Source organism: Methylobacterium sp. A49B (assembly GCF_053346215.1).
The window spans coordinates 1-57,096 of sequence record NZ_JBKFBO010000095.1 but is presented as its reverse complement, the minus strand read 5'-3'; the positions used below and the strand labels follow the sequence as shown (position 1 = coordinate 57,096).

Here is a 57,096-nt window from a genome sequence, read left to right as displayed (position 1 = left end):
CGCCACCCCGGCGGTCGCCCGGGACTGCAGGGTCGAGGTGCCGATCTTGTCATACGAGATCCGGTGGAAGACCGCCGAAAACCCGTCCATGCGCTTCTCGAACAGCGGCTCCAGTGCCTCCGGCGTGACGTCGCGGCCGGTGAAGCCGGTGCCGCCGGTGGTGATCACCACGTCGATGCCCGGGTCGCGCAGCCACGCCTCCACCTGGCCGCGGATCGCCGGGATCTCGTCCGGCACGATGGCGCGGCCCGCCAGCCGGTGTCCGGCCTCCGTGAGCCGCTGGCTCAGGGTATCGCCCGACCGGTCGTCCTCCGCCAAGCGGGTATCCGACACGGTGAGCACCGCGATGTTGAGGGGGATGAAGGCGCGGGCGGCGGACGGTTCGGCCATGGCGTGAAGTCTCCGGAACACATCGACGATATGGGCCGGCCGCATCCGGATGTCGCCCCTTGCAGCGGGCCGTAATCTCGGCTGTGGTCCCGCATCCTCGTCGGAGACCCTCGCCCATGCACATGTACGGCAACTGGCGCTCAGCCGCGGCCTTCCGGGTGCGGATCGCCCTCAAGCTGAAGGGCATCCCGTACGAGGAGACCTTCATCGACCTCGACGCGGGCGACCAGCACAAGCCGGAGTTCCGCAGGATCAACCCGCAGGGCGCGGTCCCGGCCCTGTTCGACGGCGACGGGCCGCCGCTCACGCAGTCGCTGGCGATCCTCGATTACCTGGAGGAGACGAAGGGCGGCGTGCGCCTCCTGCCCGAGGAGCCGCGGGCGCGGGCCAGGGCGCGCTCCCTGGCTCAGGTGGTCGCCTGCGACACGCACCCCCTCTACGTGCCGCGGGTGCGCACCTTCCTGATGGAGCATTACGGCCTGCCCCGGGAGCGGATGCTCGACTTCCTGCGCAACGCCTTCGAGACCGGCCTCAGGACCCTGGAGGCGCGCCTCGGTGCCGAGCCGGGGACCGGCCGGTTCTGCCAGGGCGACGCGGTGAGCCACGCGGATCTATGCCTCGTCAGCCTCTGGGTCGGCACCGGCATCTTCGGGATCGACACGGCGGCCTATCCTACGGTCGCGCGGATCGCCGAGGCCTGTCTCGCCCTGCCGGAGGTCGCCGAGGCACACCCGTTGCGTCAGCCCGGAGCCCCGTCCGCGTGACGTCGGGGCGCGTGCGCTCTGGTCACGTGTGTTCCTGACAGGCAGATGTGGCAATCGGACACCCGGCGCGTGTAAGCAGTCCGGCGTTTGAACCCGGTTCGGGAAAGAAAGAGTGTCGATGGTACCCGTCGAGAACGAGTCCGGCCTGCATCGCGTCGTCGTGGTCGGCGGCGGCGCCGCCGGGCTGCAGCTGGTGACGAAGCTCGGCGAGAAGCTCGGACGCGGCAAGCGTGCGCATGTCACGCTGGTCGACCGCGCCCGCACGCACATCTGGAAGCCGCTGCTCCACGAGGTCGCGGCGGGCAGCCTCGATGTCGGCCATCACGCGGTCGATTACCTGCACCACGCCCACATCCACGGCTTCCGCTACCGGATCGGGCGCATGACCGGGCTCGACCGGGAGGCGCGCACGATCCAGCTCGCCGCGAGCCACGACTCGGAGGGGCGCGAGGTCACGCCGGAGCGCTCGGTGCCCTACGACACCCTGGTGATGGCGGTGGGCTCCACCACCAACGATTTCGGCACGCCGGGCGTGGCCGAGCACGCCATCGCCCTCGACACGCAGGACCAGGCGGTGCGCTTCCACCAGCGCCTCGTGAACGCGTCCCTGCGGGCGCACACCCAGGAGGGGCCGGTCCGGCCCGGCCAGCTCCACGTGACGGTGATCGGCGCGGGCGCCACCGGGACCGAGCTCGCCGCCGAGCTGCACCGGACCCTGCGCCACGTGGTCTCGACCGGCCTCGACAAGATCGACCCGGGCAAGGACATCCGCATCACCCTGGTGGAGGCGGCCGACCGGATTCTGCCGGCGGTGCCGCAGCGCCTCTCGGCAGAGGTGATGCAGCTCCTCAACAAGATCGGCGTCGACGTCCGCGTGCGGGCGCGGGTGACCGAGGTGCGGGCCGACGGCGTGCAGCTCGCCGACGGGACCTTCATCCCGTCGGAGCTGGTGGTCTGGGCGGCCGGCGTGAAGGCGCCGCCGTTCCTCCAGGGCATCGGCGGCTTGGAGACCACGCGGACCAACCAGCTGGTCGTCACCCCGACGCTGCAGACCACCCGCGACCCCGACATCTTCGCGGTGGGCGACTGCGCCTACCTGGTCGAGGCCGGCTCCGACACGCCGGTGCCGCCCCGGGCCCAGGCGGCGCACCAGCAGGCGAGCCACCTGATCGGCCAGATCCAGGCCAAGATCGACGGCAAGCCGCTGAAACCCTTCAAGTACAAGGATTTCGGCTCGCTGGTCTCGCTCGGCGAGTACTCGACGGTGGGCAGCCTGATGGGCTTCGTCCGCGGCAAGAACATGCTGATCGCCGGCCTGTTCGCCCGGATGATGTACCGCTCGCTCTACAAGATGCATGAGCGGGCCCTCCACGGCACCGCCAAGACGGCGCTCGACACCCTGGCGCGCGCACTCACCCGCAGGACCGAGCCGCGGGTGAAGCTGCACTAGATCCGTCCTGTCACGCGTCCGTCGCGCCGGATCGGCGTCCACTTCGGCGGTGAGCGCCCTAGCTGTTGCCGGGCGCCCGGACCGTCGGGCGCGTCCGCAAGGGAGGAAAGAGCACGATGATCCTGGTGAGCGTGATGTATCCCGCCGGCCCGAGCTTCGACATGGGCTACTACCTCGGACACCACATGCCGCTGGTGCGCGAGCGCTGGTCGTCCCTCGGCCTGCACGAGGCCAAGGTGGTCAAGGGCGCCGAGACGCCCGACGGCGGCGCCGCCCCGTTCCAGGTGATGGCCCTGCTGACGTTCGAATCGGTCGACGCCTTCAAGAAGGCCGTGGCCGCCCATGGCGAGGAGATCTTCGCCGACATCCCGAACTTCACCCAGGCCCAGGCCCAGGTGCAGATCAACGACTTCGCGGAGAACCCGTGATCGACATCGTCAAGGCGGTGCAGGAGGCCGATCCCGGCCTCGGTACCTACGTCATCGTGCTGCGGGGCGATTCGCGCGCCCTCGACGGGCCGGAGCGGCTCACGCCGGACGCGCAGGCGTGGCTCGCCGCCAACGCCCCCGGCGGCCGCCTCGCCCGCGTCACGATCCAGCTCGCGCCCTATCCGGGGGCGGCGCCGGCCGAACGCGAGGTGACCGTGGTGGCCTTCGCGGACGCCCGGGAACTCGCCGCCTTCGCCACGGCCTGGACGGGCGATCCGCTGACGGAGGAGGGCGAGGAGCCGGCCTGACTCGGCTTCTTCAATCCACACCCTCATCCTGAGGTGCGGCGGAGCCGCCTCGCTTCGGCAAGCCAGGATGAGGGTGCGCGCGGTCGCCGCAAAAATCCGTGCGGTCCGTGCGGCGCCCCCCGGCGGGCGCCTCAAGCCGCCCGCAAGTGCCGGATCGCCCGCAGGGCCGTCGCCCGCTGCACCTCCAGGCGCCGGATGAGCGGCATCAGGTCGGCGCCCGCATGGGCGGCGGCCTCGACCTCGCGGCACAGGCTCGACAGGCCGACGAAGCCCAGGAGCCCGGCCGCCGCCACGAGGGCGTGGGCGTCGTGGGCGATCTGGAGCCGATCGGTCTCGGTCGGCCGGAACCGCTCCGACAACTCGTTGGCCAGCAGGTCCAGGAGGGCGGCCACGCGGTCGGTGCCGAAGCTCGCCTTCATCTCGGTGAGCACGGACGCATCGAGGACGGCGGAGTCGACTTCGGGGACATGGCACGGCTCGTCGGCCCGGACAGGCTTTCGTGCCCCGGGTGCCGTCCAGCGGCTGATCGTGGCGAACAGATCGGCGCGGCGGAACGGCTTGCCGACGTAGTCGTCCATCCCGGCCTCGCGCAGCTCCTCGATCTGGGCCGGCAGGACGTTGGCCGTCATGGCGACGATCGGGATGTCGCAGGCCGGGGATGCCAGGGCGCGGATCCGGCGGGTGGCCGTGAGCCCGTCGACGCGCGGCATCTGCACGTCCATCAGCACCAGATCGTAGGCGCGTCCGGAGGCGACGGAGGTTCCGACCGCCGTGATCGCCTCGGCCCCGTCGCCGGCCACGTCGACCGCGTAGCCCTGCGATTCCAGCACAGCGCAGGCGAGTTCCTGATTGAGCGGCACGTCTTCCACGAGCAGCAACCGGAGTTGCGGCGCGGCCGCCGTCTCCGGCGCGGCGGCCGCGGTCACCGGCGCCCGCGGCTTCGCGTCCGCCTGCTCCACCTGCGCGCCGTGCGTGGTGGCGGTTTCGGCGCTCCGCGGGAGGACGAGGCGGAACCAGAAGGTCGATCCCGCCCCCTCGCGGCTCTCCACGCCGATCTCGCCGCCCATGAGGGTCACGAGGTGCCGGGAGATGGCCAGCCCGAGGCCGGTCCCGCCGAAGCGCCGGCTGATGGAGCCGTCCACCTGGCTGAAGCGCTTGAACAGGCGGTCCTGCTGCGCCGGCGCGATGCCGATGCCGGTATCGGTCACGGCGAAGCGCACGATGTCGCCCGGGCTGCCGTCGGGAGCGACGCCCGCGCCCTCCCGCTCCACGGCGACCGTGACGGAGCCCTCGGAGGTGAACTTCACGGCGTTGTTCAGCAGGTTGAGCAGCACCTGCCGGAGGCGGCTGGCATCGCCGACCACGAAGGCCGGGAGCGCGGGATCGATCCGTGCCCCGATGGCCAGCCCGCTCCGCAGCGCGCTGCCGCGCACGATCGACACCGTGGCGTCCACCGTCGAGACCAGCGGGAAGGAGACGGGATCGAGGACGAGTTCCCCGGCCTCGATCTTCGAGAAGTCGAGGATGTCGTTGACCACGGTGAGCAGGGCCGCGCCGGAACTCTGGATCAGCTCCAGGCGCCGACGATCCTCGTTCTGGATGGCGCTCTCCTCCAGGAGGAGGTCGGCATAGCCCAGGATGCCGTTGAGCGGCGTGCGGATCTCGTGGCTCATCGCGGCCAGGAACTCGCTCTTGGCCTCGCTCGCCCGCTCCGCCTCGGCGCGGGCCGCCTCCGCGTCGAAGGTCGCCGCGCGCAACGCGGCCTCGGCGGCCTTGCGCTCGGTGATGTCGAGGTTCAAGCCCACCATGCGCTGCGGCTGTCCTTCGGGCCCGAACACCGTGCGTCCGCGGGCGTAGATCCAGCGCCCTCCCGCCCGGAACTCGGCCGCGTAGGTCGTGGAGGTCTCGACCGCGCGCCGGATCTCGTTCCAGACGTCGGCGACGTCCTCGGGGTTCAGGAGCGCCGTCCACTCGGCGGCGGTGAGCGTGTGCGGCCCGTCCGATTCCGGCAGGCCGTGCATCCGCGTGCTCTCGGGGCTCAGGGACGCGAGACCGGTGCGCATGTCCCAGGACCAAGTGCCGGCCTCGGCGGCATCCAGGGCGAGGTCCAGCAGCCCGCGCGCCTCCTCGACGGCAAGCCGCGCGGTCACGATGTCGTCCACGTCGAGGGCGGTGCCGAGCCACTCCGCCACGGCGCCGTCCGCGGGATCGAGGCGGATCGGGATCAGCGAGAGCTTGTGCCACCGGTAGGCGCCGTCCTGGCGCCGGATCCGCCACTGGCCGCTGTAGCCGGTGCCGGTCTCGCAGGCGCGGATCCAGGCCGCCTCCATGGCGGCGGCATCCTCCGGATGGTTGCGGGCGAGGCGCTCGGCCCGCTCCGGCCCGATCGGCCCGTAATAGGCGTGGAACTGCGCGTTGGCGTAGGTTGCCTGCCCGTCGCCGACCCGCATGGTCCAGACCAGCAGCGGCAGCGTCTCGGCCAAACCCCGGTAGCGCAGCGCGCTCCGGCGCACCTCGTCCTCGGCGCGCCGCCGCTCGGTGACGTCGATGAGCACGCCGACGAGACCGGCCGCCGCGCCCTCCCCCCGGCACAGGCCCCGGACGACCACGTCGCGGACCGTGCCGTCGGGCCGCAGGAGCCGCGCCTCGAAGTCGAAGCTGGCGCGGCGGGCGACGGCATCGGCGACGATGCCCTCGAGCCGGGCCCGGTCGTCGGGATGGTAGATCTCGGCGAATTCGGCGAGCCGGGGCGGCGGCGTCCTCGGATCCCGCCCGGCGATGGCGTAGAGGCTCGCGGACCAGACCGGCCATCCGTCCGAGAGATCGACGCGCCAGTTGCCGATATGGGCGAGCTGCTCGGCCATGGTCAGCTGGTGGTTGGCGGCCTCCTGGGCCTTCGCACGGGCATTGATCTCGCGGTGCTGCTCGCGGATCAGCGCCTCGCGGATCGTCGCCTGCTCGATCTCGCGATCCCGGCGCACATTGGCCTCGGTCAGCCGCAGATGGGCGACGACGATCTCCGCCAGATCGCGCAGGGCCGCCTGGTCGGCCTCCGTGAAGGTTTCGCGCGGTTCGGGGTCGGCGAGGCAGAAGGTGCCGATCCGCAAGCCCTTCTTGAGGCTCAGCGGAACGCCCGCGTAAAAGCGGATCCCATCCGCGCGCGTGACCAGGGCCGCGTCGCGGAACCGCGGATCCAGCCGGGCATCGGGAACGACGAGCAGGGCGTCGCCGCGGATCGTGTGCTGACAGAAGCTCTCCGCGCGCGGCATCTCGCTGGGGACGTCGACGCAGGGGGTCTTCAGCCACTGATGCGTGTCGTCGATCAGGGCCACGAAGGCGCTGCGCACGCCGAACAGGCGGCAGGCGGTGCGGCAGACGGCGTCGAAATGCGGCTCCGGCGCCGTGCCCAGGATCTCGAGGGCGTGCAGGGCCGCGAGCCGATCCTGCTCGTTGTCCGGCTGTGTCGTCACGTCCAGTCTCCGGATGCGGTTACGCCGTTCGGTGACCGCCCCCGCGGCGGGGGAGCGATGGCGCGGCTGGGCCCGGGTTTCAAGCGTCACCGGCCTGCCGCGGCGCGGCACGCAGCCGCGCCGCCTCCAGCGCCCAGACCATGCCGAGCATCATGTAGACGTGACGCCACTTCTCGATGTCGATCTGGAAGGCCTGCAGGAAGAACATCAGCAGAGCCGGCCACACGATCTGCGCGTGCGCCCGGACCGGCGAGGGCCGCGCCAGCAGCCGGAAGCCGACGACGCCGGTGGTCAGCACGAGGCCGATGAACACCGCGCCTCCGAGCCAGCCGCCGTTGGCGAAGGAGCCGATGTAGGAGTTGTGCGGCTCCAGCCCGAAGACGAGCCGCCAGTGCATCGGGCCCATCCCGAACGGGCGCTCCAGCAGCATCGCGATGCCGCGCAGCTGGTTGCCGAAGCGGCCGGTCTCGCCCTGGTCGTAGTCCTGCGCCAGGGACGCGCGGATCTCGAACATCTTGTGCACGTGGTCGACCGAGAGCAGGGCGATCACCGCGACCGTGCCGAGCACGAGGGTCCCGACGGTCAGGAGCACGATGCGGCGGCGCAGGCGCAGCGAGGTACTGCCGGCGTAGACCGAGCCCACCATCAGCAGCACGGCGACCCCGCTGCCGGCCCAGGAGCCCCGCGAGAACGACAGGAAGATGCCGGCCACGATGACCAGCAGGCCGGCGAGCGCCGCCAGCGGCCGCCGGGCCGTGCCGGTGAGCAGGCCGTGCATCAGGTAGAGGGCGCCCAGCGTCAGGAACGAGCCGAACACGTTCGGGTCCTGGAAGGTGCCGGAGGCGCGGTCGTACTTGTAGAACAGGTCCTCGATCCCGAGCCACTGCAGGTAGCCGACGATGCCGAGCGCGGCCGAGAACACGCAGCTCGCCGTGTAGGCCTTGAGCGCCAGCTCCATCCGGGCATGCGTGTCGTCCGCGAAGAACATCGCGAAGAAGATGCAGGTGACCGAGAGGTAGATGAGCTGGATGGTCCAGGTGACCGGGAAATCCTCGTTCAGATACGGGAGCAGCGCCAGGACGATCGCCGTCAGGTAGAGGAGCAGGAGCGCGAGCAGCGGCACCATCCCCCGGTGCAGGCGCACGCCGAGGCAGAGCCACAGCAGGATCGTGGGCAGCGCCACCGCATCGTAGGGCGATGTCTCCGAGAAGGCGAAGCAGGCGAAGAAGATGAAGGCCGCGAACAGCGCCTTGGCCAAGCCCTGGACGGCGGCCAGAAGGGGAATGCCCGCCTGCGCCCCGGACGGGACCGGCGCGCCGGGGGCTGCGGTGTAAGCCATGATACGCGGGCTCCGCGGGCCGGATACGCGTGCCCACGGACGCTAGACTGACAGTCAATGGTTGAGATTCGACTTCGGGGTAGGAGCCGAAGTGTTTGGGGCTACGAGGCGTGAGCGCGGCGGATCCGCGTCCCCCTCCCCCGCAGAGGGGGGAGGGATCCCGCGCCCGCCTCTCCTTCAACCCATCACGCCCGGCAGCTCTCGAACCCGTCCCGGATCGCCGCCTCGTCGAGGTTGCGCCCGATGAACACCACCCGGGAGACCCGCTTCTCGTCCGGCTTCCAGTCGCCCTGGACGTCGCCGTCGAGGATCATGTGCACGCCCTGGAAGACGAAGCGCTTCGGCTCGTTCGGGAAGGCCACGATCCCCTTGCAGCGCAGGATGTCGGGCCCCTGGACCTGCGTCAGGTTCGAGATCCACGGCATGAACTTCTCGGGATCGACCTCCCCTTCGATCTTCGCCGAGATCGAGCGGATGTCCGAATCGTGATGGTGGTGGTGCCCCTCCTCCAGGAAGTCGGGCTCCACGTCGAGGATGCGGTCGAGGTCGAAGGCGTTGCGCTCCAGCACGGCGTCGAGGGGCACGGCGCAGTTCTGCGTGCGATGGAGCTTGGCCAGGGGATTGATGGTGCGGATCTCGGCCTCGACCCGGTCGAGGTCGGCCGGCGCCACGAGGTCGCTCTTGTTGAGCAGGATCACGTCCGCGAAGGCGATCTGGTTCCTCGCCTCGGGGGCGTCCTTCAGGCGGTCGGAGAGCCACTTGGCGTCGGCCACCGTCACCACGGCGTCGAGCCGGGCGGCCTCGCCAACGTCCTGGTCGACGAAGAAGGTCTGAGCCACCGGGGCGGGGTCGGCGAGACCGGTGGTCTCGACGATGATCGCGTCGAACTTGCCCCGGCGCTTCACCAACCCGTCCATGATCCGGATCAGGTCACCCCGCACGGTGCAGCAGACGCAGCCGTTATTCATCTCGAACACTTCCTCGTCAGCGCCCACGACGAGGTCGTTGTCGATGCCGATCTCGCCGAACTCGTTGACGATCACGGCGTAGCGCTTGCCGTGGTTCTCGGTGAGGATGCGGTTGAGGAGGGTGGTCTTGCCGGCGCCGAGATAGCCGGTCAGCACGGTCACGGGGATCTTGCTGGCGGGGGATCCGGACAGGGCGGAGGCAGCGCTCGTATCGGTCATGCTCGGTTCTTCGATGGCGGCGGACAGGGTCGGGCGGGCCCGGGCCCGCCACCGTTGTCATATTGTAACAGTTTCCGTCAAAGGAAGGCGCAGCCACACGGTTTCGCGACCGGAGGCGCCCGTCGATTGCGAGTCGGAGAAGCTTTGCTCTAGGCAGACGGCGCCGCACGAATGTTGCGCGCGGCTTGCCATAGAAAAGCACCTGCGGTCGGATTGATGTGGGCGGCGTTCCGGCGCGAAACCATTCCTCCTCGACTGGCCCGGTTCCTGAAGAACATCCCATGGACGCCCGCAATCCGCTGGAACAGGACGAGGCCGTCACCGCACCGTCGCGCAGGCGGCGGTGGCCGGGGCTCGTGGTCGTCCTCGTGCTCGTCGGGGCCGTGGCCGGCCTCGCCTTCGCCTTTCCGGAGCGCGCCCGCGAGACTGCGTCGAGTCTGGTCGGTGCACTGACCGGCCTGTTCGCGCCGGGCAATCCCGATCCCGGCCTCGACGTGCAGAAGGCCGGCCCGGTGGAGCGGATCTTCCGCCCCACCAAGGAACAGCGCGCCGCCTTCGAGATCCTTCCGGTCGCCACGCAGGTGTTCCGCCCGGAAGGCTCCGCCGAGGGGCGCATCGCCCTCAACGACGACGACAACGTGCCGGTGGTCTCGCCCTATGCGGGCCGGGTGACAAAGGTCCTGGTGCGGGCGGGCGACGACGTGAAGGCCGGCGACGTGCTGCTGACGCTCGAGGCCACCGACATGGTCCAGGCGCAGAACGACTATCAGGCGGCCCTGAACAACCTCCAGAAGCAGCAGGCGCTCCTGAAGCTCGACCAGACCATCGCCCAGCGCCAGCAGGAGCTGTTCCAGGCCCACGCGACGGCGCTGAAGGATTACCAGTCGGCGCAGAACGACGTCATCGCGGCCCAGAGCGACCTGAAGACCGCCGAGGCCGCCCTCGACGCGGTGAAGAACCGGCTGCGGCTGCTGGGCAAGACCGACGCCGAGATCGCCGCCTACGAGAAGAAGGGCACGATGAGCCCGGAGACCCAGATCCGGGCGCCGATTCCCGGCACGATCGTGCAGCGGAAGGTGGGCATCGGCCAGTACCTCTCCGCGTCGAGCGACCCGGTCTTCGTGATCGGCGACCTGTCCACGGTGTGGCTCGTCGCCAACGTCCGCGAGAGCGAGATCCCGAAGATCCGCATCGGCCAGGAGGTCGAGGCCAAGGTGGCGGGCTTCGGCGCGCGGGTGTTCAAGGCCCGGGTGAACTACATGGCCTCCAGCCTCGACCCGGCGACCCGGCGGCTCGCCGTGCGCAGCGAGGTCGACAACCCAGACCGGGTCCTGCGCCCGGAGATGTTCGCCACCTACACGATCGTCACCGGCAAGGGCGAGCCGTCGCCCAGCGTGCCGGTCGCCGCCATCGTGTACGAGGGCGATCGCACCCACGTCTGGGTCGCCCGGCCGGACGGAGCCATCGAGGCGCGCGACGTCAAGCTCGGACTGATCAATGGCGACAACGCCCAGGTCGTCCAGGGCTTGCGCGCCGGCGACCAGGTCGTGACTCGCGGCGCCCTGTTCATCGACCGGGCAGCCACCGGCGACAAGGCGTCCTGAGCGAGGATCCGGTCCGATGAACGCCCTGATCGCCTTCTCGCTCCGCCAGCGGGTGCTGGTGGTGCTGATGTTCGTGCTGATGCTGGGCATCGGGTACGGCGCCTACACGCAGCTCAACATCGAGGCCTATCCCGATCCGGTCCCGCCGCTCGTCGACGTGATCACCCAGAACCCGGGCCAGTCGGCCGACGAGATCGAGCGCTACATCACGATCCCCCTCGAGGTGGCGCTCGCCGGCATCCCCAACGCCCAGGTGGTGCGGACGATCTCGCTGTTCGGCCTCTCCGACGTGAAGATCCAGTTCAACTACGAGTACACTTACGAGGAGGCGCTGCAGCGGGTGCTCAACCGGCTGTCGCAGGCCCCCTCGCTGCCGAACGGAGCCACGCCGCAGATCTCGCCGACGAGCCCGGTGGGCGAGATCATGCGCTACAAGCTGGTCGGCCCGGCGGGCTACTCGCCCACCGACATGAAGACCCTTCAGGACTGGGTGCTGCAGCGCCGGTTCAAGGCGATTCCCGGCGTGGTCGACGTCACCGCCTTCGGCGGCAAGGCCAAGGAATACGAGGTCGCGGTCGACCTGAACCGCCTCCAGGCGCAGGGCCTGACCCTCGTCCAGCTGACCACGGCGCTCAACAACGCCTCGATCAACGTCGGCGGGCAGACGCTCAACGTCGGGCAGCAATCGGCGGTGGTGCGCGGCATCGGCCTGATCCGCGACATGGACGACATCCGGGACACGATGATCAGCCTCGTCAACGGCACGCCCGTGCTGGTGCGCGACGTGGCCGAGGTGCGCGTCTCGAACGCACCGCGGCTCGGGATCGTCGGCCACGACGACCAACCCGACATCGTCGAGGGCATCGTGCTCATGAGCCGCGGCGGCAAGAGCCTGCCGACGCTGGAGCGGGTCGAGGCCGAGATCGACAAGATCAACAGCTCCTCGATCCTGCCGCCCGACGTGAAGATCGAGCGGATCTACGACCGGTCCGGACTGATCCACACGACGACCCACACGGTGATGCACAACCTCATCTTCGGCGTGGTGCTGGTCTTCGTGGTGCAGTGGCTGTTCCTCGGCTCGCTGACGAGCGCGATCATCGTGGCGGCGACGATCCCCTTCGCGCTGGGCTTCGCGATCCTGATCCTCGTGGTGCGCGGCGACTCGGCCAACCTCCTGTCGCTCGGCGCCATCGATTTCGGCCTGATCGTCGACGCCACCGTGATCATGGTCGAGAACGTGTTCCGGCACCTCGCCGAGCCCGACCACGTGAAGGGCGACGCGCCGCCCGCCGGGCTGACCGGGCGGCTCGGCACCATCGCGGTCGCGGGCCGGGAGGTGAACCGGGCGATCTTCTTCTCGGCGACGATCATCATCGTGGGCTTCCTGCCGCTGTTCACGATGACCGGCGTCGAGGGCCACATCTTCGGGCCGATGGCCAAGACCTACGCGTACGCGCTGCTGGGCGGTCTGCTCGCGACCTTCACGGTCTCGCCCGCGCTCTCGGCGCTGATCCTGCCCAGGAAGCTGGAGGAGCGCGACACGCTGATCGTGCGGCTCCTGCGCTTCGGGCACGAGCGCATCCTGGCCTTCGGCCTGCGCAACCGCGTGCTGTCGCTCGCCGTGACGCTGGCGATCCTGCTCGTCTCGGGCCTCGTGGCGCGCAATCTCGGCCTGGAATTCCTGCCGCGCCTCGAGGAGGGCAACCTCTACGTGCGCGGGACGATGCCGTCCTCGATCTCGCTGGAGGCCGGCAACGCCTACGTCCAGCGCATGCGCAAGATCTTCCAGGAGGTTCCGGAGGTCACCACGGTCCTGTCCCACCAGGGCCGGCCGAACGACGGCACCGACGCCACCGGCTTCTTCAACGTCGAGATCCTGGCCCCGCTCAAGCCGATCGACCAATGGCGGAAAGGACTCGACAAGGAGACCCTGATCGCCAATCTGAGCAAGCAGCTGGCGGCGGAGTTCCCCGGAATCGAGTTTAACTTCTCGCAGTATATCGAGGACAACGTCCAAGAGGCGGCCTCAGGCGTGAAGGGCGAGAACTCGGTCAAGATCTACGGCAACGACCTCGCGCAGCTCACCAAGACCGCGAACGCCGTGAAGGCGGCGCTCGCCACCGTCCAGGGGGTCACCGACCTGTCGGTGTTCGAGTCCCTCGGCCAGCCGACGGTCCGCATCGACGTGGACCGGCACAAGGCCGCCCGCTACGGCCTGTCGATCGGCGACGTGAACACCACCATCCAGGCGGCGATCGGCGGCCAGACCGCCGGCGACCTCTACGAGTACGGCTCCGACCGCCACTTCCCCATGCGGGTGCGCCTCGCCAAGGAGTATCGCTCGTCGCTCGCCGGCATCCGCAACATCGCGGTGGGCGCCCAGAATCCCAACGGCGGCGTGGTCCAGGTACCGCTCTCCGAAATCGCCGACGTGGACCTCGTGTCGGGGGCCTCGTTCATCTACCGCGAGGACCAGGAACGCTACATCCCGGTGAAGTTCTCGGTGCGCGGTCGCGACCTCGGCAGCGCGGTGCTCGAGGCGCAGCGCAAGGTCGCCGAGGCCGTCGACCTGCCCCCGGGCTACCGGCTGGAATGGGTCGGGCAGTTCACCAACCTGAAGGAAGCGGCCGCCCGCCTCAGCCTCGTGGTGCCGATCACGCTGCTGCTGATCGCACTGCTCCTTTACATCAACTTCTCGTCGGTGGCCGACATGCTGCTGACGCTGTCGGTGATCCCGATGGCGATGATCGGCGGCATCTTCGCCCTGTTCCTGACCGGCACGCCGTTCTCGATCTCGGCGGCGATCGGCTTCATCGCGCTGTTCGGCATCTCCACCATGGAGGGCGTGATCCTGCTCGCCTACTACAACCAGCTCCTCGACGAGGGCTGGAGGCGGCAGGAGGCGGTCTGGCACGCCGCCGTGGTGCGGATGCGCCCGGTGATGATGACCTGCGTGGCCGCCTGCGTGGGCCTGCTGCCGGCCGCCGTCTCCACCGGGATCGGCTCGCAGGTTCAGAAGCCCCTCGCCCTCGTGGTGGTGGGCGGCATCATCCTGGCGCCGAACCTGATCCTCGTGGTCGTGCCGGTGCTGATCTCCCTGTTCTCCCGCCGCCGGCCGAACCCGGACGCGCGGGGGCGGACCGAGCACCGGGCCGCCGCGTGATCCGGTCCGGGCGCCCTCGGGCGATGGTGCGGCGCGTTGCAGGGGCGCCACAAGGCTGGTCCCGCGGGCGGGACTTGGGGACGGCCGGATTGACTTGGACGCGCGCCGGGTCGCTCTACCAAGTCGAGCGGTTCGGGGGCAGGATGGTGAGCTGGGCGCCGGAGAGGTGCGGACGGGCGGCCCTTGTGCTGGCGGCCTCCCTGTCCCTGTCGGCCTGCGCGGTCGGCCCGAACTACGTGCCGCCGGAGGATCCCCCGGTCAGCCGCTACACCAAGGAGCCGCTGAAGAACCCCTCGGCCGCCGACAAGATCCGGACCCGGGCGGGCGGCTCGGCCGACCAGAGCTTCGTCTCCGGCGCCGACATTCCCGGGCAATGGTGGGGCCTGTTCCGCTCGAAGGCGCTGAACCGCCTCGTCGATCAGGCGCTCGCCAACAACCCGACCCTGGAGGCGGCGCAGGCCTCCCTGCGGGTCGCCCAGCAGAACGTGCTCGCCCAGAAGGGCACGCTCTACCCGAGCCTCACCGCGACCCCGCAGATCCAGGGGGCGCTGGCGCCGGGCCTCGACCTGCAATCGCCACTCAACAACCAGAACCAGTATCTCTACAGCCTGTCCACGCCGCAGGCGGTGGTCTCGTACAATCCGGACGTGTTCGGCGGGAACCGCCGCCAGATCGAGTCGCTCGAGGCCACCACCGAGAACCAGCGCTTCCAGCTGGAGGCCGCCTATCTCAGCCTGACCGGCAACGTGGTGGCGGCCGCGATCCAGGAGGCCTCGCTGCGGGCGCAGATCGACGCGACCCGCAAGGTGATCCAGGCGCAGACCGAGATCCTGCAGCTCTACAACAAGCAGCTCTCGCTGGGTCAGATCGCGGGGGCAGACGTGGTGCAGCAGCAGGCAGCGCTGGCTCTGTCGCAGCAGCTGCTGCCGCCGCTGGAGAAGCAGCTGGCGCAGCAGCGCAACCTGCTCACCGCGCTGGCCGGGCGCCTTCCCTCCGACGAAGTCTCGGAGACCTTCGACCTGTCGGCCCTGCACCTGCCGACCCGGCTCCCGGTCAGCCTGCCCTCGCGGCTGGTTCAGCAGCGCCCCGACGTGAAGGCCGCCGAGGCCCTGGTCCAGCAGGCGAGCGCCAATGTCGGCGTGGCGGTGGCCAACCGCCTGCCGCAGTTCAGCCTGACCGCCACCGGCGGCTCGAGCGCCACGCGGATCGCACAGGTGACCAGTCCCGGTGCGGCGTTCTTCACGATCATCGGTCAGGCGACGGCGCCGATCTTCGATGCCGGCACCCTGTTCCGGCGCCAGCGGGCCTCCGAGGAATCGCTGACGGAGGCGCAGGCGCAGTACAAGGCGACGGTGATCACGGCCTTCCAGAACGTCGCCGACGCCCTGCGGGCGCTCCAGGCCGACGCAAAGGCGGTGGCCGCCGCCGACGCCGCGGTGAGCGCCACGAACCAGAGCCTCGGGCTGATCCGCAAGCAATACACGGCGGGCGCCGTCACCTCCTCGCAGGTGCTGATCGCCCAGCAGGGATACCTCTCGGCGCTGGTGACTTCGGCGGGTGCGCGCGCCACTCAGTACGCCGACACCGCCGCCCTGTTCGTGGCCCTCGGCGGCGGCTGGTGGAACCGGGCCGACGTGGCACCGCCTCCGCCCGAGAAGGACCCGCTGAAGTTTCTGTAAGACCGTTCCCGGCCGATCGCTTGGGGGCCGCCGTCCTTCCGAGCGCAGCGAAGCTACGGCGGGGCGGGACGCACGGCCGAAGCGTTCAACCGGACACCCTATGACGCCCCTAGGACCGCCTCAGGTGTACATCGCGATGGCGTCCTGGAGCATCTGGTCGGTGGTGCTCATGACCTTCGTGTTGGCCGTATAGGCCTGCTGGGTCTCGATCATCTTGGAGAACTGATCGGCGATCCCGGCATTCGACTGCTCGACCGAGCCGGCGGCGATGGTGGCGCCGTTCAGGCCGTAGCTCGGCGTGCCCGACTTGTCGGTGGCCACGTAGGTGCCGCCGTCGAGGGAGGCGAGATTGTCCTGCAGGCCGAATTGCGCGAGCGTGAGCGTGCCCAGCGGTACCGAACTGCCGTTTGCGGCCGTTCCGGTGAGCGTACCGGCGGGCGAGACCGTGAGGCTCGACAGTGTGTTGGCGCCGGTCGGGACCTGCACCGGGCCGCTCGCCGAAGGGCCGGCGAACAGGTAGTAGCCCGCGCCGTTGGTGAGGTAGCCGTTCGCGTCCGGCGTGAAGTCGCCGCGGCGCGTATAGCCGGTCTGACCGGTGAAGCTCGGGCTCTGGTCCGTGCCGGTGTTCTCCCGGACGATGAAGTAGCCGTTGCCCGAGATCGCGAGGTTGGTCGACACGCCGGTCGACTGCACCGTGCCCTGGATGTTGAGGCTGTTGCGCGTGCTGGACGAGACGCCACCGGCCGGCTGCATGCCGCCCTCGGTCTGGGCCAGCATGTCGGCGAAGCTCGTCTCGGTGGACTTGAAGCCCGCCGTCTGGGTGTTGGCGATGTTCCCCGAGATGTTGTTCAGGGCGAGGGACTGCGCCGAGGCGCCGGAAATCGAGTTCGAGAGCGCAGCGAAAAGGCCCATCGGGGTCTCCGTTCGCGAGACCGGCAGGGCAGCCGACCCGACGGAGAATCATAAGCGCTCGATATGGTTAATCGTCCGTGTGCGGCGGTCTGTTGCCGCCCCTGCCGCCGATGCGGCCGCGCTGAGCCGGCCGGCACACCGCCGTCCTTGCGGGCGGACCGAATCGATGACGGCGCGGACTTCACGCGCCGATCGCGCTCAGCACGATCTCCCGCCGGTGCGGCCGATCACGATGCTCGATCAGGTAGATCCCCTGCCACGTGCCGAGCGCGAGGCGGCCGTCGACCAGCGGGATGGTGAGGGCCGAATCGGTGACCAGCGTGCGGATATGGGCCGGCATGTCGTCCGGCCCCTCGGCGCCGTGGACGTAGCCGGCGTGCCGCGGCGCGAACCCGTCGAGCGCCGCCATCAGGTCCGTCTGGACGTCGGGATCGGCATTCTCCTGGATGGTCAACGAGGCCGAGGTGTGCCGGCAGAACACCGTCACGAGACCGTCCTGGACGCCGCTGCCGCGCACGAAATCCGACACCGCGGCGGTGAAATCCGTGAAGCCCTGCCCCGGGGTCGCGATGGCGAGGCGCCCGCTCGCGTGGCGCTCCACCGGGCCCGCGGCCAACGTCTCCACCGGCCCGATCTTGCCCTCCCGCTTGATCCCCTGCCTCATGCGGACTTCTCCATCAGGGTCGCGCCGGGCGCGATCTCGCGCTCGCCGCGGGCGAGGATGCGCTCCAGCACGTCGATCCGGTCGGCCTCAGCGGGGGGCTTGTCCCAGCGGATGCGGCTGACCCGGGGGAAGCGCATCGCCACCCCGGACTTGTGACGGGTCGAGCGCTGCACGCCCTCGAAGGCGATCTCCAGCACGAGGCCGGCGTCGCGCCCGTGGGCGACCTCGCGCACCGGGCCGAAGCGCTTGGTGGTGTTGTTGCGGACGTAGCGGTCGAGCTTGGCGAGTTCCGCGTCGGTGAAGCCGTGATAGGCCTTGCCCACCGGCACAAGCTCGTCCCCGCCCTCGGGCGCCGCGCGCCAGACTCCGAACGTGTAGTCCGAGTAGAAGGACGAGCGCTTCCCATGCCCGCGCTGGGCGTACATCATCACGGCATCGACGATGTGGGGCTCGCGCTTCCACTTCCACCATGGCCCCTTGGGTCGCCCTGGCAGGTAGGGGCTGTTCAGGCGCTTGAGCATCACACCCTCGATGGCATTGGCGTCCTCGCCGGCCCCCACGGAGGCGGGGTCGGCCCGCGCGGCGGCCAGCGCCTCCCAATCCGCGAAGGGCACGCGCGGCGAGATATCGATCCGGGCATGGTCGAGGCGCGTGACGAGGGCCTCGAGCTTCGCCCGCCGGGCCGCGAAGGGCTCAGGCCTCAGGTCCTCACCGTCGAGGGTGAGGAGGTCGTAGGCCCGGACATGGGCAGGGAACTCCTCGAGGAGTTTTGCCGTGACGGCCTTCCGGTTCAGCCGCTGCTGCAGCACGTTGAAGCTCTGCACCCGCCGCTCGCGCAGGATCAGCAGTTCGCCGTCGAGCGCGCCCGCGAAGGTGATGGCCTCGGCGAGATCCGGGAACGCCCCGGTGATGTCCTCACCGGTGCGGGAATAGACCTTTCCGACCTGCTCGCCGGCCCGGTCGAGTCCGCCGACGAGCTGGACGCGGATGCCGTCCCACTTCCACTCGGCCGAGAACGCCTCGGCCTCAAGCTTCTCAAGGTCGGCCTCCTCCTCGATCGGGTGTGACAGCATCGGGGGCCGGAACGGGGCCGGGTTCAGGGTCTCCGGGCGCTCACCCCGTCCCTCGACCCAGGCGAACAGGGTCTCGAACGGCGGTGTCAGCCCGTGCCAGACCTCCTCGACAGCGTCCGCATCGTGGCCGCCCAGCGCGCCCACCGCGGTCTTGGCGAGCCGCGCTGAGACGCCGACGCGGAGGTTGCCGGTGACGAGCTTCAGGAGCGCCCAGCGGCCAGTCTCGTCGAGGGCATCGAGCCATTCGGCGAGGTGGCGGGGCAGCTCGCGCTTCGGAATCGTGCTGAGGGTCTCCACGACTTCGCCGAGGCTCGGCGGCGGCGGGTTGTTGTGGCCGATCCCCGCAGAGGGGGGAGGCAGCGGCGTGGTGGGCCAGATCAGCGCCGTGGTCTCCGCGAGATCCCCGACGTAGTTGTGCGACAGCCGGAACAGCACCGGATCGATGCGCTCCTCCACCAGGTCGCGGATGAGGGCCGGCTTGGCTTCGCGGAAGCTCAAGGTGCCCGTCATGGCGCCGAGCGCGAAGCCCCGTTCCGGATCGGGCGTGCGGGAAAAGTAATCCTGCAGCATCCGCAGCTTGGCGTTGCGTCGCGGCTCGTAGGCGAGGCGGTCCAGCAGGTGGGCGAACTCGTTCACGCCGCTGCCTCCGCGCCAGCCCCTGGGCTGCCTTCAGCGGCAACCTCGGCTTCCCTGTCGTCGCCGTATCCCAGCAGGTGGAGCGGTCGGGCCCTGATGCCCTGCGTGCCGCACCAGTGGACCAGCGCGTCCTCCTGCCCGTGCGTGACCCAGACCTCGCCGGCACCGGTGTCGCGGATGGTGCGGCACAGGTCCGGCCAGTCGGAATGGTCGGAGATCACCAGCGGCAGCTCGACGCCCTTCTGCCGGGCGCGGGCCCGCACCCGCATCCAGCCCGAGGCGAAGCAGGTGACCGGATCCGGAAACTTCCGGGACCACAGATCCTGGATCGACGAGGGCGGGCAGATCACGATCGCCCCGTGCAGATCCTTGCGCTCGGCGGCCACCACCTTCGGCGTGTCGCCCAGCGGGATCCCCTCCTCCTTGTAGAGGGCGGTGAGCTTCTCCATGGCCCCGTGCAGATGGATCGGCCGGTCCCAGCCTTCCTCCCGCAGGAGCGCCATCACCCGCTGCGCCTTGCCGAGCGCGTAGGCGCCGACGATGTGCGCCCGCTCGGGGAACAGCTTCACCGATTCGAGGAGCTTGCGAACCTCGCCCCGTGTGTCGGGGTGGGTGAAGACCGGCAGACCGAAGGTCGCCTCGGTGATGAAGACATCGCAGGGCACCACTTCGAAGGGCAGGCAGGTCGGGTCCGGCGCGCGCTTGTAGTCGCCCGAGACCACCACGCGGGCTCCCTCGCGCTCGATGGCGATCTGTGCGGAGCCGAGGACGTGCCCGGCTGGGGCGAAGCGCACGGTCACGTCGCCCACGGACAAAGCCTCGCCGAGCCGGGCCTCCTGCCGCTGGCGGCAGAACTCCGCGCCGTAGCGCACCGCCATGATCCGCAGGGTCTCGGGCGTCGCCAGCACCTGGCCGTGCCCGGACCGGGCGTGGTCGGCATGGCCGTGGGTGATCAGCGCACGCTCCACCGGCCAGGTCGGATCGACGTGGAAGCGACCGAGGGGGCAGTAGAGCCCCTCGCGGGTCAGGGTGAGGAGTTCGCTGGCGCGTGTCGGCATCGGGTCCGTGCTGCCGGTGGAGTCCGCCGGTGGCCCCGGTATATAGGCGCCCCCGACCCGGCAGACGCATGGCCTCGCACCTCAGTTCCGGCGACCTCCTCGCCGACCGCCGCTATCGCTACGCGGAAGCCTGCCTGGCGGATGGCGACTTCACCGGGGCCGCCGACCTCGCCGAGCAGGCCCTGGAGATCGCGCCGCGCTACGCGCCCGCTTGGCTGCTCCTGGGGCGGGCCCGGGAGGCGTTGGCGGCGGAGGGCGCCCCGGACCTGCGGGACGCCGCCGCCCGTGCCTATGCCCACGCCCTCGCCATCGACCCCGGCGACACACTGGGTGTGCGGGCGCACCTGACGCGCCTGGAGCCGGCTGGCGACCTGCCGGTCCTCTCCGCCGCCCATATCCGGGCCCTGTTCGACGGCTACGCCCCGCGCTTCGAGCGGCACCTCGTGGAAGGCTTGGGGTATGTCGGTCCGCAATGCATCCGCGACGCCCTGCCGGCGGATCCGGAGCGGTTCGCGACCGTGCTCGATCTCGGCTGCGGTACCGGCCTGATGGGCGCGGCGATCCGCGACCGGGCCGAGCATCTCGTCGGCATCGATGTCTCGCCGGGGATGCTGACCCGGGCACGCGACAGGCTCTGGCGGGATCGCCCGCTCTACGACCGCCTCCTCGAGGACGAGGTGATCGCCTTCCTGGCCGGCGAGCCGCAGGGATCCGCGGATCTCTGTCTCGCCGCCGACGTGCTGATCTACGTGGCGGATCTCGGCGCCTTCCTGGCGGGGATCGGCCGGATCTTGCGACCCGGAGGGCTGGGGGCGGTCACCGTGCAATCCCACGACGGGGCAGGGACCGTCCTGGGTCCGGACGGGCGCTACGCCCATGCCGACCGGCATCTCGCCGACACGGCCGCCGCGGCCGGCCTCGACCTCGTCACGCTGCGCCCGGCGAGCATCCGCCGGGAGGCCGGCCGGCCGGTGCCCGGCCGCGTCGTTGTGTTGCGCCGCACCGCGGCATGAAACCGCTTGGCTGTTCGTCCATTGTCAGTCGGTCGCGACAGGCGCGACCGCTGCATCGGGGGATCAGCATGGCGGATTACGGCAGTCGGACCGGTATTGGCACGCCTGAGCGAAAGCCCGAGCCTCCGGCGGACAAGTCCTTCCCGGCCGATCCGCGAACCCGGATCCCCTTCGCCATCGCCCTCGCTGCACTGGCCGGCTGCGCCGATTCCATCGGCTTCCTGGAATTCTCGCAGCTGTTCATGTCCTTCATGTCGGGCAACACGACGCGCTTCGGCGTGGCGGTGTCGAACGGCGATTGGGAGAACGTCACCCGAGTCGCCAGCACCATCAGCATCTTCTGCTTCGGCGCCTTCCTGGGAACGCTGATCGCCGCCTGGGTCGGCCGTTGGCGGCTCGCCGTCCTCCTGACCATCCAGGCACTCCTGCTGGCCGGCGGCCTTCTGATGCCGTGGGGCACCTTCGCCTATCCGCTGCATGCCTATCCGATCGTTCTCGCCCTGGGCCTCCAGAACGCGACGCTCCAGGACGAGGGCGGCCGCTCCCTGGCGCTGACCTACGTCACAGGCGCGGTCGTCCGTTTCGGGACGGGCTGCGCCAACCTGCTGCTCGGTACCGTGGCGCCGTCCTTCTGGATCCAGGCGCCGCTCTGGGCGGGCCTCAGCACTGGCGCGGTGATCGGCGGTCTCCTCGATATCCGCTACGGCGAGTCGGCCTTCCTGTTCCCGGCCGCGCTCGCCGCCATCCTGGCGCTGATCGCCATCGCCCTCACGCTCGCAAAGCCGGGCAGCACGTTGGTGGCGGGCTCGTCGCCGGCCCCCGATGCCAGCCCGAAGGCCGAGGTGATCGACGCCATCCATTGAGGCGGCCACTGGGCCGCCATCGAGGCGGCCTGCCCGTCAGCTGTCAGAATCCCTGACGCTGCCGCGTCCCTGCTTGATCGTGGCGCGATTCTTCTTGGCCCCGATGCGCCGCTCCTGCGAACCCCGCGTCGGCTTCGTCGGGCGGCGGATCGGCGGGGGCGGCTTGGCGGCCTCCGCGACCAGATCGATCAGGCGCTGCAGGATCTCGGCCCGGTTGCGCTCCTGGGTGCGGTGGCGCTGCCCTGTCAGGACGAGGACCCCATCCTTGGTCATCCGTCGCCCGGCCAAGCGGACGAGGTTCGCCTTGACCCGATCGTCCACGGCCGGCGACGCGAAAACCGGCCAGCGGAGTTGCACCGCGGTCTCGACCTTGTTGACGTTCTGGCCGCCCGCGCCCGAGGCCCGCAGGAAGGACAGCTCGATCTCGTCGTCCGCGATGGCGATGCGCGGTGTCACCCGCAGGGGCATGGCGCTCTCCCGGATAGGGTCACGGTCGCCCGCTCATCTGGCGCGCGGCCCTGGATCCGGCAGGTGCCGATCGGCGCGCGCATCACCATATCCCGTCTCCGCCCCCGTCCCACCGTCAGAGCGACCCACCGCGTCACCACGGATGCAGCCAAGCGACCCGGTGTAGCGCACCCATTCCGAACGCGGTGCCGGCTGGATCGCTGCGCTCCGCTCGCAGAAACGGTGTCAGGCGGCCTCGGCCGGCGTACGCGCCCGCAGTGCGAGGGCGTGCAAGCCCCGCTTGAACGCGTCGTCGAGCAGCGCGTTCACCAAGCGGTGCCGCTCCACCCGGCTCTTGCCCTCGAATGCCGCCGCGACGATGTCGAGCCGGTAATGGGTCTCGCCCCCCGGCCGTGCTCCGGCATGGCCGGCATGCAGATGCGACTCGTCGATCACGTCGAGGCGCGCCGGTGCGAGCTGTTCCCGCAGCCGCGCCTCCATCCAGTCCCGCAGGGTGCCGCCCGCTCCGTCAGCCATCGCGCCTCGCGTCGTGTTCGTGCGTGTCCGTCAAGCCCGATCTCGCGCATGCGTCATCAGGCCCGGTGCCCTTGTGTCTCAGGTCCGCCCCCTCATAATCGGCCCGTCATGGATCTCAACTCGCGCCTGTTCGACAGCATCCGGATCAAACCGTCCTGCGACGAGCCGAAGGCCGCGGCCGAGGCCGTCTGCGAGAGTCCGGGCTGCACGCAGCCGGGCCTGTACCGGGCGCCGAAGGGCCGGAAGGCGGAAGGCCAGTACTGGCGCTTCTGCATCGATCATGTCCGCGCCTACAATGCCAGCTACAACTATTTCGACGGCATGAACGATGCCGCCGTGCAGGCCTATCAGAAGGACGCGATCATCGGTCACCGCCCGACCTGGGCGATGGGGGTGAACAAGGCGGGCGAGAAACCCGCCAGCGAGCCTGCGCGCGACTGGGCCTATGTCGATCCTCTCGGCATCCTGCGCGGCGAGGGCGTCGGCGAGGCGCGCCGCCGCGCCCGCCAGCCCGAGCCGCCGAAGCCCCGCCACTCGGCCACGGTCCGCCGGGCCCTCGACGTGATGGGACTTGAGGAGGGCGCGGATTCGGCCGCCATCAAGGCGCAGTACAAGGTGCTGGTGAAGCGCTTCCACCCGGATGCCAACGGCGGCGACCGCTCCTTCGAGGAGCGGTTGCGCGACATCATCCGGGCCCACGATGTCCTGCGCGCGGCCGGGCTCTGCTGACCCGTACTCCCCCACGGCGGACGCCGGCTCGGCGCGAGACCCGGCCCCAGCAGAGTGCGTCATAAGAGGACCATGACGCCGTTCGCGAGCGCGAACGGCTTCAACGGCACGAAGGATGCAGGCCGGGTTGCATCCAGGATAGGGCAAACCGCGCGGCGCAGCCCTATATGGGGGCGATGCCGGTCGGTGGCGCCCGAACGCGCCGCCGTCTAAGGAGGACTCCGCCCCGCCGCGGAGGCCCGGCTCGACGTTCTTCCGCGCGGATGCTTCACTGTTGGGAGTGGAGCGCCCGCGCCTCACGAGGTTCCGAATGCTCTCTGACGCTACGCAAGCCGCGCTGCCCGACCGCACCGTCTCCGTCCGCGATGTCTTCGGCATCGACCTCGACCTCAAGGTCCCGGCCTATGCCGAGCCCGAGGAGCACGTTCCCGATCTCGATCCCGACTACATCTTCGACCGGGAGACGACGCTGGCGATTCTGGCCGGCTTCGCCCGCAACCGCCGCGTGATGGTCACCGGCTATCACGGCACCGGCAAGTCGACCCATATCGAGCAGGTCGCCGCGCGCTTGAACTGGCCCTGCGTGCGCATCAACCTCGATAGCCACGTCTCGCGCATCGACCTCGTCGGCAAGGACGCCATCGTCCTGCAGGACGGCAAGCAGGTCACCGCCTTCCAGGACGGCATCCTGCCCTGGGCGCTGCAGAACAACGTCGCGCTGGTATTCGACGAGTACGATGCCGGCCGCCCGGACGTGATGTTCGTGATCCAGCGCGTGCTGGAGCTGTCGGGCCGGCTGACGCTCCTCGACCAGAAGCGCGTGATCCGCCCTCACCCGGCCTTCCGGCTGTTCGCCACCGCCAATACGGTCGGCCTCGGCGACACGTCGGGCCTCTATCACGGCACCCAGCAGATCAACCAGGGCCAGATGGACCGGTGGTCGATCGTCACCACGCTGAACTACCTGCCGCACGACCGCGAGGTCGACATCGTGCTCTCGAAGGCCACCCACTATCGGGGCGACCAGGGCCGCGACATCGTCAACCGCATGGTGCGCGTGGCGGATCTCACCCGCAACGCCTTCATGAACGGCGATCTCTCCACCGTCATGAGCCCGCGCACGGTGATCACCTGGGCCGAGAACGCCGACATCTTCAAGGATATCGGCTTCGCCTTCCGGGTGACGTTCCTCAACAAGTGCGACGAGCTGGAGCGGACGCTGGTGGCCGAATTCTACCAGCGCGCCTTCGGCAAGGAGCTGCCCGAGAGCGCGGTGAACGTCGCGCTGAGCTGACCCGCATGGAGGAGGTCGTGGCGCGCGGGATCGGGGTGACTGCATCGGGCTCTGCCCGCGCCGCCCCGTTCGCGCGCGCCACGCCGTCGCTTCCTTCGGCCGGGACGAGATCCTGACCCGCCCCTTCGCGTCCGACGACGACCGGTAGCCGCGCATGTCCATCTCCAACCGCAAGCCCGGCGAGCGCCGCGAACCCGTGGCCGAGCCCCTGAAGCGCTCGGTGGCCGGGTGCCTGCGCGCCATCGCCCGACGCGCCGAGGTCGAGGTCACCTACGCCACCGACCGGCCGGCGCTCACCGGCGACAAGGCCCGGCTGCCCGAGCCCCCGCGCAAGCTCTCGGCGCAGGACGTCGCGGTGCTGCGGGGCAACGCCGACGCCATGGCGCTGCGGCTCGGCTGCCACGACGTGGCCGTCCACCGCCGCCTCGCCCCCGAGAACGCCGCCGCGCGAGCGGTCTATGACGCGGTCGAGCAGGCCCGGGTCGAGGCGATCGGCTCGCGGCGGATGGCGGGCGTCGCCAGCAACATCTCGGCGATGCTGGAGGACCGCTATCACCGCGGCGGCAAGTACGAGACCATCACAGACCGGGCCGACGCCCCTATGGAGGACGCCGTCGCCCTGATGGTGCGCGAGCGCCTGACCGGCCAGAAGCCGCCCGAGGCCGCCTCCAAGATCGTCGAGCTGTGGCGCGAGCATATCGAGGCCAAGGCCGGACCGAATCTCGACGGGTTGATCGGCTCCATCGAGGATCAGCGCAAGTTCGCCCGTTCGGTGCGCGACCTCCTCACGTCCCTCGACATGTCGGACGAGACGCCGTTCGACGCCGAGGACGACGAGAACGACGACGAGAACGACGCCCAGGACGACGAGCAGAATCCGAGCGAGGGCGACTCGGAGGAGAAGAGTCAGGGCGAGCGCGCCGAGATCGAGACCTCCGAGGAGGCCTCCGACGAGATCGAGGAAGGCGCCCAGGAATCCGCTGACGCGCCGTCCGGAGAATTGCCCGAGGAGGCCGAGGACGCCGATTCCGAGGAGGCCTCGGAGGCGTCGCGCCCGCCGCAGCGGCAGGGCAACGAGGCCCGCGGGCCCGAGTACCGGGTGTTCAATCCCCGGTTCGACGAGGTCATCCACGCCGAGGAGTTGTGCGACGCCGACGAGCTGTCGCGCCTGCGCTCCTACCTCGACAAGCAGCTCTCGCACCTGCAGGGCGTGGTCGGGCGCCTCGCCAACCGCCTGCAGCGGCGGCTGCTCGCCCAGCAGAACCGGGCCTGGGATTTCGACTTGGAGGAGGGTCAGCTCGACCCCGCGCGCCTCGTGCGCGTCGTCATCGACCCGTACCAGCCCCTCTCCTTCAAGCAGGAGAAGGACACGAATTTCCGCGATACGGTGGTCACGCTGCTCCTCGACAATTCCGGCTCGATGCGCGGCCGGCCGATCACCGTGGCGGCGACCTGCGCCGACATCTTGGCGCGGACGCTGGAGCGCTGCGGCGTGAAAGTGGAGATCCTGGGCTTCACCACCCGGGCCTGGAAGGGCGGTCAGAGCCGCGAGGCGTGGCTCGCCGCCGGCAAGCCACCGAATCCCGGCCGCCTGAACGACCTGCGCCACATCGTCTACAAGGCCGCGGACGCCCCCTGGCGGCGGGCGCGCAAGAACCTCGGGCTGATGATGCGCGAGGGGCTGCTGAAGGAGAACATCGACGGCGAGGCGCTCGACTGGGCGCACAAGCGCCTGCTCGGGCGGCCGGAGCAGCGTAAGATCCTGATGGTGATCTCGGACGGCGCGCCGGTGGATGATTCGACCCTCTCGGTGAATGCCGGCAACTACCTGGAGCGCCACCTGCGCTGGATGATCGAGGAGATCGAGACGCGCTCGCCGGTGGAACTCCTGGCCATCGGCATCGGCCACGACGTGACCCGGTACTATCGCCGCGCCGTGACGATCATCGACGCCGAGGAACTCGGCGGCGCGATGACCGAGAAGCTGGCCGAGTTGTTCGAGGAGGACGGTGCGCCCGCGCCGGCGAGCCGGATGCTGCGCGCGGCCGGTGGGCGACAGTGATCGCCGGCCGGAGCGGCCGCTGCCGCTCCGCCTTTTGCCTCATCCGATTCAGAACCTCATCTTGAGGTACCGGAGCGCAGCGGAGGCCTCGAAAGAGCCCTCCAGATAGCACCGCGATTCCTGGAGCCCTCCCTGGAGGCCCGCTGACGCGGGCACCTTAGGATGAGGGCGGGGTCGGAATTGCACGGATCGATGGCCCGCCACGCGCAAGCGGAAGCCGCCGTAGCCCAGGGGCTGCGGCGGCTCGAACCGTCCGACGAATGGGGGCGCGAAGCCCGCGGGCTCAGGCCGCGGCGGGCTGGGTCTCGGCGAGCTTCTTGTGGATCTCGCGCTTCAGCAGGCGCGCGGTCTGCGAGAGGTCACCCTCGCCGGCCTTGATCAGGAAGGCGTCGAGGCCGCCGCGGTGCTCAACCGAGCGCAGGGCGTGGGCGGTGACCCGCAGGCGGACGCGCTTGCCCAGCGCGTCGGACTGCAGGGTGACGTTGCACAGGTTCGGCAGGAACCGGCACTTGGTCTTGCGGTTCGAGTGGCTCACGAGGTGGCCGACCTGAACGGCCTTGCCGGTGAGTTCGCAGCGGCGCGCCATGATGACTTAAGATCCCGTCTCGTTCCGCTCGATGAAGACCCGATCGCGGCCGGCGCGATCGTCGTCGCAGCGGGCGGCGCCCATTGCGTGTTCCAGGTCCGGCGGAGTCCTGTTGAAGGCGCGAGCCTATAGGCGACGCAGGTGCGTTGCGTCAAGGTCCGCGGCGGCAAGCTGAGCGCGGCGGAGCCCCAACGGTCTGTTAACCACGATGCCGGGATATAGCCGTACTCCGCCCGCAGGAAGGCACCGCACCGCCTGAGACGGGCGTGGCCGAGCGGGCATCGGGGCCCGACCTCCTGGGATGCGATCCGGATCATGAGCGCCACGCCTGTCCGTCGGACGATCAAGCCCGTGACCCTGCGTCCTCTCGGACAGGTCCTCGGCGCCGTCCTCGCCGTCGCGGCCCTGGCCGGCCCGGCGGAGGCGCGGCCGCGGGCAAAGCGGCCGGGGGCGGCGGCGCCCGCCACGGTGGCGGTCGATTACAGCATCAATCTCGCGGGCCTGCCGATCGGCACCGCGCGGCTCGCCGGCTCCTTCGACCGCGACCGCTACCTCATGGACGTGTCGGCGACGCTCACCGGCCTCGTCGGCGCCATCACGGGCGGCCGGGGCTCGGCCCGGGCCTCCGGAACCTTCGCGGCAGCGCCCCAGCCCGGCGCCTTCTCGATCGCCACGCACACGGCGAGTTCCGGGATCGCCGTGCGCATGGCTCTGGCCCACGGAAACGTGGTCCAGTCCGAGATCACGCCGCCGCTCGTCGACATGCAGGACCGCGTGCCGGTCACAGCCGCCAACAAGCGCGGCATCCTCGATCCGGTGAGCGCCCTGCTGATGCCGACGCAGGGACGCGGCGAGCCCCTGGACCCGGACAACTGCAACCGGACCCTGCCGGTCTTCGACGGCGCCACCCGGTTCAACGTGGTGCTGAGCTACGCCGAGACGCGGCCCGTGCAGAAGCCGGGCTATGCCGGACAGGTCCTCGTCTGCAACGCCCGCTACCAGGCAGTGGCGGGCCACCGTCCGGACCGGCCGGGGGTGAAATTCATGGAGGAGAACCGGGAGATGTCGGTCTGGCTCGCGCCGGTCGCGGGGACACGGGCGCTGATCCCGCTGCGCATCTCGGTCCTCACCACGGTCGGCACGAACATCATCGAGGCGATGCGCTGGACCCAGAGCGGCGCCGCCGAGACCACCGGGACGGCCGGAGCCGCCCCCGCGGCCAGCGGCGACGTCGCGCAGGCGAGCCTGCCCGGGCAATAGCGCCGCCGTTGCGCCGCCTTTGACCGGCGGCCGATTTCCCGGCACGCCTGCGGGGCGCGGCCGCCGCGCCAGGGAGGCCTGACAATGCCCAAGGGCTACATCATCGTCCGGATGACGGTCACCGACCCGGAGACCTACAAGGACTACGCCGCCATGGCCTCCGAGGCCATGCGCAAGTACGGCTGCAAGCCGCTGGTCCGCGGCGGCCGCTGCGAGGCGCTGGAGGGCGAGGGCCGGCCGCGCAACGTCGTGCTGGAGTTCGAATCCTACGAGGCGGCCCGCACCTACTACTTCTCACCCGAGTATCAGGCCGCCGTCGAGAAGCGCAGGCCCGCGGGAATCGGCGAGGTGGTGCTGGTCGAAGGCGTGGATTGAGCCGCCTCCGACCGCGAGGACGGCCGCCGGGGATGAAATCTTCACCGGCCGGGCGATAATTCGTGGATGCGCGTGTCCGTCCTACGAATCGCCCCGGTCCTGATCGCCCTCGCCGGCCCGGCGGCCGCGGACGGGCTGAGCGCCGGCACCGCCGAAGCCGGATGCGGCGGCGATGCGTCCTCGTCGGCTGAAGTGATCGAGCATCGCCCGCCCCGCCGCGGTCCGCTGACCGCGAATGCCGACACGCTCTGCGCCGACCTCGCACCCCAGCCGGGCACGCCGACGACGCAGATCGACATCTACCCGATGATCACGCCGCAGGTTGGACCTGGAGGCTTTGGCCCCGGAAGCGTTGGACCTGGCGGCGTTGGACCTGGCGGCGGCGGCATCCCATATGGGGGACGACCCATCCGGCCCTATCGTCCCTGACGCGACCGGCCGACAGACCCCCTCCCCGCCCGCGCCCTGACGGCGCCGCGACGGCCTTCTCATCCGAAAGAACCGCCGACCATCGACGCGCTGCTCCGCCCCTCGCAAAGCCGCTCGCTGCCCCGCGACGTTCGCGCCCGCGGCGTCACGGCGGTCCTCGGGCCGACCAACACCGGCAAGACGCATCTCGCCATCGAGCGGATGCTCGCGCACCCGACCGGCATGATCGGGCTGCCCCTGCGGCTGCTCGCCCGGGAGGTCTACCTGCGCGTCGTCGCCAAAGTCGGCCCCGAGAAGGTCGCGCTCGTCACCGGCGAGGAGAAGATCAAGCCGGACCGGCCGCGCTACTGGATCTGCACCATCGAGGCGATGCCCCGCGACCTCGACGTGGCGTACGTCGCCATCGACGAGATCCAGCTCGCCGCCGACATGGACCGCGGCCACGTCTTCACCGACCGCCTGCTCTACGTGCGCGGCCGAGAGGAGACCCTGCTGATCGGCTCCTCGACCATGCTGCCGCTGGTCCAGAGCCTGATCCCCAACGTCCACACCACGACGCGGCCGCGGCTGTCGCAGCTCACCTTCGCGGGGGAGAAGCGGCTGTCGCGCCTGCCCCGGCGCACGGCCATCGTGGCGTTCTCGGCCGAGGAGGTCTACGCCATCGCCGAGCTGATCCGCCGCCAGCGCGGCGGCGCCGCGGTGGTGCTGGGCGCGCTCTCGCCCCGGACCCGCAACGCCCAGGTCGAGATGTACCAGGCCGGGGACGTCGACTACCTCGTCGCCACCGACGCGGTCGGGATGGGCCTCAACCTCGACGTCGACCACGTCGCGTTCGCGGCCAATTGGAAGTACGACGGCACCCGCTTCCGCAAGCTCACCCCCGCCGAGATGGGCCAGATCGCCGGCCGTGCAGGACGGCACCTGTCGGACGGGACGTTCGGCTCCACCGGGCGCTGCCCGCCCTTCGAGGCCGAATTGGTGGAGCAGCTGGAGAGCCACGATTTCGACCCGCTCCGCATCCTGCAGTGGCGCAACCCGGACCTGAGCTTCGGCAGCCTGGAGGCCCTGCAGGCGAGCCTCGACGAGCACCCGCGCGAAACGGGTCTGACCCGCGCCCCCATGGGCGAGGACCAGCAGGCCTTCGAGATTCTGATGAAGGAGGACGACGTCCGCGACCTCGCCCGCAGCCCGGCCGGCGTGCGCCGGCTCTGGGACGTCTGCGGCGTGCCGGATTATCGCAAGGTCCACCCGCAGGTGCACGCCGATCTGGTGGCGCAGCTCTATCGATTCCTGATGAAGGGCATGGCGGGCCGCATCCCCGACACGTGGTTCGCCGAGCAGGTGGCGATGATCGACCGCACCGACGGCGACATCGACACCCTGTCGCGCCGGATCGCCCAGGGACGCACCTGGACGTTCGTCGCCAACAGACCCGACTGGCTGCGCGACCCGGAACATTGGCAGGGCGAGACACGTCGGGTAGAGGACAGGCTGTCCGACGCCCTGCACGAACGCCTCGCGAGCCGCTTCGTCGACCGGCGCACCAGCGTCCTGATGCGGCGCCTGAGAGAGAACACGATGCTCGAAGCCCAGATCACCGCCGACGGTGACGTCACCGTCGAGGGTCAGCATGTCGGCCACCTTCACGGATTCCTGTTCGTTCCCGATGCCAGCGCCGAGGGCCACGAAGCCAAGACCCTGAGGAGCGCCGCCGAGAAGGCGCTCGCGGGCGAGATCGAGGCACGGGCCGACCGATTCGCCGGCACGGCCGATTCGACCCTCGTGCTCGCGCACGACGGCACGATCCGCTGGACCGGGGCGCCCGTCGCCAAGCTGACCCCCGGCGAGAAGCTGTTCGCCCCGCAGATCCGCCTGCTGGCCGACGAGAGCCTGGCCGGCGCGCACCGCGAGAAGGTCGAGGCGCGCCTCGACGCGTGGCTGAAGGCCACCATCGTGCGGCTCCTCGGCCCGCTGATGGAGATCGAGACGGCGGCCGACCTCACCGGGCTCGCCAAGGGCATCGGCTATCAGGTTGTCGAGGCTCTGGGCGTGCTGGAGCGCTCGAAGGTGGCGCAGGAGATGCGCAGCCTCGATCAGGATGGCCGCGGCGCGTTGCGCCGGCACGGCGTCCGCTTCGGTGCCTACCACATCTTCCTGCCGGCCCTGCTGAAGCCGGCGCCGCGCACCCTCGCGGCCCAGCTCTGGGCCCTGCGCAACGGCGGACTCGACCAGCGCGGCCTCGACGAGATCGCGCATCTCGCCGGTTCCGGACGCACGTCCATCAAGGTCGACCGCGAGATCGCCAAGGGCCTCTACCGGGCGGCCGGCTTCCGGGTGAGCGGCGAGCGGGCCGTGCGGGTCGACATCCTGGAGCGGCTCGCCGACCTGATCCGCCCGGCGATCGCCTACCGTCCCGGCACGACCCCGGGTGCCCCGCCGGACGGCACGGCCGACGGCGACGGTTTCGTGGCCACGGTGGGCATGACCTCGCTCGTCGGCTGCTCGGGCGAGGACTTCGCCTCGATCCTGAAGTCCCTCGGCTACAACGCGGAGTCGCGTCCCGGTCCGGCGATCACGGTGCCACTCGTTCCGGCGGCCGCCACGACGCCGGCTGCGGCACCGGCCGCCGCCGAGGTTTCTCCGGAGGCCGAGGCGGCCTCCGAGGAGGCTGTCGCCGCGCAGGCGGACGCGGCCGAGCCCGTCGGGGAAGGGCCCGCGGCGGAGGAATCCGCGACGGCCGAGGCTGCGGAGGGCGGCGCGGTCGGAACCGAAGCTGCCGCCGCCGCGGACGAGCCGGTGGCGGTCGTTGCCGAGCCGGCGCCCGCCGAGATCCCGCCTTCGGAGCCCGCGGCCGAGGCGGCCTCCGACGAGCCGGCGGCGGAAGCGTCCCGCGGCGCCGACGCCCCGGCCGAGGAACCCGTCGCCGAATCGGACCAGCCCGCCGAGGCCTCTGCGGAAATCGCAGCGCCCGCCACGGCCGGAACCGAGGCCGCCCCCGAGACGTCAAAGTCGGAGCCGGCCGCGCCCCCCGCGGAAGCAGGCGCAGAGGCTGCGAATGCGGAGGGCGAGCAGGCCGCCGAGGTCCCTCAGATCGAGGTTTGGCGTCTGCAGCGCCATCAGCGCCCGGCCCACCAGCGTCCTCAGAATCGTCCGCGCGGGGCCGGTCGCGGCCGCGATGGCGGCCAGCAGGGGCAGCACCCCGGGCAGGGACGCCCGGAAGGTGGCCGGCCGGAGCATCGCCGGGCTGACGGTGGCGAGGGCGGACCACGCCCCGGGCGGGATCGTGGCCCCCGTCGCGACCGCTTCGAAGGTGGCCGGCCGGAGCGCCGAGACGATCAGCGCGGCGCGGAGCAACGCCATGCCGGGCCGCGTCCCGACCAGCGCCCCCCGCGCCGGGAACGGGCGCCGGATCCGGATTCACCCTTCGCCAAGCTGGCTGCGCTCAAGGCACAGCTCGAAGCCGGCGACGGCGGGAAGCGCTGACCGCCGCCGCGCATGCGGGAGGATCGGCAGCGTCTCGACAAATGGCTCTGGTTCGCGCGCTTCGCGCGGACCCGTTCCCTCGCGGCGCGGCTGGCTTCGGACGGTTTCGTCCGGGTCAACGGCAGTCGGACCGAGAACCCGGCGAAGGGCATCGGCATCGGCGACGTCGTGACGGTCGCGGCGCCGCACGCGACGCTGGCGGTACGGGTGCTGGGCCTGGGGGTGCGGCGCGGGCCCGCTCCGGAGGCGCGCCTGCTGTACGACGATCTATCGGGGGGCTCCCTGCCGCAGGACCCGTCGCTGTGACGAGATCGGCGATGGCCGACGGCGGCGAGGCGAAGCTGCGGGACGTGGTCGAACTGGCAGGGACCGGCCGGCCATCAGGTCGGCCACCGCGTCATCCCCGGACTGCGGAGGTGGCCCCGAATTCCAGAACCACGCCGGGCATCCAGTGCGGCGCCGTCGGCGGATCTGAATACCGGGCTCGCCCGTCGTGCCTCACGAAGAGAGGGCCGCCGTCGCTGACCGCGTTCGTGTCTGGAAAGCCGCCGTCTCGGGAGTTGAAATCTTCGCCCCGCTGCGGCGCCCGCGCGCTTGTCAGCCCGTGAGGCACGGTCTAGAGCCGTGGCCTCCGAAGCCCGGCTCCGCGCCGAGCGTCACCGGCGTCCCGCTTACCGAGCGCCACCCGGGCGAGCGGACCGCTCCAGGGCTCCGCCCGGGCCAAGTCGTGTTTTAGGACGAAGACATCCGATGACCTACGTCGTCACCGACAATTGCATCAAGTGCAAGTACACGGACTGCGTCGAGGTCTGTCCGGTCGATTGTTTCTATGAAGGCGAGAACATGCTCGTCATCCACCCGGACGAGTGCATCGATTGTGGCGTCTGCGAGCCGGAATGCCCGGCCGAGGCGATCAAGCCGGACACCGAATCGAATCTCGACACGTGGCTGAAGTTGAACGCCGACTACGCAAAGTCCTGGCCCAACATCACGCAGAAAAAGGAAGCTCCCGCGGACGCCAAGGAGTGGGACGGCAAGAGCGGAAAGCTCGAGGCGCACTTCTCGCCGAACCCCGGCTCGGGCGACTGATCAGAGCGGACGGTCCTCACGATTTCGGCATCCCCCGCTCCGGGCCGGGCAGATCCGGGGACATCGTTCAGGACGGACACGGAATTTCGGAACGAAGAAGGCCTGCACAGCGCGAAGCCCTGATCCGCTCGAGGGGCATTTTTGTCCCGGCGCGCCAGTGTAAAACTCTTGGTCGCAGCGCTGAGCCCGCGCATGCGTCTTCAGGGATGCTTTGATCTGCGCGCCGGATTGTGGTAGACAATCCGCCTGCCGTCGCTCGCGCCTGACGTGCTTCCTCCAGCTGAAACACCTTCGATCTTCGTGGGTTAGGAGTGGTACGCGATCGACCGCCGAGGCACACTTCGGCGGACGATCCAGGCTTGTGCACGGCCGCGCCGGGGATGTCCTGGATTTCGCCTCGGGCGCGATCATGGGAAGCGGCGAGGCAAACCGGGTGTCCCGCCCGGAACAACACGGTTTCGCGCGGCGTCGAACGGCTGCGCGCCAGTGGAGGCCCTTCTCGCATGACCACAGCCAAGAAGACGACGACCGCAGGCCGGCAAGGTTTCAAGACCGGCGAGGCTGTCGTGTATCCGGCCCACGGCGTCGGTCGCATCACCGCGATCGAGGAGCAGGAGATCGCGGGCTACAAGCTTGAGCTGTTCGTTGTGTCGTTCGAGAAGGACAAGATGGTCCTGCGCGTCCCGACCGCGAAGGCCAACAGCGTGGGCATGCGCAAGCTGGCCGAGCCGGAGCTGGTCAAGAAGGCCCTGGATCTGCTGACCGGCCGCGCCCGGATCAAGCGGACCATGTGGTCGCGCCGCGCCCAGGAATACGAGGCCAAGATCAACTCGGGCGACCTGCTGGCCGTCACCGAGGTTGTGCGCGATCTCTACCGCTCCGAGGCCCAGCCCGAGCAGTCCTATTCCGAGCGGCAGCTCTACGAGGCGGCCCTGGACCGGATCGTCCGCGAGATCTCGTCTGTGAACCGCATCACCGAGACCGAGGCGCTGAAGCTGATCGAGCAGAGCCTCGCGAAGTCGCCCCGCCGGGCCAAGAGCGAGGCGGAGCCCGAAGCCGAGGGTGAGACCGACGGCGACGACATCCAGGAAGAGGCCGCCTGAGCCCTGCTCACGACGGCACGACCCTCGAACCCGGCCCTGGCGGCCGGGTTTTTTCTTGCTTCGTGCGGACTTGCCCACATGACCAAGGCGAATTTGGTCCGAACGGCACTGGACGATCCATCGCCCGAGCCCATGTCATCCCGATGGAACACGTGATCGTGGTCGATCCGCTGTCGCATTCTGGGGCAGTGACGCGGAACTTTCGTGTTTCGCCTTCCGTTGTCGGTTGCCTGGCGTCGCCCCTGGGAGGCGCCTGCGCGCCGGACTAGCAGGTCCGGCGCCGCAACAGCACTCGACAACAAGAGGCAGGCGGGATGGCTGAGATCGCGGGAATTCGACGGCAGTTCATTCGGACTGCGATGGAGGCGCCCTTCCTGGCGCGGGAGGAAGAGCGCGGCCTCGCCGTTCGCTGGAAGGATGACCGCGACGAGCGCGCCCTTCACCGCCTGATCTCGGCCCATATGCGCCTCGTCATTGCTCTGGCGGGGCGTTTTCGTCACTACGGTCTGCCGATGGCCGATCTCGTCCAGGAAGGTCATGTCGGCCTGATGGAAGCCGCCGCCCGGTTCGAGCCGGAGCGGGATGTCCGCTTCTCGACCTACGCGACGTGGTGGATCCGGGCCTCGATCCAGGACTACATCCTGCGCAACTGGTCGATCGTCCGCGGGGGCACCTCCTCCGCGCAGAAGGCCCTGTTCTTCAACCTGCGCCGGCTGCGTGCCCGCCTCATGCAATCCACCGAGGAGCATGTCGGCGACGAGATCCACCGCCGCATCGCCAGCGCCATCGGCGTCTCGCGGGACGATGTCGCCCTGATGGACGCGCGCCTGTCGGGCCCGGACATGTCGCTCAACGCCCCCGTGGGCGAGGACAGCGACGCCTCCTCGGAGCGGATGGATTTCCTGGTCGACGGCGCCGATCTGCCGGACGAGACCGTGAGCGCCACGGTGGACGGCGAGCGCCGCCTCGGCTGGCTCCAGCAGGCCCTGACAGTTCTGTCCGAGCGCGAGTTGCGCATCCTGCGCGAGCGCCGGCTCGCCGAGGATCAGGCCACCCTGGAAGCCCTCGGGCAGCGCCTCGGCATCTCGAAGGAGCGCGTCCGCCAGATCGAGAACCGGGCCCTGGAGAAGCTGCGCCGCGCCCTCGCCGACCGCTTCCCCGCCGCCACCGGCAGCCCCCATATCGGCTGAACCGAGGCGGAGAGACATCGGAACGAAGCCCGGCCCCGGCCGGGCTTTCGCGTTTCAGGGCGTCTCGGTTCCCGCCGTCATCGCGAGCAGCGAAACGACCCCAAGCCGCGGAACAGGCCCGAACGTGGCGCCGGCTCGGATCGCGTCGTTCCGCTCACGTAGACCGTCAAGTCCCCTGCACGGCCGCGCTGCTGCGCTCTTGCCGACGGCGCCTCCGTCCGGGCTCGGGCGTCGCATCGAGCCAGATCACGAGCGCCAGGGCGACGAGAGCCGGCACCCCAAGGGCGAGAAACGAGCCCGTCCAGCCGAACAGCCCGTAGGACAGGCCACCGTACCAGCCCGACAGGGCACCACCCACTCCCTGCACCGCGTTGACGCTGCCGAGCGCCGTCTGCGTGCGCCCGGATCCCCAGGTCAGGTCCGCGACGACCACCGGCACCGCGACCCCGACGATCCCGGAGGCCACGCCATCCAAGACCTCGGCGGCGATGAGCCAGACCGGATCGTCGATCAGGCCGGACAGGAGCGCCCGCACCGGCAGGACCGCGAAGGCGACCATCAGGAGCTGTCGCCGCCCGCGCTTGTCCGCGAGGGACCCGGCGAACAGCGCCACCGGCACCATCACCAGCTGCGCCACCATCACGTAGCGCGCCGTCCAAGTGGTGGCGTCGGCGGCGGTGGCCACGAGCTTCTGGCCGAGCAGCGAGAGCATGCCGCCATTGCCGAGATTGAACAGCGTCAGCGCCACCGTGAGCACGAGGAGCCGGCGATTGCCCAGGACCTGTCGCAGGCCGCTGCGCGCCGGCTCGTCCTCCTCGTCCTCCTTCCAGCCGACCGCGCGACGTCGGTTCCAGGCCCTGGCCGGTGTCGTCAGTGTTGCGACGATCGCCGCGACCGCCATTCCGCCCAGCACCCAGAAGGCGATCGCAGGCCCGAACGTGGCGGTGCCCAGGCTGATGCCGCCGGCAGCGACGAGGATGCCGACGTGGTTGAAGGCTTGGTTGCGGCCCTGCTGCTTGGGAAACTGGTCCTTCCCGACGATCCCCAGGGTCAGGGCTGCCACCGCCGGCAGCAGCAGCGTGCCGCCGGCCGCAGCGAGGAGTTGCGCGGCCAGCACGGCCGGCAGGCTTCTGGCCGGAAGCAGCAGCAGCGTGCCGGCCAGGATCGCGCCGCAGGCGAGCCCGATCAGCAGGCGGGGCCGGGGGTACCGGTCGACCAGGGCGCCGAAGGGGCCGCTGAGGAACAGCGTGCCGAATCCGACCAGGGTGATGACGAACCCGATCCGGGCCGGACTCCACCCGGCAGATTGCGCCAGCCATGTTCCGAGAAACGGTCCCAGGCCGCCCTGGATGTCTCCGATGAACAGATTGATCAGGGCGAGGTGAGCGGTGGGAGCCATGCGATCCTGGAGCCGTAGCGGGCCCCGCACCTGGACTCGGGACCCGCCACGGTCAAGCCCGGAACGGCAGTGCCGCACCCCGGATCCGACAGCTCCTGTGCGCTCGGGATCGGGTTCCCGCCCGACCAGAGCCCGCTCCCGACGGACCGCTGCTTCGGCGAGATCTCGCTGTGGGCTCGAAGGTGCCGCATCACCACGAGGCCGGTGGTCGGAGAGGGGCGATTTCGGCGCCTGGACTATCCGCCACCGTCGAGGCCGGGCTCGCCGTGGCCGCGCGCCGCGGAGACTGGCACGCTGTCCGGCCAAGCCGAGTTACCGCGGAGCTGGATCGTGCTGCGCGCTCCCCGTCTCGACGGGCGCCCCGCGAATGCCCTGCGCGCTCGCGGCGGCTCCTCGCGGCAACGGCCGCTGACGCGCCGCCAGGCGCGACTTCAGGAGGCCAGCGGACCCTGCGCGCCCTGCTGCTCCACCATCCGCTGGCGGTAGAGGCTGACGAAGTCGATCGGATCGATGTACAGGGGCGGGAAGCCGCCGTTGCGTACCGCCTCGGCCACGATCTGGCGCGCGAACGGGAAGAGCAGGCGCGGGCACTCGATCATCACGGCCGGATGAATCTGGTCGGCCGGGATGTTCACCAGGCGGAACACGCCCGCATAGGTCACCTCGAAGGCGAACAGCACATCGTTCTGGACCTTGGCGTCGCCCTCGAGCTTGAGTTCGACCTCGAAATCCGTCTCCGAGAGCTGCGACGCGTTGACGTTCACCTGGATGTTGATCTGCGGTCCCTGCCCCTCCTTGGGCTGCAGGGAACGCGGCGCGTTCGGGTTCTCGAAGGACAGATCCTTCGTGTACTGCGCCAGGGCGTTGATCATCGGAGCATCGCCCTGCGGCATGCCGCCGCCGTTGCCGTTCGCTGCCGGAGAGTCGGCCATGCGGATCATCCTTCTCGATCAGCCGGCGAGGCCGGCGCGGGTTTTCTCAGCGGGAGCCGCCGGAACGCGCCGCGGAACTACCCAAACCGCAGGGCCGCTAACACGCGCATCGTGCCTGGACAAGCGAGCTGGCGTGGCGCTGGCGACGGCGGCACCCGCGACCCATATCCGATGCGGGAACGCGTTTTGCTCGGGGACAACCGGCTCGCCCCCGGCGCGTTGGTCGGATATGAGTCGCCAGGACCCATGCGCGCTTAGCCGGCGCCGCACCGCGCAGGACTTGAGCAAGGGGCACAGGGTCCCACCGCGGCCACCATCGGATCGGTGATGCAGGACAGTTTCGACGTTACGACGATCATCTTTCTCGCGCTCGCGGTCTTCGTGATCTGGCGTCTGCGCTCCGTGCTCGGCCAGAAGACCGGCGCAGAACGCTCGCCGTTCAAGCCCGTCGATCGCAGCCGCACCGAGCCCCAGACGCGGACGGACGGGGACAATGTCGTGCGCCTGCCCGGCGCTGACCGGGTGCAGCCCGCCTCGGCCCCCGCCGCCGCGCCGCGCGACTGGCGCGGCATCGCCGAGCCCGGCTCGGAGGTGTCCCGCGGGCTGGAGGCCTGCGTGCAGGCGGAGCCGAGCTTCGATCCGCGGGCTTTCCTGGAGGGTGCCAAGTCCGCCTACGAGGCCATCATGATCGCCTTTGCCAAGGGCGACAGGAAGACCTTGCGCGGACTCCTGTCCAAGGAGGTCGGCGAGGCGTTCGAGCGGGCCATCGCCGAGCGCGAGCGCAACCGGCAGACCTTGGAGACCACCTTCGTCTCTATCGACAAGGCCGAGATCGTCGCCGTCGAGGTGCGCAACCGCGTCGCACAGATCACCGTGCGCTTCCTGTCGAACCTGATCACCGCCACCCGCAATGCCGAGGGCAAGGTCGTGGATGGCAGTGCCGAGACCGTGGTCGAGGTGCCCGACGTCTGGACCTTCGCCCGCAGCCTGGGCTCCCGCGATCCGAACTGGCAGCTCGTGGCCACCGAGGCCGGCGCCTGACTTCGTGACAGCCTTGCCGTGCCGATCCCGCGTGCTTGGTCCGGAATCGTCCCGGCCGTCCTCCTCGCCCTGCTGACTCAAGCATCGACCGCCGCCCCTCAGCGGGTCGGCGGCGCGGTCCTGACGCCCGTCGCCCCCGAGACGCTGCCGGGCTTTCCCGGTCCGGAGTCTGCTGCGGCGCTGGACGCCTTTCGCCGCGTCTGCGCCGCGCCACCGCCCGCCCTGCCGCAGCCGGCGGGCGTCGCGGGCGATCCCGCCGCCCTGGCCGAGGCCTGTGCGGCGGCCGCGGGCGACCGGAGGGATGCCGCCGCCTTCTTCCGGGAGCATTTCGACGCCTTCCGCGTCGAGCGGCCCGGTTCCGAGCGCCCCGGCTTCCTGACCGGCTACTTCGAGCCGGAACTGACGGGCTCCCTCGAGCCGGGGCCGAATTTCACTGCACCGGTCCTGGCCCGCCCCGACGACCTCGTCTCCCTCGGCCCCGGAGAGACCCGGCCGGGTCTGGACCCCGACCTGCGGGCCGCCCGCGCCACTGCGGACGGCTTCGCGCCCTATCCCGATCGGGCCGCGATCGAGGACGGGGCGCTGGGATCGAGGGCGCGGCCGATCCTGTGGCTGCGCGATGCCGTCGACCTGCTGGTCCTGCAGGTGCAGGGCTCCGGACGCGTCCGCTTGCCGGACGGGCGCGCCGTGCGGGTCCTGTACGACGGACGGAACGGACGGCCCTACACGGCGGTGGCCAAGCTGATCGTGCAGGAGGGGCATCTGCCGCTGGAGGGCCTGACCCTGGCCCGCTGGACGGGTTGGCTGCGCGAGCACCCGGACATTGCCCGGCGGCTGATCCGTGCCAATGCCTCCTACATCTTCTTCCGCCTCGCCGAGGTGGCGGATCCCACCCTCGGCCCGCCCGGGGCCGCCAACGCGCCGCTCAGCCCCGGCCGCAGCTTGGCCGTCGATTCGACCCTGTGGCGCTACGGGCTGCCGTTCTGGCTCGCGGGACCGCTTCCGGGCGCGGCGCCGGGCGAGACCGGACGGATGGTCGTCGCCGCCGATACGGGTTCGGCCATCGTCGGACCGGCCCGCGGCGACCTCTTCGTCGGGACCGGCGATGAGGCCGGCGTCGCAGCCGGGAACCTGCGCGACGCCATCGGTTTCGTGGTGCTGCTGCCGAAACGCCTCGCCCTCCGCGGGGACGCGCCGTGAGAGCGCCGCGCCGCGGGCGGCGCCTCACCGCCGGCGAGGCGCGGCTCTGGGACGCGATCGCCAAGCTGGTCACACCGCTGCCGGGCCGCGCACCGCCAGTTCCCGAGACCGCCCCCGCCCCGGCGAGCCCAACCGCCACCATGCCGGCGCTGACGGCCCCGATCCTGAAGCCGAGCGCGCCGCCGGTCGCCAAAAGGCCGCGCGCGAAAACCCCGCCGAAGCCGGCGCCCGAGCCGCCGCGGCCGGCGACCGCCGCACCCTACCAGGCGCCGCCCCAGCGCCACGCCCCGAGCCCGGGCCTGGAGCGGACCGCAAAGGTCGGTCTGCGCCGCGGGCGATTGGCGATCGAGGCGCGGATCGACCTTCACGGGATGGTGCAGGCGGAAGCCCACGCCGCGCTCACGGGTTTCCTGCTGCGGGCGCGGGCCGCCGGCCATGCCTACGTGCTGGTGGTCACGGGCAAGGGCGGGCCGGGCTATTCGGAGGCCTTCGCCGAGCGCGGGGTTCTCCGCCGCAGCGTCCCGCACTGGCTGCGCGGTCCGGATTTGCGCGGGATCGTCGTCGGCTTCGAGGAGGCCGCCCGCCATCATGGCGGCGGCGGCGCGCTCTACGTCCGGCTGCGGCGGCGCTAGCGGGCGGGGACGCGGACCCGGCGCAGGAACCGGCCGCGCGACATCGGCGCCGTTGCCATGGCGCCCGTCCCCGCCGATATCCGGGACGGGCGCGCGAGGCGCCGCACAGGCAAGCCGCGAGAGAGATGCCCGAGCTTCCCGAGGTCGAGACGGTCAGGCGGGGTTTGGCCCCCGCCATGGTCGGCGCCCGTTTCAGCCGCATCACCCTGCGGCGGCCCAACCTGCGCTTCCCGTTTCCGGATCGGTTCGCCGCGCGGCTGGAGGGACGGGCGGTCACGAGCCTCGCCCGCCGGGCGAAATACCTCACCGCCGACCTCGATTCGGGCGAGACGCTGATCATGCATCTCGGCATGAGCGGCCGGTTCGACGTGGCGCTTCCCGACGGCCGCAATCTGTCCCCCGGGGACTTCTACCTGGAGGGCGCATCGGGCACACCCAAGCACGACCATGTGGTGATGGCGATGAGCACCGGCGCCACCGTCACCTACAACGACGCGCGCCGCTTCGGCTTCATGGACCTCGTGCCGAGCCGCGATCTCGCCGCCTGTCGCCACTTCGCCAGGATGGGGATCGAGCCCCTCGACGGGCTCACCGGAGCGGTGATCGCGCGGCTCTTCCGCTACAAGATCGCGCCGCTGAAGGCCGCGCTGCTGGATCAGCGTCTCATCGCCGGCCTCGGCAACATTTACGTCTGCGAGGCCCTGCACCGGGCGCGCCTTCACCCGGAGGCCCCGGCGGGCAGTCTCGCGAAGCCTGACGGTCGCTCGACACCGAAGGCCAACGCCCTGGCGAAGGCGATCGTGCAGGTTCTCGAGGAGGCGGTGGCGGCCGGCGGCTCCACCCTCCGCGACTACGCCCACACGGATGGCAGCGCCGGCGCCTTCCAGCACGCCTTCCGGGTCTACGACCGCTTCGGGCTGCCCTGCAGCCGGCCGGGCTGCGGGGGATCGGTCGCCCGGATCGTCCAGGCCAACCGCTCGACGTTCTACTGCGCGACCTGCCAACCCCAGGCCTGAGCACGACGAACCGACGTCACTGCAGCGCGAGACGGCATTTTCGCCACAAACCCGACTAGGGTCTCAGGCCTCGACGTGCGCACCCGGTCGCGGGCAGCCGATCCCGGCCCGCGACGCGTGACGGGTCGCACGGGCCCAGACAGGATCCCGATGTTCTTCCGCCGCTCCAAGTTGCCCGCGCCCGAGCGCATCACGCAGGATCCGACGGATGAGCCGGCGCTGCCGCAGCGGCTCTCGCCGCGCTCGCCCGGCGAGGCGATCAAGCCCACCGTCGCGCCTCCGCCTCCGGAGAAGCCCGAGCGCGAGCGGAGCGGGTTCGTGGGCCTCGTCAGCGGGGCGCTGACCTTCGCGGTGGTCATCGCCATCGCGGCGATGATCAGCATCACCCTGTTCCAGCGGCAGGTGCGCGAGCCGGGCCCGCTCGCGGCCGACAAGGTCGTGGTCATTCCCACACATAGCGGCACCGGCGAGATCGCCGAGACCCTGAAGCGCGAGGGCGTGATCGACCATACCGGCCTGTTCGAGTTCGCCGCGCGCTTCGGCGGCCGTCCGGCGCTGCGGGCCGGCGAGTACGTGTTCAAGGCCCATGCCAGCATCGCCGACACCCTCGACACCATCGCCACCGGCCGGCAGGTGCAGCACGCCATCACGTTCCCGGAGGGCCTGACCTCCGAGCAGATCGTGGGCCGCCTCAACGACAACGACGTGCTCACCGGCGAGATCAACGAGATCCCGCCCGAGGGTTCGCTCCTGCCCGACACCTACAAGTTCGAGCGCGGCGCCACCCGCCAGCAGATCGTCAACCTGATGAAGGCCAAGCAGCGCGAGGTGCTGAACCAGATCTGGCTGCGGCGCAGCGCCGACGTGCCGGTGCGGACCCCGGCCGAGATGGTCACCCTGGCCTCCATCGTCGAGAAGGAGACCGGCCGCGCCGACGAGCGCCCGCGCGTGGCCGGCGTGTTCATCAACCGCCTCAACAAGCGGATGAAGCTGCAATCCGACCCGACGATCGTCTACGGTCTCGTGGGCGGCCGCGGCACCCTCGGACGGGGCATCCTGCGCTCCGAGATCGATCGGCCGACGCCCTACAACACCTACGTGATCGAGGGCCTGCCCCCGGGCCCGATCGCCAATCCCGGCAAGGCCGCCCTGGAGGCGGTGGCCAACCCGTCGCGGACCAAGGATCTCTACTTCGTGGCCGACGGAAGCGGCGGACACGCCTTCGCCGACTCGCTCGAAGGGCACCAGCGCAACGTCGCCCGCTGGCGCGCGGTGGAGAAGAGCCGTCAGGCGCCGCCGGACGCCGTCGACAAGGTCGAGCCGGGTCCGGATCCGGCGACGCCCGGGCGCGCCTCGGCCTACGCGCCGGGCGGTATCCCCGCCTCGAACGGCGTCAACACCAACGCGGCCTTCGCCCTCGACACCGGCACGCCGGGCTCGCGCGCCTTCGACGCCTCCGAGGGCACGCGCCTCGATCCGCTGAAGAACCGCAGCTACGACCTGGGTTCGCCCAAGACCGTTCCGGCGCTCAGCGAACCGACTGCGGCGCCGCGCGGACGACGCTGACCTTCGCCCGGGGGTCCGCGGCCGCGCCGGTCCGAGCCTCCTGTATGGAACGCTGTATCCGCGCAGCGTTCCGTGAGACGAGGAGAGACCCGTGCCCAAGATGATCTTCGTGAACCTGCCCGTCGAAGACGTCGAGCGCTCGGCCGGCTTCTACGCGGCGCTCGGTGCGACACGGGACGCCCGTTTCTCCCAGCCTGGCACGGCCGCCGCGATGGTGTTCTCCGACGCGATCGTGGTCATGCTGCTCAGCCACGCGCATTTCGCCGGGTTCTCCCCCCGTCCGATCGCCGACGCGCGGTCCGCCACCGAGGTGCTGGTCTGCCTGTCGGAGGAGAGCCGCGCGGCCGTCGATGCCAGCGTGGACCGGGCCGTCGCCGCCGGGGGGCGCGCCGACCTCCGGCCGAAGCAGGAGATGGGCGAGGTCATGTACGGCCGGACTCTCGAGGATCTCGACGGCCACGTGATCGAGCTGATGTGGATGGACGTCGCGGCCATGACGGCGGCCATGACGAAAGACCAACCGACGGCGTGATCCGGGGCGCCGCGCCCCCGTGCCGGCGCCGCGACGCGCGTCATCCGCGGCCCGACCGGTCGACCGGCCTCTTCCCCCCGCTGAGATCCGTGCTACAGGCCCCGATCTTTTGAGGGACGGGGGTCGCCATGGCCCAGATCGCGAGCATGACGGGCTTCGCCCGGACGGCGGGGACCGCCGGGCCGGTGCACTGGGCCTGGGAGGTCCGCAGCGTCAACGGGCGCGGGCTCGACGTGCGCACCCGCGTGCCGTCGGGCTATGACGGACTCGGCGAGACCGCCCGCACCGCGCTCCAGAAGACGCTGACGCGCGGCCAGTGCCAGCTGACCCTGACGCTCACCAAGCCGGACAGCACCGCCCGGGTGCGGATCAACGAGGCCCTGCTGGCGAGCCTCGCGCAGGCGGTCGCCCGGGTCCCTGTTCCTGAGGGCGTGGCGCCCGCCACCCTGGATGGCCTCCTCAACGTCCGCGGCGTGATCGAGGTCGAGGACGAGGCTGCGGACACCGACACCCTCGCCCACGATCTCGCGGCGGGCGTGGTCCGGCTGGTCGCGGATCTCGTCGAGGCCCGCCGCGCCGAGGGGCGCCAGCTCGAGCAGGTCGTCACCGGACAGGTCGACCGGATCGCGGCCCTGACCGAGGCCGCGGAGGAGAACCCGGCGCGCCAGCCCGAGGCGGTGCGGGCGCGACTGATGGCGGCGGTCGAGGCGCTCGGCGGCAGCGGCCTCGATCCCGACCGCCTGCATCAGGAGGCCATGCTGCTCGCCGGCAAGGCGGATGTCCGCGAGGAGCTGGACCGGCTCCGCGCCCACGTTGCCAGCGCCCGCGAACTCCTGGCGGTGGGCGGCGCGATCGGTCGCCGGCTCGATTTCCTGGCCCAGGAATTCGGCCGCGAGGCCAACACGCTCTGCGCCAAGGCCAACGACATCAGCCTGTCGCGGATCGGGCTCGACCTGAAGGCCGTGGTCGAGCAGTTCCGCGAGCAGGTCCAGAACATCGAATGACGGGACCAACCATGAGGGTACGGATGCGAAACGCCGGGGAGCCACGCGCATGACCGAGCCGGCCGGGAGCGTCTCCGACCCCATCGCGCGGCGCGGGTTGATCCTGATCCTGTCCTCGCCCTCCGGGGCGGGCAAGACCACCCTGACGCGGGCGATCGCGCAGGATCCCGCCTGGGCGCTCGACCTGTCGATCTCCGTGACCACCCGGGCCCGGCGGCCCTCCGAGATCGACGGGCGGCACTACCACTTCATCGAGCGCGAGGCCTTCGATGACCTGCGCAGCCGCGACGACCTGCTCGAATGGGCCGAAGTCCACGGCAATTTCTACGGGACACCCCGCCGGCCGGTGGAGAAGGTGCTCGGGGCCGGCCGGGACATGATCTTCGACATCGACTACCAGGGGACCAGGCAGGTGCGCTCTAAGCTCGCCCAGGATGTCGTGACCGTCTTCATCCTGCCCCCCAGCATGGCCGAACTGCGCCAGCGCCTGGAGCGCCGGGCGGAGGACTCGGCCGAGACGATCGAGAAGCGCCTCTCCAACGCGCGGACGGAGATCCAGCGCTGGGTCGAGTACGATTACGTCCTCGTCAACGACGACCTGCAGAACGCCTTCCGCTCGCTCCAGGGCATCCTGGCGGCCGAGCGGCTGAAGCGGGCGCGCCGGACCGGCCTCGCCGGGTTCGTCGAAGGGCTGCTAGCCGAGACGCCATAGGGCCCAGTCCTGCCTCAGCTTTTACAAGGTGTGGGGTGGGGCAGGCAGCATCGTACGGAGCCGTGTCTGCGCTGCCCCTTTTCCGGACGCCTGGAAGGCAGCGGAGGGTGATCCGGGACCCGGCAAAAGACGCCGCGCAGCGTCCATCTGGAACCTATCGGGCCGCTATCGCGGCGCTTCGTGTGCTGGGTCACGGAGCAGGCTCCGCTTCGCTCCATCTGTCCGGGAACGGCGCGCGTCATACGGGTGCAGCCGCCGACCACCGCGAAAGGGCTGATCCGCCCCCCCGACCTACCGCCGGATCAGCACAACCCCACCCACCAGCAGCACGATCCCGATAAGCCGGGGCAGGTCGATCGGCCGCTGCGCGAGGCCGAGAAGCCCGACCTGATCGAAGACGACCGACGCGAGCATCTGACCTGTCACCAGCAGGGCGAAGAAGGTCGCGGCGCCGAGCTTCGGGACGAGCAGGATGGCGAGCCCGATGAAGAGTGCGCCGAACAGGCCGCCGCTCCAGGTCCACCACGGAACCCGCGCCGCCAGGCTCGTTGCCGGCACGGGGTCGCGCAGGGCCACGGCCAGGAGCGCCATGCAGGTCAGGCCGACGAAATAGCTCGAGAACCCGGCCCAGGAGGCGGAGTCCAGCTCTGCCCGCAGATTGGCGTTCAGGATCTGCTGCAGGACGAGCCCGGCGCCCGCCAGTATGGCGAGGAGCGCGGAGACCGCGAAGGCGAGCATGGTCGGCCCTTTCCGAGGGATGATCGAGTGCTCATTGACACAGGCATTGTGCCATGCCGTCAAATGACACAATGGCCCGAGTCCATGCGAGATCGGCATGATCAATCCGGCGCATCTGGACCTGTTTCGTGCGGTGATACGGCACGGCGGCATGACCCGGGCGGCCGCAGCTCTGAAGATCGGCCAGCCTCAGATCAGCCGCGCCGTCGCGCAGTTGGAGGCGGAACTCGGCTTCCCGCTCTTCGTCCGCGGCCACGGCAGCGCGGTACCGACGCAGGAGGGGGAGGCTTTCGCCCACGAGGTCGCGCAGACCTTCGCAGGCCTCGACCACCTGCAGCAGGCCGCGCGCCGCATCCGGGATCGCGGGACGGGCTCTCTGCGCGTGGCCTGCCAGCCGTCCCTGGCGTCCCGGCTCTTGCCGAGGGCGATCCGCGGCCTCGATGCCGAGTGCCCGGGCCTGCGCATCGCGGTCCATGTGCCGAGCCCGGACACAATCTGGTCCTGGACGGCGTCCGGTCAGTGCGACCTCGGCCTCGCGCGGCCGCGATCCGGCTATACCGGGGTGACGGCCGAGCCGTACCTCACGACGATGGCCGTCTGCGCGCTGCCGCGGCGGCACACCCTCGCCGACAGGCGCGTCGTGACCGCAGCGGATCTGGCCGGCGTGCCGCTGATCTCAGCCGGATCGAGCGCAGTCCAGGCGGCGACGGAGGCCGCCTTCGCGGCCGCCGGAGTGGTTCCGCACTTTGCCCTGATGGCCGAATACACGGCCGCACGCTGCGGCTTGGTCGCCGAGGGTCTCGGCGGCGCCATCGTCGATCCCGTCCCCGCCCGGGAGTTGACCGGCCTGCCGATCGTCCTGCGGCCGTTCCGGCCCGGGATCCCGATCGAGACCCTGCTGCTGCGCCCCGCCGGACGGCCGCCCAGCCGCCTCGCAGAACGCTTGATCGCCCATCTGATGCTGGCGCGGGACGGGCTGCGGTGAGCGGCCCTGTCAGGCGGTCGGCGCCGGGCAGAGCCATCCGCGCATGGCCGCGAACGTAGTCACGGCCGCTCCGGTGAGGGAGGCCTCCGCCTCGGGATCATCCGCGAAGCGTTCGAGGCGCGAGCGGAAGGCGGTCCACATCGCGCCGGCCGCGGCACCGTGGGCCCGGTAATAGGCGAGCCCGTCGTTCGAGAATCCGTGCAGCCCGGCTATGTGCCGGCCGATCAGCTGGCCGCCCAGCGTCGAGCCTTCCAGCACGTAGAGCGCGCCGGTCGCCGCGGCGGGATCGGCCAGGACATGAGGCGCCGGCCGCGGGAGCGCCGCGACCGCGCCCGGCGCCAGACCGAGATGGTCGAGGTCGGCGGCCAGACGGGTGAGGCGGCGGCGCGGCGCGAGGAACGCCTCGTCGGCGAGCCCTAGCCCGATGGTCGCTTCCCACACGGCGTGGAAGCCGTAGAGCCGCGCCAGCAGGTCGCGGTAGCCGGACAGCGTCGCCACCCGCGCTCGCCAGTCGAGGTCGTCCTCAAGGGCTTGGTGGGCCGGCGCGGTCGCCGCGCGCAGGCGGGCATGCAGGTTGGCGCGCTCCATCGCGGTGGACGGGCTCATGCGGTGATCGTGAAGCAGGCGCCGGGATTGTTGGCGACGTCGAGCTTGGCGTTGATCTGGTCCAACATTGCCCGGATGAGCTTCATGCCGAGACCCGATCCCTTGCCGCGGGCCTTGGCGTCGGCCCAGTCGTCGGGCAGGCCACCGCCGTCGTCGCAGACGCGGAGCTGCACCTCGCCGGGGCCGGAGGCCGAGACGCTGACCTCGACCCGGCCGCCGCCGGCCGGGTTCGCCGCGTACTTGAAGGCGTTGGTGACAAGTTCCGTGGCGATCAGCGAGAGGGCCACCGCCTTGCGGTAGGGCACCATCAGCCCCGGCTCGGCGGTGAGGTCGACGGCATGGCCGTCGCCCGCCAAGCCGGCGAGGTCGTTGCACAGGCTCTCGATGGTCTGGCCGAGATCGACCTCGTCGACCCGCTCGGCCTGATACAGGCTGTCATGCACGCGCGCGACGCTCATCACCCGCGCGGAGGTGTCGGCGAAGGCCTGCCGCGCGTCGCCGTCTGCGATCTGGCGGCGCTGCATCTGCAGGAAAGCCGAAACGATCTGGAGGGAATTCTTGACCCGGTGGTCGATCTCCCGGGTCAGCAGGTCCTTCTGTTCGAGGAGCCGCTCCTTCTCGGCGAGCAGGCTGGTCAGTTCGTCGATCTTGCGGCGCTGCCGCAGCACGACGCCCTCCACGGCCTCCGCCAGGGAGCCGGCAAGCTGGATCTGCCAATCGGCCCACGGGCTGGCGAAGCCGGTGCGCTCCTCGATCCAGCGCTCGAAGGACCGCCGCGGGAGGACCGCCACCGGGCCGCTGCCCGCCAGCACCGGCTTGCGCGGATCGCCGCCCCAGGTGACCGTGCTGGGGACTTCGGGACGGAACCAGAGCAGCAGGTTCTCGCGCGACTCGTCCACGAAAGCGGCGAGCAGGCCGCTGGCGATCTCCCGGTGGAGAGCAGCTTTCGGATACTCGGCGGAGAAGTTGTTGCTGCTGTAGCCGCCCTCGCTCGCCGGCACGCGATCCCGCAGCCAAGCCGCGATCGCCGTCACCGCCTTGGCCGGCGGCGTCCGGCCGATCAGCGTGACCCGCCCGCCCGAGACGATGCCGGCCCCGGTGGCGCTGAACAGGTCGAGGAGCGTGGTCGCTCCGGTGGTCAAGGCAGCCACGAAGTCGTCGGAGCGGGTCAGCCCGCGGACCAGCCGCCCCTCGACGTCGAGATGGGCCTGCCGCTCTTCCCAGAGACGGCGCGACTCGATTTCCTGCACCCGCATGGCGAAGGCGTCGGTCAGGACCGTCGCGGCGGAGCGGGTCTCCGGCGTGACATAGTGCGGGCGGCGATGATGTCCGATCATCAGGCCCCAGAGCCGGCCCTCGACCATGATCGAGATCGACATCGAGCCGTTCACGCCGAGGTTGCGCTGATACTCCAGGTGGATCGGCGAGAGCGTCCGGTGCTGCGCGAAGGTCAGGTCGAGGGGGGCGTTGCCGCCCCCCGGGGCGGCCACCAAGCCGACCGGCACGCTGTCGCGGTCGATCACGAAGCGGCTCTTGGCCTTCGTATAGAGGGCGCGGGCCTGGGCGGGGATGTCGGAGGCGGGAAAGCGCAGACCGAGGAGACTGCGCGACCAGTCGGGCGCCTTATCCTCGGCCACCGCCTCGCCGTTCCAGTCGGTGTCGAAGCGGTAGACCAAAACCGCCTCGAACCCGGTGAGCGCCCGGATCTCCAGGGCCGCGATCCGGGCGGCGTCCGCCAAGCTCCCGGCCTCGCGCAGGCGCCCGACGGCGAGTTCGGTATCAACCTGACTCGCGGTCGCGAAATCGTCGTCGGAATCCGGTTCGAGTTCCAGCTCGACGATCAGGCGCCCAGCATGGGCGTGGGCGACGGCGTGGTAGGTCGCGCCGGAGCCTAGAAACGTGATCCGGCGCCGGAGCGAGCGGCCGTCTTCCAAGGTCCCGCCTCCGAGCCGGACCCGGATCGCCGCGACGAAATCGGCCGGCAGCACGTCGGCCAGGGGCCGACCAGCCAGCGGCGGCTCGACCGGATCGACGATCTCGGAGACGTTGGCCGAATAAGCCTGCACGTGAAGGGTCGCGGCATCGGCGGCCAGCATCACGGCGTTGGGCTGGATCGAGCCCGGAATGTGGATCGGCTCGCGCTCGCAGAGGCTGGCATCCACCGGCTCGGCGCGGACACGCCGCCCGATCGCCGCCATCACGGCCTCGCGCGACAGGCCAGCCCCGAGGCTCTCAAGCGGGTCGATCGTCAGCCACGTGACCGGCTGGGTGCCCGCGACCTGACCATGGCGCATGCGGACCCGGGCACGCAGAGGCTGCGGAAGCCGGCCGAAGACGTAATCGAAGCTTTCGTCCAGGCCCCCCCGGCGGGCACCCGCCAGGAAACGGCCGCGGAAGCCCGGCACGTTCGTGCCCGGCATCACGTCGCGGAAGTAATCGCGCCCGAGCACCGCCTCGCGCGACAGACCCGAGATCGAACTGGCACCTTCGCTGAAAACCACGACGCTGCCGGCCGGATCCAGGCCGATCACGCCCTGATCCAAGCGGTCGAGTTCGTCGAGGGCGAGCGCATCAAGGTCGATGCCGCTATCTGGGGTCTGGCTCGGCGGCATCAGAAATAGAACCAGCTCATTCAGACGGGTATGGCGGTCGGATCGACCAAGCGCAATGATTGTGGTCGCGACAAGATCAACGCGTTCAAATCTTTCGCTGGACGTCCGACAGGGCGCTCATAAGCCCCTCTTCCATTGTCGGATGATAAGTCGGCCACGCTTCCAGGCTCGGAACCGACAAGCCCTGAGCAACAACATAAATCAATAAATGCGCAAGATGCTCCACGGCCGGTCCGAGCATTTCGCCGCCCAGCAACCGGCCGCCGCGATCGGCCCAGATGCGGATGCCGCCCTGGTTCAGCCCCTCGACCCGGGCTCGCCCCTGGTCTGAGAAGTCCATCGTTCCGACCACGCGGTCCGCGGCATCCGGGTCGTAGGGCGCGCCGATCACGGCGGCCTGCGGATGGGTGAAGACCATGGCGAAGCTCGGCCAAGGATCGGGACTTGCGACCGGTCGCCCTGCCGCGAGGGCCGCCGCGTTGGCCCCAGCAATCTCCCCCTGCCGGCTCGCTTCGTGCAGCACCGGCCGCCACGCGTCCGCGTCACCGGCGATCAGGATCTGCCCGCCCGCGCAGACCAGACTGCACCGATCGAAATCCGGCACACCGCCCTTTCCAGGGCGCAGGCCGGCCGCCTCAAGTCCAAGGCCCGCGAGATTGGGGGACCGGCCGGCCGCAGCGAGGACGCGCGACGCGCGCGTCACCTGTGCGCGCCCTGCGCGATCCGTCCAATCGAGGCGCACACCATCACCGTCCGGGGCCGCAGCCTGAACCTTAGCACCGAGCTGGAGGTCGAACTCGGCGCCGAAGATCTCGGCCGCCTGGCGTGCCAGGGCGGGCTCGGACAGACCGGCAACGGTCTCGCCCGCATCGATCACCGTGACGGCGACGCCGAGCCGCGCCATGGCCTGCGCGATCTCGATACCGACCGCTCCGGCGCCGAGGACCGCGAGCGAGTCCGGCAGATCGGGGATCTCGAACAGGGTGTCGGTGGTCAGGAGACGATCGTCGAGCGCGCGCAGCGGCTCCGGCACGACCGGGCTCGACCCCGTGGCGATGACGGCGGCCCGGAAGCGGACGCGCGTGTGATCGTCAATGATGAGCGTCCGCGTGTCCTGGAAGCGGGCGCTTCCGGCGATCCGACTCTCGTCAGGGAGTTCGTCCAGGCCCTCGAACACGCTCCCGACGAACCGGTCGCGCTCGGCGCGCAGGCGCTTCAGGACGGCCGGGCCATCCACCACGACGTCCGACACCCGGATTCCGAACAGCGCGGTGTTGCGCGCCGCGTGGGCCGCCGAGCCGGCGGCGATCAGCAGCTTGGACGGCATGCAGCCCACGCGCGCGCAGGTAGTACCGCCGGGGCCGCGCTCGATCAGCACGGCCCGCGCGCCGGCCGCGGCGGCCGCACGGTATGCCGCGATACCGGCCGTGCCGGCGCCGATCACCGCCACATCGTAGTCGAGTTCGCGCATTGCCGCCCCGGATCGCCCGCGGGGCCAAAGTCCTACGGCTCAGGTTCGTTCCACCTGCGCGCACGCGCCTCAGGCGTGATCACGCATCAAGTTCGGACTCGTCGGGCGGCGCAAAGGTCTTGGCGGACCATAGCCCCACGCGTCCCCCTCGCTTCTCTGCGGGGGAGAGAGCGATGCGCTCGAATCCGCCAAGCCTCGGGCCTCACGCCCCGCGGTTCGGAGCGGTCCCGCCGAGATGGAACACGCGGTGGGGCACCAATTCGCCGCGTTCCACGTCGCCGACGGCCACCAGGATGCCCGCGCAGGTCGCGAAAGCCTTGCCCTCCACAGGCGCGTCGCGGCCCCGCAGGATGACCGGCTGCCCGCGCATCAGGCGCAGGCCCAGATCGCGGGAAACGGCGACTTCCGGGATCGCGTCAAGGGCCGTCTCCACCGGGCGCAGGTAGGTCATCGCGGCCTCGGGGCTGCCTTCCGTGAGGGCGCTGACCGGACAGGCCTCGGCCTCCGAGAAAGGACCGACACGGGTCCGACGCAGGGCCGCGACATGGCCGTAGCAGCCGAGCATACGGCCGAGGTCGCGGGCGAGCGCGCGGACGTAGGTGCCCTTGCCGCACTCGGCCTCGATCACGGTGCGCTCGCCGTCATGCTCCATCACCGCGAGTCGGTCGATCTGCACCGGCCGCGCGACCAGCTCCACGGTCTCGCCCTCGCGGGCGAGGTCGTAGGCGCGTTCGCCCTGGATCTTGATGGCGGAGTAGCGCGGCGGCACCTGCTCGATCGCCCCGACGAAGGCCGGCAGCGCCGCCTCGACCGCCGCGCGGTCCGGGCGGGCATCGCTGGTGGCGACGGCGCGCCCCTCGGCATCGTCCGTATCGGTCTCGACGCCCCACTGAACGGTGAAGCGGTAGGCCTTGCGGCCGTCCATGACGAAGGGGACGGTCTTGGTCGCCTCACCGAGCGCGATCGGCAGGATGCCGGACGCGAGGGGATCGAGGGTGCCGGCATGCCCGGCCTTCTTGGCGTTGAAGGCGCGCTTCACCACGGCGACAGCGTGGGTCGAGGTCATGCCGACATGCTTGTCGAGGATCACCCAGCCCGAGACGTCGCGGCGCTTGGGCCGGTCCGGGCGCGGGCCGCGCTGCGGGCGGCGGCCCTCCGGGCCCCGACGCTCGGCGCTCGGAACCGCGGGAGGACGCTCGCCGTGCGAATGATCGTCGATGGAAACCGTCATGTCCTCGTGTCCCGCGGGGCTGAGCCCCGTCCCCTTGCATTCGGTGTTCGGGATCAATGCCCCGATCCGGTCTCCGGTTCGTCCGCGTCCCGGCCGTGATCGAGATCCCGCTGCACGCGCTCGTCGCGCAGCAGACGGTCGATCCGCGCCGCCTCGTCGAAGGTCTCATCGCGCCGGAATCGCAGCTCCGGCGCGAATTTCAGGTTCACCCGCCGCGCCACCTCCTGGCGCAGCACCTTCCGGTGGCGCTCCAGGGCGGCGATCACCGGCGCCTCGTCGAGGCCGCCGAGGGGCATCACGTAGGCGGTGGCGAGCTTCAGGTCTGGCGACATCCGCACCTCTGGAACGGTCACGACATGCGTACCGAGCACAGGATCCTGAATGTCGCCGCGCTGCAGCACCTCGGCCAGGGCGTGACGGATGAGTTCGGCCACGCGCTGCTGACGCTGCGAGGGGCCGGTGGATGTCGGTTTCTGGGCCATTGCGTCTCGGGCCGAACCGCGTGGGCGGCCGGCTCACGTCCTGAAAAAAGAAAGGACGGCCGCGGCTGGTGCCGCGACCGCCCTGTCCGGACGGATCCGGACCGTCAGAGCGTGCGGCGGATCTCCTCGACCCGGTAGCACTCGATCGTGTCGCCCGCGCGCATGTTCTCGAAGTTCTCGAAGGCCATGCCGCACTCCTGTCCGGAGGTGACTTCCTTCGCGTCGTCCTTGAAGCGCTTGAGCGTCTTCAGCTTGCCCTCGTGGATCACCACGCTGTCGCGGATCAGGCGGACATGGGCGCCGCGCTCCACGATGCCGTCGGTGACCCGGCAGCCGGCGACCTTGCCGACCTTCGAGACCTCGAAGACTTCCTGGATGGTTGCCTCGCCGAGGCGCTCCTCCCGCAGGGTCGGCGGCAGCATGCCCGACAGCGTGGCTTTGATGTCGTCCACGAGGTCGTAGATGATGTTGTAGTACCGGATCTCGATGCCGGCCCGCTCGGCGGCCTCGCGGGCCTCCTTGTGGGCGCGCACGTTGAAGCCGATGACCACCGCCTTCGAGGCCTGCGCCAGGGTGATGTCCGATTCGGTGATGCCGCCGACGCCCGACAGGAGGATGCGGGCCGCGACCTCGTCGTTGCCGAGCTTCTCCAAGGCGCCCGAGATCGCCTCGACCGAGCCCTGCACGTCGCCCTTGATGACGACCGGCAGCTCCTTGCGGCCGGCGCCCTCCTTAAGGTCGCGCATCATGTCGACCAGCGAGCGGTTGGCGCCGCCGGTGCGGGCGTTCTGACGCTCGCGCTTCTGGCGGGCGCGGTATTCGGTGACCTCGCGGGCGCGGGCCTCGTTGGGCACCACGATGACGCGGTCGCCGGCATCCGGCGTGCCGTTGAAGCCCAGCACCTCCACGGGGACCGAAGGACCCGCGTACTGCACGTTCTCGCCGAGATCGTCGATCAGGGCGCGCACGCGGCCCCACTCCGCGCCCGCCACGACGATGTCGCCGGTGAACAGGGTGCCGCGCTGGACAAGGACCGTGGCCACGGGACCGCGGCCGCGGTCGAGCTGGGCCTCGATCACCGTGCCCTCACCGTCGCGCTTCTCGTTGGCGCGCAGGTTCATGATCTCGGCCTGGATCTGGATGCCGTCCAGCAGCTCCGCGAGGCCGGCGCCGGTCTTGGCCGAGACTTCGAACTCCAGGGTCTCGCCGCCCATCGACTCGACCTGAATGTCGTGCTGCAGCAGTTCCGTACGGACCCGCTCGGGCTTGGCATCCGGCTTGTCGATCTTGTTGACCGCGATGATCATCGGGACACCAGCCGCCTTGGCATGCTGGATGGCCTCGATGGTCTGGGGCATGACGCCGTCATCGGCCGCCACCACGATCACCACGATGTCGGTGACCTTGGCGCCGCGGGCACGCATCGACGTGAACGCCGCGTGGCCGGGCGTGTCGATGAAGGTGATCATGTCGCCGGACGGGGCCGCGACCTGATAGGCGCCGATGTGCTGGGTGATGCCGCCGGCCTCGCCCTCGACCACGTTCGCCTTGCGGATCGCGTCGAGCAGCGACGTCTTGCCGTGGTCGACGTGGCCCATGATGGTGACCACGGGCGGACGGGGATCGAGATCCTCCTCCAGATCCGGCTCGTCGGAGGAGAGACCCTCCTCGACATCGGATTCGGCGACGCGGCGGACCGTGTGGCCGAGTTCCTCGGCGATGAGCTGGGCGGTGTCCGAGTCGATCACGTCGGTGATCTTGTGGATCTGGCCCTGCTTCATCAGCAGACGGATCACGTCCACGGCCCGCTCCGACATGCGGTTGGCGAGTTCCTGGATGGTGATCGTCTCGGGAATCGTCACCTCGCGGGACAGCTTCTCCTTCTGCTCCACCTGGCCGCGGCCGCTCATCCGCTGCTGGCGGCGGCGGAACGACGCCACGGAGCGCGTGCGCTCCTCCTCGCCGGAGGTCGCGTTGGCGATGGTCAGACGGCCGCGGTTGCGGTCGCCGCCGGGCGACTTCGGCGTCTTGGGCGGCGTGATGATCTTGAGCGGCATGCCGGGACGGCGGATCACCCGCTTCGTCTCCGACTCGTCGTCGTTGGTCTGGGCGCCGCGGCCCGCGGGACGCGCCGTCGCGGCCGCCCCGGCGGGACGGGCGGCGGTGGCCGGCGTCGCGCTCTTCTCCGGCTCCGGCGGCGCGGCCGGGCGGGCCATGAAGTTGAGGTCGCGGGGCTTGCGCGTGTCCGCGGTGATGGTCTTGCGCGGCTCGCCCGTCGAAGGACGCGGCGTCAGCGGCGGGCGCGGCGCGGCAGCGGCCGGCGCGGCCGCAGGGCGGGCAGCGGCGGCA

Annotated in this window: 49 protein-coding genes (1 of these 49 only partly in view); 29 read left to right on the top strand and 20 right to left on the bottom strand. The window is 70.6% G+C overall.

The genetic code is table 11. The features are described from left to right. A protein-coding gene (gene moaB, locus ACLBX9_RS13940; protein WP_447719337.1) for a molybdenum cofactor biosynthesis protein B crosses the window boundary here: on the bottom strand, positions 1–390 show its 5' portion. The gene continues 168 nt to the left of window position 1, outside the view; the window shows 390 of its 558 coding nt (coding positions 1–390); its start codon is at positions 388–390; its stop codon lies off the left edge, out of view. Positions 391–506: 116 nt separating this feature from the next. Between moaB and maiA the strand changes: the two genes are divergently transcribed. The 4 genes from maiA (at position 507) to ACLBX9_RS13920 (ending at position 3,340) form a co-directional block, all read left to right on the top strand. Further along, positions 507–1,154: a maleylacetoacetate isomerase gene (gene maiA / locus ACLBX9_RS13935; RefSeq protein WP_447719336.1), complete on the top strand. Its 648-nt coding sequence runs from the start codon at positions 507–509 to the stop codon at positions 1,152–1,154. Positions 1,155–1,272: 118 nt separating this feature from the next. Further along, on the top strand, positions 1,273–2,604 hold the full coding sequence (locus tag ACLBX9_RS13930; protein WP_010687096.1) for an NAD(P)/FAD-dependent oxidoreductase: 1,332 nt from the start codon (positions 1,273–1,275) through the stop codon (positions 2,602–2,604). A gap of 116 nt (positions 2,605–2,720) precedes the next feature. Further along, positions 2,721–3,032, top strand: a complete 312-nt coding sequence (locus tag ACLBX9_RS13925; RefSeq protein WP_447719335.1) for an EthD family reductase — start codon at positions 2,721–2,723, stop codon at positions 3,030–3,032. Continuing rightward, positions 3,029–3,340: a hypothetical protein gene (locus tag ACLBX9_RS13920; protein WP_447719334.1), complete on the top strand. Its 312-nt coding sequence runs from the start codon at positions 3,029–3,031 to the stop codon at positions 3,338–3,340. Before ACLBX9_RS13925 ends, ACLBX9_RS13920 begins: the two co-directional genes overlap by 4 nt. A gap of 131 nt (positions 3,341–3,471) precedes the next feature. On the opposite strand, the gene ACLBX9_RS13915 is transcribed toward ACLBX9_RS13920, so the two are convergent. The 3 genes from ACLBX9_RS13915 to ACLBX9_RS13905 form a co-directional block, all read right to left on the bottom strand. Next, positions 3,472–6,810, bottom strand: a complete 3,339-nt coding sequence (locus ACLBX9_RS13915; RefSeq protein WP_447719333.1) for an ATP-binding protein — start codon at positions 6,808–6,810, stop codon at positions 3,472–3,474. Positions 6,811–6,889: 79 nt separating this feature from the next. Beyond that, positions 6,890–8,149, bottom strand: coding sequence for an O-antigen ligase family protein (locus ACLBX9_RS13910; protein ID WP_447719332.1), 1,260 nt, complete (start codon positions 8,147–8,149; stop codon positions 6,890–6,892). A gap of 185 nt (positions 8,150–8,334) precedes the next feature. Next, positions 8,335–9,336 carry a CobW family GTP-binding protein gene (locus ACLBX9_RS13905; RefSeq protein WP_447719331.1) on the bottom strand — a complete coding sequence of 334 codons (1,002 nt, stop codon included), beginning with the start codon at positions 9,334–9,336 and terminating at the stop codon, positions 8,335–8,337. A gap of 281 nt (positions 9,337–9,617) precedes the next feature. Here ACLBX9_RS13905 and ACLBX9_RS13900 point away from each other — a divergent pair, with 281 nt between their 5' ends. From ACLBX9_RS13900 to ACLBX9_RS13890, 3 genes are all read left to right on the top strand, one after another. Then, positions 9,618–10,940 carry an efflux RND transporter periplasmic adaptor subunit gene (locus ACLBX9_RS13900; protein WP_010687091.1) on the top strand — a complete coding sequence of 441 codons (1,323 nt, stop codon included), beginning with the start codon at positions 9,618–9,620 and terminating at the stop codon, positions 10,938–10,940. 16 nt (positions 10,941–10,956) lie between these two features. Next, the gene (locus ACLBX9_RS13895) at positions 10,957–14,106 is read left to right on the top strand and encodes an efflux RND transporter permease subunit (protein ID WP_010687090.1); all 3,150 of its coding nucleotides are present in this window, start codon (positions 10,957–10,959) and stop codon (positions 14,104–14,106) included. A 143-nt stretch (positions 14,107–14,249) separates the two neighbouring features. Continuing rightward, positions 14,250–15,785, top strand: a complete 1,536-nt coding sequence (locus ACLBX9_RS13890; protein ID WP_447719369.1) for an efflux transporter outer membrane subunit — start codon at positions 14,250–14,252, stop codon at positions 15,783–15,785. Between the two features lie 120 nt (positions 15,786–15,905). Here ACLBX9_RS13890 and ACLBX9_RS13885 read toward each other — a convergent pair whose 3' ends face one another. The 4 genes from ACLBX9_RS13885 to ACLBX9_RS13870 all read right to left on the bottom strand — a co-directional run bounded on the left by ACLBX9_RS13885 (position 15,906) and on the right by ACLBX9_RS13870 (position 20,128). Beyond that, complete coding sequence (locus tag ACLBX9_RS13885) at positions 15,906–16,697, bottom strand: flagellar hook basal-body protein (RefSeq protein ID WP_010687088.1); 792 nt, start codon at positions 16,695–16,697, stop codon at positions 15,906–15,908. A 181-nt stretch (positions 16,698–16,878) separates the two neighbouring features. Then, positions 16,879–17,361, bottom strand: coding sequence for a secondary thiamine-phosphate synthase enzyme YjbQ (locus ACLBX9_RS13880; RefSeq protein ID WP_447719330.1), 483 nt, complete (start codon positions 17,359–17,361; stop codon positions 16,879–16,881). Then, positions 17,358–19,070: a cisplatin damage response ATP-dependent DNA ligase gene (locus ACLBX9_RS13875; protein WP_447719329.1), complete on the bottom strand. Its 1,713-nt coding sequence runs from the start codon at positions 19,068–19,070 to the stop codon at positions 17,358–17,360. Before ACLBX9_RS13875 ends, ACLBX9_RS13880 begins: the two co-directional genes overlap by 4 nt. Further along, on the bottom strand, positions 19,067–20,128 hold the full coding sequence (locus ACLBX9_RS13870) for a ligase-associated DNA damage response exonuclease (RefSeq protein ID WP_447719328.1): 1,062 nt from the start codon (positions 20,126–20,128) through the stop codon (positions 19,067–19,069). The genes ACLBX9_RS13875 and ACLBX9_RS13870 overlap by 4 nt, the downstream gene beginning before the upstream one ends. Positions 20,129–20,196: 68 nt before the next feature. Between ACLBX9_RS13870 and ACLBX9_RS13865 the strand changes: the two genes are divergently transcribed. Both ACLBX9_RS13865 and ACLBX9_RS13860 read left to right on the top strand, forming a co-directional pair. Further along, positions 20,197–21,141 carry a methyltransferase gene (locus ACLBX9_RS13865; protein ID WP_447719327.1) on the top strand — a complete coding sequence of 315 codons (945 nt, stop codon included), beginning with the start codon at positions 20,197–20,199 and terminating at the stop codon, positions 21,139–21,141. 68 nt (positions 21,142–21,209) lie between these two features. After that, the gene (locus ACLBX9_RS13860) at positions 21,210–22,004 is read left to right on the top strand and encodes a YoaK family protein (RefSeq protein ID WP_010687083.1); all 795 of its coding nucleotides are present in this window, start codon (positions 21,210–21,212) and stop codon (positions 22,002–22,004) included. Positions 22,005–22,040: 36 nt separating this feature from the next. On the opposite strand, the gene arfB is transcribed toward ACLBX9_RS13860, so the two are convergent. Beyond that, on the bottom strand, positions 22,041–22,472 hold the full coding sequence (arfB, locus tag ACLBX9_RS13855) for an alternative ribosome rescue aminoacyl-tRNA hydrolase ArfB (RefSeq protein WP_010687082.1): 432 nt from the start codon (positions 22,470–22,472) through the stop codon (positions 22,041–22,043). Between the two features lie 225 nt (positions 22,473–22,697). Next, entirely contained in the window at positions 22,698–22,988 is a 291-nt protein-coding gene (locus ACLBX9_RS13850; protein ID WP_010687081.1) for a BolA family protein, read from the bottom strand. A gap of 108 nt (positions 22,989–23,096) precedes the next feature. Here ACLBX9_RS13850 and ACLBX9_RS13845 point away from each other — a divergent pair, with 108 nt between their 5' ends. From ACLBX9_RS13845 to cobT, 3 genes are all read left to right on the top strand, one after another. After that, the gene (locus tag ACLBX9_RS13845; protein WP_010687080.1) at positions 23,097–23,717 is read left to right on the top strand and encodes a J domain-containing protein; all 621 of its coding nucleotides are present in this window, start codon (positions 23,097–23,099) and stop codon (positions 23,715–23,717) included. A 310-nt stretch (positions 23,718–24,027) separates the two neighbouring features. Then, on the top strand, positions 24,028–25,011 hold the full coding sequence (gene cobS, locus ACLBX9_RS13840) for a cobaltochelatase subunit CobS (protein WP_447719326.1): 984 nt from the start codon (positions 24,028–24,030) through the stop codon (positions 25,009–25,011). A 154-nt stretch (positions 25,012–25,165) separates the two neighbouring features. Further along, the gene (gene cobT, locus ACLBX9_RS13835) at positions 25,166–27,073 is read left to right on the top strand and encodes a cobaltochelatase subunit CobT (RefSeq protein ID WP_447719325.1); all 1,908 of its coding nucleotides are present in this window, start codon (positions 25,166–25,168) and stop codon (positions 27,071–27,073) included. Positions 27,074–27,356: 283 nt separating this feature from the next. Here the strand turns inward: cobT and rpmB are convergent, their stop codons facing one another. Further along, positions 27,357–27,659 carry a 50S ribosomal protein L28 gene (gene rpmB / locus ACLBX9_RS13830; protein WP_010687077.1) on the bottom strand — a complete coding sequence of 101 codons (303 nt, stop codon included), beginning with the start codon at positions 27,657–27,659 and terminating at the stop codon, positions 27,357–27,359. A 315-nt stretch (positions 27,660–27,974) separates the two neighbouring features. Here rpmB and ACLBX9_RS13825 point away from each other — a divergent pair, with 315 nt between their 5' ends. From ACLBX9_RS13825 to ACLBX9_RS13790, 8 genes are all read left to right on the top strand, one after another. Further along, a complete protein-coding gene (locus ACLBX9_RS13825) occupies positions 27,975–28,919 on the top strand; it encodes a DUF3108 domain-containing protein (protein WP_447719324.1) in 945 nt (314 codons plus the stop codon). Between the two features lie 84 nt (positions 28,920–29,003). Continuing rightward, positions 29,004–29,294 carry a DUF1330 domain-containing protein gene (locus ACLBX9_RS13820; RefSeq protein WP_010687075.1) on the top strand — a complete coding sequence of 97 codons (291 nt, stop codon included), beginning with the start codon at positions 29,004–29,006 and terminating at the stop codon, positions 29,292–29,294. Between the two features lie 66 nt (positions 29,295–29,360). Beyond that, the gene (locus ACLBX9_RS13815) at positions 29,361–29,723 is read left to right on the top strand and encodes a hypothetical protein (RefSeq protein WP_447719323.1); all 363 of its coding nucleotides are present in this window, start codon (positions 29,361–29,363) and stop codon (positions 29,721–29,723) included. 90 nt (positions 29,724–29,813) lie between these two features. Beyond that, positions 29,814–33,206 carry a helicase-related protein gene (locus ACLBX9_RS13810; protein WP_447719368.1) on the top strand — a complete coding sequence of 1,131 codons (3,393 nt, stop codon included), beginning with the start codon at positions 29,814–29,816 and terminating at the stop codon, positions 33,204–33,206. Positions 33,207–33,218: 12 nt separating this feature from the next. Continuing rightward, on the top strand, positions 33,219–33,512 hold the full coding sequence (locus ACLBX9_RS13805; protein WP_447719322.1) for an RNA-binding S4 domain-containing protein: 294 nt from the start codon (positions 33,219–33,221) through the stop codon (positions 33,510–33,512). Between the two features lie 444 nt (positions 33,513–33,956). After that, the gene (gene fdxA, locus ACLBX9_RS13800; RefSeq protein ID WP_010687071.1) at positions 33,957–34,295 is read left to right on the top strand and encodes a ferredoxin FdxA; all 339 of its coding nucleotides are present in this window, start codon (positions 33,957–33,959) and stop codon (positions 34,293–34,295) included. 503 nt (positions 34,296–34,798) lie between these two features. Next, the gene (locus ACLBX9_RS13795; protein WP_010687070.1) at positions 34,799–35,398 is read left to right on the top strand and encodes a CarD family transcriptional regulator; all 600 of its coding nucleotides are present in this window, start codon (positions 34,799–34,801) and stop codon (positions 35,396–35,398) included. Between the two features lie 314 nt (positions 35,399–35,712). Further along, positions 35,713–36,588 carry an RNA polymerase factor sigma-32 gene (locus ACLBX9_RS13790; RefSeq protein ID WP_010687069.1) on the top strand — a complete coding sequence of 292 codons (876 nt, stop codon included), beginning with the start codon at positions 35,713–35,715 and terminating at the stop codon, positions 36,586–36,588. Between the two features lie 166 nt (positions 36,589–36,754). Here the strand turns inward: ACLBX9_RS13790 and ACLBX9_RS13785 are convergent, their stop codons facing one another. Next, positions 36,755–37,987 carry an MFS transporter gene (locus ACLBX9_RS13785; RefSeq protein WP_447719321.1) on the bottom strand — a complete coding sequence of 411 codons (1,233 nt, stop codon included), beginning with the start codon at positions 37,985–37,987 and terminating at the stop codon, positions 36,755–36,757. 431 nt (positions 37,988–38,418) lie between these two features. Continuing rightward, positions 38,419–38,919, bottom strand: a complete 501-nt coding sequence (gene secB, locus ACLBX9_RS13780) for a protein-export chaperone SecB (RefSeq protein ID WP_010687067.1) — start codon at positions 38,917–38,919, stop codon at positions 38,419–38,421. Between the two features lie 327 nt (positions 38,920–39,246). Here secB and ACLBX9_RS13775 point away from each other — a divergent pair, with 327 nt between their 5' ends. The 8 genes from ACLBX9_RS13775 (at position 39,247) to gmk (ending at position 46,622) form a co-directional block, all read left to right on the top strand. Next, on the top strand, positions 39,247–39,960 hold the full coding sequence (locus ACLBX9_RS13775; RefSeq protein WP_010687066.1) for a Tim44/TimA family putative adaptor protein: 714 nt from the start codon (positions 39,247–39,249) through the stop codon (positions 39,958–39,960). Between the two features lie 18 nt (positions 39,961–39,978). Beyond that, the gene (gene mltA / locus ACLBX9_RS13770; RefSeq protein ID WP_447719320.1) at positions 39,979–41,160 is read left to right on the top strand and encodes a murein transglycosylase A; all 1,182 of its coding nucleotides are present in this window, start codon (positions 39,979–39,981) and stop codon (positions 41,158–41,160) included. Further along, on the top strand, positions 41,157–41,792 hold the full coding sequence (locus tag ACLBX9_RS13765) for a Smr/MutS family protein (RefSeq protein WP_010687064.1): 636 nt from the start codon (positions 41,157–41,159) through the stop codon (positions 41,790–41,792). The genes mltA and ACLBX9_RS13765 overlap by 4 nt, the downstream gene beginning before the upstream one ends. A 125-nt stretch (positions 41,793–41,917) precedes the next feature. Next, positions 41,918–42,808: a bifunctional DNA-formamidopyrimidine glycosylase/DNA-(apurinic or apyrimidinic site) lyase gene (gene mutM / locus ACLBX9_RS13760; protein ID WP_447719319.1), complete on the top strand. Its 891-nt coding sequence runs from the start codon at positions 41,918–41,920 to the stop codon at positions 42,806–42,808. 150 nt (positions 42,809–42,958) lie between these two features. Next, positions 42,959–44,374 carry an endolytic transglycosylase MltG gene (mltG, locus tag ACLBX9_RS13755; RefSeq protein ID WP_447719318.1) on the top strand — a complete coding sequence of 472 codons (1,416 nt, stop codon included), beginning with the start codon at positions 42,959–42,961 and terminating at the stop codon, positions 44,372–44,374. Between the two features lie 91 nt (positions 44,375–44,465). Beyond that, positions 44,466–44,906 carry a VOC family protein gene (locus ACLBX9_RS13750; RefSeq protein WP_010687061.1) on the top strand — a complete coding sequence of 147 codons (441 nt, stop codon included), beginning with the start codon at positions 44,466–44,468 and terminating at the stop codon, positions 44,904–44,906. Between the two features lie 128 nt (positions 44,907–45,034). After that, positions 45,035–45,910, top strand: a complete 876-nt coding sequence (locus ACLBX9_RS13745; RefSeq protein WP_447719317.1) for a YicC/YloC family endoribonuclease — start codon at positions 45,035–45,037, stop codon at positions 45,908–45,910. Positions 45,911–45,959: 49 nt separating this feature from the next. Beyond that, positions 45,960–46,622 (top strand): guanylate kinase, encoded by a 663-nt coding sequence (gmk, locus tag ACLBX9_RS13740; protein WP_010687059.1) that lies wholly within the window; start codon positions 45,960–45,962, stop codon positions 46,620–46,622. Positions 46,623–46,913: 291 nt separating this feature from the next. On the opposite strand, the gene ACLBX9_RS13735 is transcribed toward gmk, so the two are convergent. Further along, complete coding sequence (locus ACLBX9_RS13735; protein WP_010687058.1) at positions 46,914–47,360, bottom strand: DMT family transporter; 447 nt, start codon at positions 47,358–47,360, stop codon at positions 46,914–46,916. 97 nt (positions 47,361–47,457) lie between these two features. On the opposite strand from ACLBX9_RS13735, the gene ACLBX9_RS13730 reads away from it, so the two are divergent. Beyond that, a complete protein-coding gene (locus ACLBX9_RS13730) occupies positions 47,458–48,345 on the top strand; it encodes a LysR family transcriptional regulator (RefSeq protein ID WP_447719316.1) in 888 nt (295 codons plus the stop codon). 9 nt (positions 48,346–48,354) lie between these two features. Here ACLBX9_RS13730 and ACLBX9_RS13725 read toward each other — a convergent pair whose 3' ends face one another. The 6 genes from ACLBX9_RS13725 to infB all read right to left on the bottom strand — a co-directional run. Next, positions 48,355–48,951 carry a biliverdin-producing heme oxygenase gene (locus ACLBX9_RS13725; RefSeq protein WP_244625500.1) on the bottom strand — a complete coding sequence of 199 codons (597 nt, stop codon included), beginning with the start codon at positions 48,949–48,951 and terminating at the stop codon, positions 48,355–48,357. After that, on the bottom strand, positions 48,948–51,563 hold the full coding sequence (locus ACLBX9_RS13720) for a histidine kinase dimerization/phosphoacceptor domain -containing protein (protein WP_447719315.1): 2,616 nt from the start codon (positions 51,561–51,563) through the stop codon (positions 48,948–48,950). Before ACLBX9_RS13720 ends, ACLBX9_RS13725 begins: the two co-directional genes overlap by 4 nt. 85 nt (positions 51,564–51,648) lie before the next feature. Continuing rightward, positions 51,649–53,034 (bottom strand): dihydrolipoyl dehydrogenase, encoded by a 1,386-nt coding sequence (locus ACLBX9_RS13715; protein ID WP_447719314.1) that lies wholly within the window; start codon positions 53,032–53,034, stop codon positions 51,649–51,651. Positions 53,035–53,236: 202 nt separating this feature from the next. Continuing rightward, positions 53,237–54,265 (bottom strand): tRNA pseudouridine(55) synthase TruB, encoded by a 1,029-nt coding sequence (gene truB, locus ACLBX9_RS13710; protein WP_010687053.1) that lies wholly within the window; start codon positions 54,263–54,265, stop codon positions 53,237–53,239. Positions 54,266–54,318: 53 nt separating this feature from the next. Next, entirely contained in the window at positions 54,319–54,747 is a 429-nt protein-coding gene (gene rbfA, locus ACLBX9_RS13705; RefSeq protein ID WP_010687052.1) for a 30S ribosome-binding factor RbfA, read from the bottom strand. A 104-nt stretch (positions 54,748–54,851) separates the two neighbouring features. Further along, the coding region (infB, locus tag ACLBX9_RS13700; protein ID WP_447719313.1) for a translation initiation factor IF-2 at positions 54,852–57,096 on the bottom strand (2,245 nt) is incomplete at its 5' end.

Coding starts and splice junctions, on each gene's coding strand:
- ACLBX9_RS13845 (WP_010687080.1), top strand. CDS start 23,097: ATGGATCTCAACTCGCGCCTGTTCGACAGCATCCGGATCAAACCGTCC.
- ACLBX9_RS13745 (WP_447719317.1), top strand. CDS start 45,035: ATGGCCCAGATCGCGAGCATGACGGGCTTCGCCCGGACGGCGGGGACC.
- rbfA (WP_010687052.1), bottom strand. CDS start 54,747: ATGGCCCAGAAACCGACATCCACCGGCCCCTCGCAGCGTCAGCAGCGC.
- ACLBX9_RS13890 (WP_447719369.1), top strand. CDS start 14,250: ATGGTGAGCTGGGCGCCGGAGAGGTGCGGACGGGCGGCCCTTGTGCTG.
- ACLBX9_RS13930 (WP_010687096.1), top strand. CDS start 1,273: ATGGTACCCGTCGAGAACGAGTCCGGCCTGCATCGCGTCGTCGTGGTC.
- gmk (WP_010687059.1), top strand. CDS start 45,960: ATGACCGAGCCGGCCGGGAGCGTCTCCGACCCCATCGCGCGGCGCGGG.
- cobS (WP_447719326.1), top strand. CDS start 24,028: ATGCTCTCTGACGCTACGCAAGCCGCGCTGCCCGACCGCACCGTCTCC.
- ACLBX9_RS13905 (WP_447719331.1), bottom strand. CDS start 9,336: ATGACCGATACGAGCGCTGCCTCCGCCCTGTCCGGATCCCCCGCCAGC.
- ACLBX9_RS13725 (WP_244625500.1), bottom strand. CDS start 48,951: ATGAGCCCGTCCACCGCGATGGAGCGCGCCAACCTGCATGCCCGCCTG.
- ACLBX9_RS13805 (WP_447719322.1), top strand. CDS start 33,219: ATGCGGGAGGATCGGCAGCGTCTCGACAAATGGCTCTGGTTCGCGCGC.
- ACLBX9_RS13715 (WP_447719314.1), bottom strand. CDS start 53,034: ATGCGCGAACTCGACTACGATGTGGCGGTGATCGGCGCCGGCACGGCC.
- ACLBX9_RS13815 (WP_447719323.1), top strand. CDS start 29,361: ATGCGCGTGTCCGTCCTACGAATCGCCCCGGTCCTGATCGCCCTCGCC.
- cobT (WP_447719325.1), top strand. CDS start 25,166: ATGTCCATCTCCAACCGCAAGCCCGGCGAGCGCCGCGAACCCGTGGCC.
- maiA (WP_447719336.1), top strand. CDS start 507: ATGCACATGTACGGCAACTGGCGCTCAGCCGCGGCCTTCCGGGTGCGG.
- mltG (WP_447719318.1), top strand. CDS start 42,959: ATGTTCTTCCGCCGCTCCAAGTTGCCCGCGCCCGAGCGCATCACGCAG.
- ACLBX9_RS13795 (WP_010687070.1), top strand. CDS start 34,799: ATGACCACAGCCAAGAAGACGACGACCGCAGGCCGGCAAGGTTTCAAG.
- ACLBX9_RS13775 (WP_010687066.1), top strand. CDS start 39,247: ATGCAGGACAGTTTCGACGTTACGACGATCATCTTTCTCGCGCTCGCG.
- ACLBX9_RS13850 (WP_010687081.1), bottom strand. CDS start 22,988: ATGGCTGACGGAGCGGGCGGCACCCTGCGGGACTGGATGGAGGCGCGG.
- ACLBX9_RS13790 (WP_010687069.1), top strand. CDS start 35,713: ATGGCTGAGATCGCGGGAATTCGACGGCAGTTCATTCGGACTGCGATG.
- arfB (WP_010687082.1), bottom strand. CDS start 22,472: ATGCCCCTGCGGGTGACACCGCGCATCGCCATCGCGGACGACGAGATC.
- ACLBX9_RS13820 (WP_010687075.1), top strand. CDS start 29,004: ATGCCCAAGGGCTACATCATCGTCCGGATGACGGTCACCGACCCGGAG.
- ACLBX9_RS13825 (WP_447719324.1), top strand. CDS start 27,975: ATGAGCGCCACGCCTGTCCGTCGGACGATCAAGCCCGTGACCCTGCGT.
- ACLBX9_RS13900 (WP_010687091.1), top strand. CDS start 9,618: ATGGACGCCCGCAATCCGCTGGAACAGGACGAGGCCGTCACCGCACCG.
- rpmB (WP_010687077.1), bottom strand. CDS start 27,659: ATGGCGCGCCGCTGCGAACTCACCGGCAAGGCCGTTCAGGTCGGCCAC.
- mutM (WP_447719319.1), top strand. CDS start 41,918: ATGCCCGAGCTTCCCGAGGTCGAGACGGTCAGGCGGGGTTTGGCCCCC.
- ACLBX9_RS13885 (WP_010687088.1), bottom strand. CDS start 16,697: ATGGGCCTTTTCGCTGCGCTCTCGAACTCGATTTCCGGCGCCTCGGCG.
- ACLBX9_RS13785 (WP_447719321.1), bottom strand. CDS start 37,987: ATGGCTCCCACCGCTCACCTCGCCCTGATCAATCTGTTCATCGGAGAC.
- truB (WP_010687053.1), bottom strand. CDS start 54,265: ATGACGGTTTCCATCGACGATCATTCGCACGGCGAGCGTCCTCCCGCG.
- ACLBX9_RS13870 (WP_447719328.1), bottom strand. CDS start 20,128: ATGCCGACACGCGCCAGCGAACTCCTCACCCTGACCCGCGAGGGGCTC.
- ACLBX9_RS13895 (WP_010687090.1), top strand. CDS start 10,957: ATGAACGCCCTGATCGCCTTCTCGCTCCGCCAGCGGGTGCTGGTGGTG.
- fdxA (WP_010687071.1), top strand. CDS start 33,957: ATGACCTACGTCGTCACCGACAATTGCATCAAGTGCAAGTACACGGAC.
- ACLBX9_RS13910 (WP_447719332.1), bottom strand. CDS start 8,149: ATGGCTTACACCGCAGCCCCCGGCGCGCCGGTCCCGTCCGGGGCGCAG.
- ACLBX9_RS13865 (WP_447719327.1), top strand. CDS start 20,197: ATGGCCTCGCACCTCAGTTCCGGCGACCTCCTCGCCGACCGCCGCTAT.
- ACLBX9_RS13880 (WP_447719330.1), bottom strand. CDS start 17,361: ATGAGGCAGGGGATCAAGCGGGAGGGCAAGATCGGGCCGGTGGAGACG.
- ACLBX9_RS13925 (WP_447719335.1), top strand. CDS start 2,721: ATGATCCTGGTGAGCGTGATGTATCCCGCCGGCCCGAGCTTCGACATG.
- ACLBX9_RS13860 (WP_010687083.1), top strand. CDS start 21,210: ATGGCGGATTACGGCAGTCGGACCGGTATTGGCACGCCTGAGCGAAAG.
- ACLBX9_RS13730 (WP_447719316.1), top strand. CDS start 47,458: ATGATCAATCCGGCGCATCTGGACCTGTTTCGTGCGGTGATACGGCAC.
- ACLBX9_RS13735 (WP_010687058.1), bottom strand. CDS start 47,360: ATGCTCGCCTTCGCGGTCTCCGCGCTCCTCGCCATACTGGCGGGCGCC.
- ACLBX9_RS13720 (WP_447719315.1), bottom strand. CDS start 51,563: ATGCCGCCGAGCCAGACCCCAGATAGCGGCATCGACCTTGATGCGCTC.
- secB (WP_010687067.1), bottom strand. CDS start 38,919: ATGGCCGACTCTCCGGCAGCGAACGGCAACGGCGGCGGCATGCCGCAG.